The following is a 56,240-nucleotide window of genomic DNA, read 5'->3' on the forward strand; positions in this document are numbered from 1 at the left end:
TCACCTTGGAAATCGCGCACGAGACCGAGCTCGAATTGTTATTCGATCCGGGACAATCGCTCGAAGAACGCATTGTGGCCGAGCAATTCGTGGTCGAGTGACATTTCCGACTAAAACACTCTTGCATTGATAGTGCGCCGCCCATATACGCGCGCTTCGCACTCGGCAGACAAACCGGGTGCTGCTCCCCGATAGCTCAGCGGTAGAGTAGGTGACTGTTAATCACTTGGTCGTTGGTTCGAATCCAACTCGGGGAGCCATCATTTCTTCAACACTTTGTTAACTTTTGCGGCCCGTCCGATCCCGAATTGGGACTGGGGATGGGTTACGCTTTCGTTAACGCGTGCGCGCTGTCTAGGCGGTTCTCCTGTTTTCAAAGGAGCCCTACCATGTCCAAATATACGTTTCGCAGCAGCGCACCCGATCCATGGACCCAGCCCCGCCCGTTCCGCGATCCGACCCTGCGTCGGTATCACTATGGCAAGATTCAACCGATGGAAGAGCCACGCGGCTTTTTCGCGCGACTTCTGCGCGCGAGCTGACAGTCGGGCGGTCAGGAACCGCCCAGCAACCGCAGTCCGACAATCAGCACGAGCGCTGCGGTCAGCCACCTGATCCAGCGTTTGGGCAACACCTTCACCGCCATCAGGCTGCCGATCTGTCCGCCGATCGCCACCGCGATCAGCAGCGGCAGAGCGGCACCCAGGGCGCTGCCGAGTCCGACGCTTCCCGGCTTCAGCAATTGACCTGCGAGCCCGAAGAGTGAGTTGACCAAGATGAAAAAGCTCGCCGTCGCCGCGATTGCGCGCGCGTCGCGCCAGCGGGTGAGGTGAAGCAGCGGCGCGAGAAAGATGCCTCCGCCAATACCGACCAAGCCGGCAAGATAACCCAAAGGCGCGGCGATCAGCGGCATGAAACGTGCGAGCCTGGTCGGCACATCACTCGAATGCTCGCTGACCGGTATCAACATGGTCGCAGCCGTCAGCACCAGACTTGCGCCCAGAAGCAGCATGAAGCCCGATTGACCGATCGGCGTAACCCCGCCCAGAAACGCCGCTGGCGCCGCAATAGCCGTCATAACGATGGCTCCGCGCCACGGTGTCACTCCGGCCCGCGCGAAGCGTACCGAGCTGCCGGCGACCACCACGATATTGCAGGCCAGCACCACGACCGGAAGAAGCCGGTAATCCAACCCTGAAAGCGCGAGCAAGGCAGCATAGGTCGATCCGCCGCCAAACCCGACGCTGGCATACAGCAACGCCGTGACGAGAAATGCCAGCGCGAGCAGCGCCGGGACTGCTCCGATCATCGCGCTGCCCTGCCCTAATTCCGGTGACCGCAATCAGGCGGTCTGCCTCGCCCCAGCGGCGCCGTGGCAATGCTTGTACTTGTTACCGCTGCCGCATGGGCACGGTGCATTGCGGCTGACGTCAAGGTTCGCATAGGGATCTTCGGTGTTCGCTCCGCCCGGCCCCGCCGCCGCGCGAGCCGATCCTGCGAGCGAGCCAAACAATTCTGGCCGATCTTCCGATCCATCACCGTCACCCGAGTTATCAAGGCCGGTCAGCGGATCGATGTGCCCGGTCAGGAAATCAGGCAGGTCCGGCAACGCTTCGGTCTCAGGCTGAGCAAGGCGCAATTCGGATTTGAACAGCAGCTTGGTGACTTCCTCACGCAGTGTATCGAGCATGTTTTCGAACAGCCCGAACGCTTCCTGCTTGTATTCATTGATCGGCTGTTTCTGCGCGATCCCGCGCATCCAGATGACCTGTCGCAGCGCATCGAGCGTTGCGAGGTGCTCCTTCCAGTGGAAATCGAGCTGCCGCAACAACACGTCCTTCTCGACAAGGCGCCAGATCGATGGGTCGTTCTTCGCGATCTTTTCTTCCATCAGCCTGTCGGTCTGTTCGCGGAGGCGCTCTTCGATCAGCTCAGGTTCGACCTGGTCTTCCTCCAACCACTCCTCAAGGGGCGGCGTAAGGCTAAAGACTTCTTCGACTTTCTCCTTGAGCAGCGCGATATCCCACTGTTCGGGATAGGAACCCGGAGGGCACGCGGTTCCAACGATGGAATTGATCGTGTCGTGGCGCATATCGACCACAACATCGTCGACCGTCTCGGAATCCATGATCTCTTCGCGCTGCTCGTAAATGACCTTGCGCTGGTCGTTCATCACATCGTCGTACTGCACGACCTGCTTACGCGTATCGTAATTGCGCGCCTCGACCTTTTTCTGGGCGGTCTCGATGGCCTTGGACAGCCATTTGGAACCGATCGCCTCGCCATCTTCGAGGTTCGAATTCATCATCTTCGCAAAAAGAGTGTCCGGGCCGAAGATGCGCAGCAGATCATCCTCCAGGCACAGGTAGAAGCGCGAGAGGCCAGGGTCGCCTTGACGACCCGAACGTCCGCGCAGCTGGTTGTCGATCCGGCGCGATTCGTGACGTTCGGTGCCGAGCACGAACAGGCCTCCTGCTTCGAGCACTTTTTGCCGCTCTTCGGCTACGGCTTCCTTGATCGCCGCGATCGCCGCATCTTTCTGCGGGCCATCATCCATGTCGCTGGTTTCGTCCTCGATACGGAATTCGACATTGCCGCCGAGCTGAATATCGGTCCCGCGCCCAGCCATGTTGGTCGCGATGGTCACCGCACCGAGCCGGCCTGCCTGCGCGACGATATGCGCTTCGCGTTCATGCTGACGCGCGTTCAGGATTTCGTGCTTTACACCTTCCTTGTCGAGGAACTGGCTGAGCAATTCCGACTTCTCGATCGACACCGTACCGACAAGGACCGGCTGACCGATCTCGTTCTTCTCCTTGATCGCCTTCGCAATGGCGGCGAACTTGTCCAAAGTGTTCTTGTAGAATTCGTCTTCTTCATCGATGCGCGCGACCGGCAGGTTGGTCGGAATTTCGACGACATTGACGCTGTAGATGTCCCAGAATTCCGCGGCCTCGGTCGCGGCGGTTCCGGTCATCCCGGAAAGCTTGGGATACATGCGGAAATAATTCTGGAACGTGATCGAAGCCATAGTCTGGTTTTCAGGCTCGATCTTGACGCCTTCCTTCGCCTCGACTGCCTGATGCAGGCCGTTCGACCAGCGGCGACCGTCCATCATTCGGCCCGTAAACTCATCGATGATCACGACCTTCTCGTCCTTGACGATGTAGTGATCGTCGCGGCGGAACATGTGGACCGCCTTCAAAGCCTGGTCGAGATGGTGGACGACCTGGGTATTCTCGATGTCGTAGAGGTTTTCGGTTTCCAGCAGGCCTTTCTCGATCAGCAAGGCTTCGACCTTGTCCAGCCCATCTTCGTTGAGCTGGATGTTCTTGCTTTTCTCGTCCTTGTCGTACCACTCCTCGGGGATCTCTTTCGCCACCTCGTCCAGCTTCACGTAGAGATCGGACTTGTCCTCAGTCGGGCCCGAGATGATCAGCGGCGTTCGTGCCTCGTCGATCAGGATCGAGTCCACCTCATCGACAATCGCGAAATTGAACGGACGCTGTGCCATCTGGCTGCGCTCGTGCTTCATGTTATCGCGAAGGTAATCGAACCCGAATTCGTTGTTCGTCCCGTAAGTGATGTCGGAATTGTATGCGTCGCGTTTGGTGTATTCATCCATGTTCGGGATGATCGTGCCGACCGACAGGCCCAGCCAATTGTAAAGCTGTCCCATCCATGCCGCATCGCGCGTGGCGAGGTAGTCGTTCACCGTCACGACGTGCACGCCCTTGCCTTCGATCGCATTGAGATAGACGGCGAGCGTAGCCATGAGGGTCTTACCTTCGCCCGTGCGCATTTCCGCGATCTCGCCGCGATGGAGCACGATGCCGCCGATCAGCTGCACGTCGAAATGCCGCATTCCGAACACGCGCATCGACGCCTCCCGGACCGTGGCGAACGCTTCAGGCAGGATGTCGTCGAGCGAACTTCCACTGTCGAGCAGGCCGCGAAACTTGTCGGTCTGCGCACGCAGATCGTCATCGGAAAGCGCCTGCATTTGCGGCTCCAGACCGTTGATTTCATTGACGATCTTGCCAAGCGATTTGATATAGCGATCGTTCGAGGAGCCGAAGATCGATTTCATAAGGGAATCGAGCATGGGAGAGGATAGCCTTGAATTGCGTGCAGCCCGTCAACGGGGCCGAAAAACACATGGATTTGATAAGGGGAGTTCGCGCCGACAATGCGGGCGGGTTACGATAGAATTTCTTGTGAACGCGCTATTCGTATGCGCGTTCGATCCCCATCAGCACGGGCAGGCGCAATGTGCGCGGGCGCGGTGTGCGAAGATCGATCTGCGAACCCTTGGGGTCCGACAATGTCCTGCCTGGACGTTGCCCAACCTGTGCCTGCTCTCCCGCAGTCGCGCTTTCCGAAGCGGCAGAAACGCTGGAATCGCAAGGTGATGGTTCGGACATATAAGACGCGGCGGCCGGTACGCTGAGCGCAGCGAGGCCTGATATCAGGGCCAGAAAGGCTAAAAATCTTCGCGTCATTGCCATGCAAGATAATGCTTTTGGGCCCGCGCGTCCACTTTCTTTGCCGGATTTACTGTGAGCGGACGCTCGCCTAAGCGGTTGCGCTATGGATTTAGCTGTATCCCCGCTCGCCCTCCCGTTCCCGGATATGCCGCCCATCGGAGGCGTGAAACTGCGCGCCGCGCGGGCCCGTTACAAGGATTGGGAGAGGGCCGACCTCACCTATGTCGAACTATGCGAAGGCACTGCGGTCGCGGGGGTATTCACTCAGTCGCTGTGCGCCTCGAGCGAGGTGGAGCTCGGCCGTGAGCAAGTCAGATCGGGCCGCGCGAGAGCGCTGATAGTGAATGCCGGAAATGCGAATGCATTCACCGGCTATCGCGGACGCGAAGCCGTGGAGGCAATCATGGCACAGGCTGCGGATCACATTGGGTGCTCGCCGCGCGAAGTGCTGGTTTCCTCCACTGGCGTGATCGGCGTCCCGCTTCCCAAGGACAAAGCGCAAGACGGCGTTGCCGCAGCTTTTGCCGCCGATGCTGCAAGCTGGGAGGATGCCGCCAAAGCCATTGGAACCACGGACACATTTGCCAAAGGTGCGCATGCTTCGGCCATGATCGGCGAAAACCGGGTCGAGCTATGCGGGATTATCAAGGGGTCGGGCATGATCGCCCCCGACATGGCAACGATGCTCGGCTACATCTTCACGGATGCCGACGTGGCGCCCGCATTCCTGCAAACGATGTTGGATCAGGCGACCGCAAAAACGTTCAATTGCATCACCGTAGACGGGGACACGTCCACGAGCGATACGGTTCTGGTGTTCGCGACCGGAAAAGCGGCGCATCCCTCAATCGAGGATTGGGACAGCCCCGGTGCCGATGCCTTTGCAGCTGCGCTCAACGATGTCTGCCGCGAGCTGGCGCAATTGGTCGTGCGAGACGGCGAAGGGGCGAGCAAGTTCGTCAATGTGCACGTGTCAGGAGCAGCGAGCGACGAGAGCGCGCGCAAAATCGGTCTCGCGATCGCCAATTCACCGCTCGTCAAGACCGCGATAGCCGGTGAAGACGCGAATTGGGGCCGCGTGGTCATGGCGGTTGGGAAGGCGGGTGAACCGGCGGACCGTGACAAGCTCTCCATCGGCTTTGGCGGGATATGGGCCGCGCGCGAGGGTCTGCCGGTCGACGGCTATGACGAGGCACCCGTCGCGGAGCATTTGAAGGGCGAGGAGATCGATCTCGCGGTCGACCTCGGCATCGGCGACGGGCGCGCGACAGTTTGGACCTGCGACCTCACCCACGGGTACATCTCGATCAATGCGGACTACAGGAGCTGAGATGAGCCCGCTCGACGAAGAAATCCGCGACCTCATGCGGTTTGCAGCGCAGCGATCGATCCTGCCCCGGTTCCGAGCGCTGTCGGACAGCGAAATCGAGATGAAGGGCGAGGACGATCCTGTTACTGTGGTTGATCGCGAGGTCGAGAGCTTTCTGACCGAAGCCCTGGCGAAGCTAGCTCCCGGCGTTGCCATCGTCGGCGAAGAAGCGGTTCATTCCGACGAAGGTGTGCTCGAACACCTATCGGGCCAATGCTGGATCATCGACCCTCTGGATGGAACGGCGAACTTTACCGAGGGCAAGGAGCCGTTCGGGATAATCATCGCTCTGGCCGATGCCGGAAAAGCGGTGGCCGGGTGGCTATATGATCCGAACAAAGACCGCCTCTGCCATACGAAGCTGGGCGAAGGTGCGTTCGTCGATGGCGAAAAGATCCGTGCTCAGACGACAGGCGGCGCCCCGCCGGTCGCTGCCATCAGCCGGATTTTTCTGACCGAGGAACAGCGCGCACAAGTAGATAGGAAGCTCGCGCCGCATTATTCCCTGGTCGACATTCCGCGCTGCGCCGCCGAGCAATATCCGCGCCTGGCGCTCGGCGAGAACGACGTGTCGAGTTTCAAGCGTACCTACGCATGGGACCATGCAGCAGGGGTGCTGTGGCTGAATGAAGCGGGCGGAAAGGCAGCGCGGCTCGACGGAAGCGAATACCGCGTCGACGAGCAAGACAAACCAGGTCTAGTGGGCGCGTCTAGCCCGGCAGTTTGGGACGAGTTTGTCGGGCGAGTCCTGAACCCGCCCGAATAATTCACTAGCGGCGATCAGATCTCGCTTTCGATCCAGTCCTTGAGCTGGCTCTTCGGCGCTGCGCCAACTTTGCGCGCGACCGCTTCTCCATTCTTGAACAACACCATCAGCGGAATCGACTGCACACCCATTTCGGCAGGAATGCCGGTGTTTTCCATGATGTCCATCTTTGCGATGGTGACCTTTTCGCCCAGCTCATTGCTGATTTCCTCGAGTGCGGGCGCGATCATCTTGCATGGACCGCACCATTCCGCCCAGAAATCTACCAGAACGGGCTTGTCGCTTTCGAGGACGTCGGCCTTGAAGCTTTCATCGGTCACATTGACGGTGGACATCTTTATTCTCCTGTAACTTCGTTGCCACTTACTTAGTGGGATTCCCCGCTCACTCAATATCGAGCGGAGCATAGCTTTCCTGCGCTGTACCCAAACGATCCTTGTGTAACTCGAGGACGCCAGCCGGAATGTCGATCAGCAGGGGTGAATGGGTGTAGAGGATTGCAGCGCGCACGGCACGGCCGGGAAAGATGACTTCAAGCGCCGCAACGTAGGCCGCCATCTGCCTCAAAGGCGCGGCGGGCACATCATCGAGCCCCTGCGGAGCGCGGCGGGTGGTTTTGAAATCGACCACCGTGACTGTGTCATCACGTACGAGCAACCGGTCGGCAGTGCCTGTGATCACCGTGCCACCAACCGTCGCCGTCAGCGGGACCTCAGCGAGCGCATCCGGAGAGAAAATCTCCTCGAAATCGTCGCTTCCCAGTACCGTGAGAGCGCTCGCGAGCATTTCACGGCGAATATCCTCAGGGAGATCCGAGGCCTGACGCGCCAGCCAGTTCGCCCCCGCTTCCTCGCGATCGGCAGATGCGACATCTGGCAGCCGTTCTAGCAGGCGATGGATGAGCACACCGCGCCGCGCTGCGATGGCCAGGGCATCCGCCGGAAGTGGTGGGTCCGCGCCCTGCTCCTCACCGGCCGCGCTCGGCGACAAAGGTCGCGGCGGGCTCGGCTCGGGACCGATCGGAGTCGTCGCCCAAGCCGGCAAGCGCGGCTTCGCGCTTTCCGCTCCAGGCACATCGGCGACAATAATGGGGTCGGCGCGCCATCCCCATTCGCGCCTGGCGCCCCAAAGGTCATCGGACAGCTCATCATCCTCGAACAAAGGTTCGAGCCGCGCGTACCAGCTGTCCTCGTTAGGCCCCTTCTTCATGTCTCGCGGGCCCAAAGAACCGCCGATGAACAGCGCCTCTTCGGCGCGTGTCATCGCCACGTAGAGAAGCCGCCAATGCTCTTCCATGGTGGCGGCATCGACCGCCTTTTCCGCGTGCTCCACAGGGCCGCGTTTCTCATCCTTGGCGAGCGCAGGCAGAGGGACCGTGCGCCCTGTCGGCTGACCGATCGGGTCATCGGGCAATTCCAGATCACCGCCCTGCCCCGGCGCACCGGTCGCATCGGCAAGGATCACGATCGGCGCCTGAAGTCCTTTCGATCCGTGCACCGTCATCACACGCACCTGCCCGCCCGCGCTGTCGGCATCGCGTTTAAGATCCTCATCAGACGCGTCGAACCACTCGATGAACCCAGCCAGGCTGGGCACGTGCGCGCTTTCGAAAGCGAACGCGGCGTTGATGAGCTCATCCACAGGATCGTTGGCCTCGCGGCCCAGACGGGCGATGAGGCGTTGCCGACCTTGCCATGGCCCGTTCAGCAGCCAGGCGAGCAGCGCCTGCGGAGTTTCGAAATCTGCGCGCGCGAGCAGCGCCTTCAGTTTCTCACAAGCCTGCGCAACGAAAGGCTCGTCATCCGCGCGCAGATGATGCCACAGCCGAACGTCTTTTCCTCGCGGCAGATGAGCGAGCAAGTCGTCCTGCGTCCAACCCATCAGAGGCGAAGACAGGAGGTTCGCCAACGAAAGGTCGTCCAGCGGCTGCGCCGCGAACCGCAGCGCCGCCATCAGGTCTTTCACTGCCAGAGGCGCGCCCAGCCGCAACCTGTCTACACCGGCGACAGCAACACCCTTCGCATGAAGTTTGGCGACGATCTGTGCGGCTAGCGCGCCGCGTTTCCTTACGAGAACCATGACGTCGCCCGGTTTCGCATCACGGTGCGGAACGGCCTTGGCTAGAACAAACGGCTCGTCCCCGGTCATCCATCGGCGAACCTGCTCGGCAATCCTGTCTGCGAGGACGGTTTCGTGGGCGGGCAGCCAATCGCGCTCCTCGTCGTCGTCCGCGCTAACCGCACTCGCCGAAGTAATCGGATTCCACAGTATGACGAGGCCAGGGCGATCCTCCCCGACATGATCTTCGGGAGCGTCCGCAAGGCCGAATTCTTCGTAACCAAGCTCGGCGATTGCCTTGTTGACGAATTCCAGGACCGGGCGGGAGGTGCGGAATGACCTGCCGAGATCGAGGTCGCGCCAGCCAGGAACGCGTCTACCATCGCGCATATTGGCCACGTTTTCGCGTGCTGCCGCGATCGCGGTGCGAACCTTTTCCTTAGCGCGGGAAAAATTCTCCGGACTCGTCCCCTGGAAACCGAAGATTGCCTGTTTGTAATCGCCCACCGTGAAGATCGTCCGCAGCCGGTCACCGCTTGCTCCCTCACCGCTGAAGAAATCATCGATCAATGCGAAAACGATATCCCACTGCGCTTCGTTCGTGTCCTGTGCTTCGTCGATAAGGATGTGATCGAATTGCCGGTCGAGCTTGTAACGGATCCAGTCGGCTGTCGCGCTCTCCTTTAGCAGCGTTGCGGCCTTGCGGATCAGGTCGTCGAAATCGAGCAGTCCCTCGCGCCGCTTCGCATCCTGCCAACGCAAAGCGAAAGCGTGTCCGATTTCGAGTGAAGCCGTCAGCAGTTCGGCAAGCGAGAGCAGGCCTGCACGCTCTTCGACCTGAAGCACCGCATCGGAGAGCAAATCCTGGCTCGCGGCAAAGCCAGCGCTCTCCTCGCGCAGCTTCTTGATTTGCAAGTTGGGCGTTCCGTCAGCCTTTAGCAGAGTGCCCTTGAAGCCTCCGAATGCCTCTATGCGGGCAGGATGGTCGAGGTTCAGCCATTCGCGCATGAAGGGGAGGCATTTTTCAGCAGTTTTTGTGCCCCATTCCTCGAGCGGCGGGATCATGGCGAGGAGATTTTCGTCCGGGAACCAGTCCTTGTGAAGGCCCTCATAGACCCAAGCCTCATCCGCATCCGAAGGCATGTCGAGCAAACGCCGAACGCGTGCGTCCATGGGAGGTTGCCATGCCCCCGGCCCCTCCCACATGTCTTCCGCTTTCGCGCAACGCATCAGCCAGCCATGGAGCGAGCCGGGATCCTTCGCAGTGGTAAACAACTCGACCGCGCGGATCAGCCGTTTGTCATCCGCACTTTCAGCTTCGACGAGCAGATCGGACAAGACCTCACGGGCGAGAAGTTCGCGGGTGCGATCTTCCATCGGCTGCGCACCGGGCGGCAGGTCGGCCTCTTCGGGAAAATTGGTAAGCAGCCACTGCGCGAACGCGTGAATGGTGTCGATCCTCAGCCCGCCGCCCGGGCAATCGAGCACCTGCGCAAACAGGGTCCGCGCGCGGTCCTGTGTTTCCGGGCCGATGTCCGCGCCAAGATCACCAAGCTCGCCGGCAAGCTTCGTCGGTTCCATCCGCACCCAACGCGCCAGAACGGCATTGATCCTGTTGGCCATCTCGGCCGCCCCTGCCTTGGTAAATGTCAGGCACAATATCTCGCCCGGATCGACATCGGGGCGCAGCAGCAGGCGGAGCACCCGCGCAGAGAGGACCTGCGTTTTTCCTGTCCCGGCAGAGGCTGACAGCCAGACATTGTGTTCCGGATCGACAGCATCGCGCTGTTCCCCCGCGAGCGGATAGACCTTACCCTCACCGCTCATGCTGGGCCCTCACTCGTGTCAGCGAGACGAACGACCCACTCCTCAAGCCGCATGAGCTGGTCGTAATCTGTGTAGCCTGGGTAGTCCGGGTTTTCCTTGGCGGTGAAAGGCTCGCTGCCTTTGATGTACTTCGCGATCGCATCGCGCAGGTGGCGTTCATGCTCGGGGAGAAATTCTTCAGGAAGCAGGCCGGAACGCTTTTTGCCGACCTTCATCGGCACATCGACAAAGCCAAATTCACCCTTCTCCTTGGCCAGCGACCAATATTCGAACTGGCTTGCCTGTCCTTTCACAGTGCCATCCTTGCTATCGAAACTGCCGTCACGCGCGATGAGGCCAAGGACACCGAGCTGCAGTGCGTAACCTGCTTCGACTTGCGATGTCGTGGGGGGTCTGCCCGTCTTGTAGTCGACAATCGCCAGTGTCCCGTCAGGCAGGCGGTCGATCCGATCAGCGATCCCCATGACCTTCACGCCTTCGAATAGCATCTTGCCCCAGATTTCGGTCGCAAGCACGTGACGCCCATTACGCGCGGCCTCCTCCACCCAGACCTCGAAACGCTTCAACGCTGCCGAAATCCGCGGTCGCCACAGGCCCCAAAACAGCGGGTGGACCTGCTTTTCGCGCAACTGCCCTTCGGCAAATGGAACGAGAGCAAGCGTAGGATCGTCGATCCGCGCGCGGTGCCAGCTATCGAGAATATCGTGCACCAATGTCCCGCGTAGCGCGGGATCGCCAAACGGGTCAGCGGCCAAGGGGTCGAGCCGTTTCAGGCCGAGGATTTCGCGCGCGTAGAACTGGTATGGATCGCCCAGCAGCCGGTCGAGCGCGGTCGCACTGATTTTGACATCGCGCTGCGTCGCCGACGGCCGCGGTTTCGGTTGCTCATAGTCGTCCGCCCGCCGTGGATCGCGGTCGATCTGAGGCAGAATCGCCGGAATGGACTTTTCGCGGTGCTGCGCTGCCAAGTCTTCGCCCAGCAATGCCTCTACCCTCAGCCAGAACCGCGATGCGAGTGTAGGCCCTTCGCTATCCCTCCCTGCGCGGCTGAGTACGACTTCGGGCGCGCCCATCGCGCCCGCCAGATCGTGCGCCGAAAGGCCGATCCGAAACTCGGTCCCCGGCACTCCCAATGCGCGCAGAACCCTCGGCGCGAGCAATGCGTCGGCAGCGGGAGGCTGCGGCCAACTGCCCTCATTCAGCCCGCCGCAGATGACAAGATCGGCGCGCGCCATACGCGATTCGAGCAGACCATAAATGCTTACCCGAGGATGGCCGCCATAAGGCGGGCGAACGGCGATCTCGTCCATGCAATCGCGCAGCACCGTGGCGATGTCCGATGCCGCGATCCGAGCGCCAACCTCACGTGCATGAAGCCTGAGATCATCGACCATCGAGGATAGCGCCCGGCCATCTTCGCGGGCCCATACCTTTTCGCCAGCAAGCGCTTCGGCCGCGATCGTCAGCAGGTCGAGCGCGCCGGAAAGGGTCGCTTCCGGATCTGACGCCTGCAATGGCAAAAGTACCTGCTCGACCTCCTCCCACCAGCTAGCGACCTTTGCTTCACCAGCAATTTCGCGCAGCGGACCAAGGCCAGGCGCAGGAGACGGCCCACGCAATTCACGCTCGAACCGGCGCAAAGCGCTCAGCCACGCGCGGCGCTGGTCTGCATCATGAGATTGCACCAACGGGTGCGCCAGTGTTCCGACAAGCGGCGCGGGATCGAAACCATCGGACATGATCTGCGCGAGCAGTCCGAGAAGCCTCCCCGCCGGGGTCAACGACAATGGCTGTCCCGCCGTGTCATTGGCGACAATATTCCAGCGTGCGAGATGCTGAACCACACGCCGCGCGAGCGAACGGTCGGCCGTCACCACCGCGATGCGCTTTTCCGGTTGCTCCAGAGCTTCGCGCACCAGCAACGCGATGGCTTGCGCCTCTTCCTCGGCGGTGGCGCTGGTCATCATGCGAATGCCGGAAAGCCGGCGCTTGTCGGCATCCAGCGAAATCCACGACTGGCTGGCCTGCGGCGGGAGGAAAAGAGAGCTGATCGCATGGGTTCGCGCCGGAGGAGCAGCTGCCGCGCCCTTGCGGTGCCATTGCCGCACTTCCGCGCGCGCAATGCTCATACGCTCGATCAGCAGCTTGAGATGATATTGCGGGTGGGTGAGCGCGTCCATCTTGCCGAATACCTGCCCGCCCGGTTCGGGAGAAGCGCCTGCCCGGCCGAGTTCGTCCCATGCCTCATCGCTCATTGCGAGGTCGAGATCCGGCAAGATCACCGCACAATCAGGGAGGTTTGCAATCGCTCTGAGCATCCGCGCCAGGGCTGGTGAAGCGCTGGTAACGCCCGCAGCCACGATCGGGTTCACAGGCGGATCGTTTCGCCACCGGCGCGCGGCGCGCTCGAACAGCATATTGCGCCTTGTCGCGGCATCGACGCGGCCAAGTTCGCGCAGCCGTACCCGCCACCGCGCCTGCACCCGCGCAAACAGACGCAACGATTTTTTCCAGTGTTCGGAAAGCTCACCGAGCATTTCCAGAATGGGCTCGCTCGTCAGCTCATCTGGCGACACGTCCTCGACCAGCAACCGGTCCATCGCCCGCGCAATGTCGCGTGCCTGCCGCAAACAGGCGGCACCGGTGAGCGGTGGCTTGCCCGCCTCTGCATGCTCGATCTCGACAAGCTTCGCGAGTTCCAGCCAGCGCTGCGTCGGATCGACTGCAGGAGGAATGTCGTCTGCACCCAGCGGGTCGAGCAAGGATCCAAGTGCCTCGTCGAGGTCCAGATCACCGACCGTCACCATGCGCGGCATCAGGATACCCGTCTCCCCGGAGTGCCGCACGAGTGCCTCGGAAATAGTCCGGGCTGCGCGCGAGCTCGGGACCAGCAGCGTCAGCCGCGCTAGGCCGACATCGTCCTGTGCGTATCGCGGAACGAGCCCCGCGACCAAGGCGTCGGCAAAACCGCGATGCGCGGCAATCGAGTAAACCGCCGGTTCGGTTTTTTCACCCACGCTTCAAAGCGTCTTCGGTCGGAGCGATGGCCTGCGGCGTGCCGACTTCGAACCAGGTGCCGGTAAAGGCGACGCCGTACAGGCGCCCTTCCTCAATGGCCCTGTTCCACAAAATATTGGTCGAGAATTTGCCATCGGGCGCGTCGCGCAGGAGACGATGCGCAACCAGCTGGATGCCGGTGTAGATGAAAGGCGCGATACGTCCCGGCTCTCTGCGCGACAGATTACCCACGCTGTCCATATGGAAATCGCCCTGCCCTGAAAAATTCGCAGCGCCCGCATGTCCGACGACCAGCAAAAGTGCGTCCATCTCATCCGGATTCCACCGGGCCGAAAGATCGCGAAAGGCATCCCGCGGCCCATCAAGCCAGATGTTGTCGGCGTTGAGGCAGAAAAACGGATCGGGAAGGTTCGGCTGCGCCTTCACCATGCCGCCGCCTGTTTCGAGCAATTCCTCTCGCTCATCCGACACGGTGATCCGGGGCGAACGCCGGTCGAGCACATGCGCCTCAAGCGCGTCGGCAAGGTAATGCACATTGACCACCGCGTTAGCGATCCCGTTTTCATCTAGCCGGTCGAGCGCATGGTCAATCAGGGCCTTGCCCGCCACCCGGACAAGCGGTTTTGGCTGCGAAGCGGTGAGCGGGCGCATCCGCTTTCCGTAACCCGCCGCCATGACCATCGCGGTATCGCTGGCCAATTCCCGATCGATCATGTGATCGTGCCTCCCCCGCTACGGCGCAATTCGCCGGGAATATTGGCATCGAACCAGCGAGCCACCGGTGCAAGCGCCGGATGCTCCAGATCACGCTCCATTGCGCGCCATACACGCGGGATCATGTCGAGATATCGCGATTTCCCATCGCGCTTATAAAGCCGGGTGAAAATGCCAACAATCTTCGCATTACGCTGCGCACCAAGGCGGGCGTAGTCGGCGTCAAAGTGTTCGCCCGGCGAAACCTGCTGACGGTATCGCTCCAGCATCGCCGCTTCGAGAGCTTCGGAGACATCCCGGCGCGCATCTTGTAACAGCGACACCAGATCATATCCCGGATGGCCGACAAGCGCGTCCTGGAAATCGATGATGCCCTGCGGCGCACGTTTCGTCGGATCGCCGAGCAGCATGATATTTTCCGCATGATAATCGCGCAGCACCGTCACACCGGGCCTCTGGCGTTCGAGCATCGGGGCGAGCGTTTCTTCCCAGGCCGCATCAAACCCTGCGACGTCGACATCCATTCCCTGAGCCGGTGCGTACCATTCGGTAAGCAAGCCGGTCTCGCGGAGATAGGTCTGCATGTCATACGCCGGAAACGGTCCCGGCGGGCGTCGGTGCAGTTCAACAAGCGCGTCGATCGCACCTTCATAAGCGGCGTGTTCGCCTTCCGGATTGTCATCGAGCCAATCGCGCATTCGGTCGTCACCGAAATCTTCGAGCAGGACCCATCCTCTCACCGGGTCGGACGCAAGTATCTGCGGTGCTCGCATGTCATGATCGTTGAGCCACGCGGCAACATGCAGAAACGGCGCGGGGTCCTCATGCGGTGGTGGCGCATGCATGAGCATCGCGCGCTCACCCCCATTTTTGCGCAGGCGGAAATAACGCCGGAACGACGCATCGCCGGGGATCGGGTCGATCTTCGCCTCGTCCCAGCGGGCTTCTTCCAGAAACTCTTCGATACCGTCCGGCAGGTCGCTCATGGCATACGCCCTAGCCAATCGGCGCCCGCGCGGGCAATCGCTATTCGCCCGGCATCCTCAGTTTCGGACGCATTCTCGAGCGTGATCGAAAGGCATGCAGTCTCGTGCGAAAAACCGCCTGCGTGATCAGGCCATTCGGCAATCAATGCTGCGCCCTCGCGGTAATCGTCGAGCCCTATCTCATCCACCTCGGATGGGTCGTTCAAGCGGTAGAAGTCGGCATGCACCACGGGGACACGTAGTGGCGGCGCGTCGTAGGTTTCGACTATCGTGAAGGTCGGCGACGGAACTTCTCCCTGATAGCCCAGAGCCGCGATCATGGCGCGCGCCAACGTCGTCTTGCCCGCACCCAAACCTCCTTCGAGCGCAATGACATCACCGGGGCGGATCAGCGCCGCGAGCGCCGCGCCAAAGCGCGTCATGGCTGCGAGGTCGGGCAATTCATATCGCCGTTCTTCGCTCACGGGAGATGGATGATCGCGGCTGTTCCCGCGCCCTCTTCACTCGATATCTCAAGCACGCCGCCATGCGCTGCGACAAGCTGACGTGCGAGTGGTATGCCGAGGCCTGAACGTTTCTCCTCCTCGCCGCGTTCGCCGTCAATTGCGAGGGAAAGTTCCTCCTCGCTCATTCCTGCGCCGTTATCCGATATGACGAAGCTGGCGTTCCATTCGCTGTCGGGTTCCGTCTTGAGGATTTCAATCAGGATGTGGCCACCGCCCGGTGTTCCGGCGATCGCATTGTCCAGCAGATTGCCCACTGCTCTGCCCAATTGACGCGGATCGGCATCGACCTTGTTTCCGCGCTTGCCTTTGAGATCGAGCCCTAGCCCAGCCTTGATGATCGCACTCTCACGCTCGCGCACGAGCTTCGTCAGAAATGGCAGCAGGTCGATTTCTTCCTTGTCGATCGGCAGCAGACCCGCCTCGCTCTGCGATAAATCGAGCACGTTTTCGACCTGTTCGCGCAGCCGCCCGACGGCAGTGAGGATCGAATCGACATACTCCTCGGAGCCTTCGTCCAACTCGCCCGCAGCACCACTTTTCAATAGCTCGGCATAACCGCCAATGGTCGTTAGCGGCGTGCGGAATTCGTAGGACATATTTGCGAGGAACCGCGCCTTTACCGCATCTGCTTCTTCCAGCGCGACGGCCCGCTCGCGCAGAGCCTCTTCGGCTTTTTGCGAGTCGGTTATGTCGAGCACCGTCAGCAAACCGTTCCCGTCGGGCAGCGGAACGCCCCCGAAACGCAGGGTGCGCCCGTCGGACAGCTTGACCAGGCCTTCCTTCTCGCGCCGATCCAGCGTCGCTGCCCGAACGACCGCGTTGATTTTGCTCGCATCCGCTTTGCGAACCAGATTGTCGCCAATCGCCTCAAGCAAAGCATCGGCGCTGGGGTGGGTATCCAGGAATTCGCTGTTCAGCCCCCAGGTCCCGGCAAATCGCCTGTTCCAGAGCTGAACCGATCCATCGGGCGAGAAAATCGCCAGCGCCTCGAACAGGCTGTCGAGTGTAGCGGTCCGGGTCCGCAGCAGCGTATCGCGGGTCGCCGATAGCGCCAGACTTTCGGTCTGGTCCTCGGCAATCAGGACGAGGCCACCATCAGGCATCGGCTGTGCGACGATACGCAGATGCGTCCCGCCGGGGAGCGGCCATGCCTCTTCCTGCATATCTGTCGTGTCGAACCAGGCCGCGTGTTCGCGCCGCCATTCGGGGAAATCGCGTACCTCGGGAGTGCGGCCTTTTTCGCGTGCGTCGGCGAGGAAGCGGTCGAAACGCAATCGCTGGCTGACCGCGCCCTCACCCAGCTCGAATTGCCTGCGAAAAGGTCGGTTGGCAAAGGTAAGCTCTTCGCTTTCATCGAACTGCGCGACTCCCACCGAAAGCTGATCCAGCATGGCGCGCTGCGCATCGCGGAAAGCGCGGAATTCACGGCGAACCTGCTGCTGCTCCTCGATGTCGATCGCATAGCCTGTGACACCCTCCTTGCCGAGCGGCTGGTTGCTGACGCGCAGTGTCCGGCGCGCGCCGTGCATGGTCGCGGTGGTCGTGCCATCTTCGGCTTTCTGATCGACAAACACCTGCCGCGCTCTTTCGGCGGGCGTCTTGCCGCTCTCGGCTTCGAGCAGTTCTATCTGATCGCGCACCACCGCATCGGCGCTCTCCGCTCCAACAGCATCTACGTAGGCCTGGTTGACGAGCTGCAACCGCATCGATTTGCCCCGGAACCACATCGGCACCGGAGCGGCCTCGATCAGGCCGACGAGCGCGGCAAAATCACTCTCCGCGCGGGCTGTCGCGGTGCGCAGGCGGGATAACTCATCTTCGCTTTCGGTAAAATCGAACACCCAGACGAGCGCAGCGCCACCCGGTGATATTTGCGGGTCGGCCAGCGTTCCCTGCATCGCCAGGCTGCGTTTCGACCCGGGCGGAGTGATCGCAAGCTGGAACGGAGCGGCGCTTTTCTGCGTTAGCCGGATCTTTTCAGACAGAGACTGAAGCTGCTTCTCGGAAAGCCCTCGATCCTCACCGTCGCTATCGTCACCGGAAAGCTCGCTGAGATAGGTCGGCATGGTGTCGAGACCCAGCCAGCGCGCCAACCGGTCTGGCGCTTCGATCCGTCCGTCGACACGCACCAACATGGGTATGGCCGGCGCCCCGTCGAGCATGTGCTGCATTCGGTTCAGCGAGGTCCGCAGCGCCTTCGTCCGGCGGGTTTTCGCGCTCGCACGCATTATCATCACCGCTGCCGCCACCGTCCATGCGGCGAGGAGAAGGCCAATGACTGCCAGAGCGAGCGGAGAGAATTCCATTGTAACAGTCAGCTATGCCCGCGCGGCGGACGATGCAATGGCCGCGACCACGAAAAACCCCCGCAAATGCGATGATTTGCGAGGGCTTTTGGATTGGATGCTTCGAACCAAAGCAAATGCAGCTTTTATCTTAGTAGCGGTAGTGATCCGGCTTGAATGGTCCCTCTGCCGGCACACCGATGTAATCGGCCTGTTTCTGGCTCAGCTTGCTCAGTTCAACGCCTAGTTTGTCGAGATGCAAGGCCGCAACCTTCTCGTCGAGGTGCTTGGGCAGAACGTATACGTCGTTTTCGTATTCGTCCGACTTGGTGAACAGTTCGATCTGAGCGAGTGTCTGATTGGTAAAGCTCGCGCTCATAACGAAGCTCGGGTGGCCGGTCGCGCAACCGAGGTTTACGAGGCGGCCCTTGGCGAGGATCAGCAGGTTCTTGCCGTCAGGCATGGTCACCATGTCGGTGCCCTCCTTGATTTCCTTCCAATCGTAATTGTCGAGTGCGGAAATCTGGATCTCGCTGTCGAAATGGCCGATGTTGCAGACAATCGCCATGTTTTTCATGGCTTTCATGTGCTCACCGGTGATCACGTCTTCATTGCCGGTGGCAGTCACGAAAATATCAGCGCGTTTCGCGCCCTCTTCCATGGTGACGACTTCGTATCCGTCCATTGCCGCCTGCAGTGCACAGATCGGGTCGATCTCGGTGACCATGACGCGGGCACCGCCATCGCGAAGCGAGGCAGCCGATCCCTTGCCGACGTCGCCGTATCCAGCAACGCAGGCGACCTTACCGGCCAGCATCACGTCGGTCGCGCGGCGGATCGCATCGACGAGCGATTCCTTGCAGCCATAAAGATTGTCGAACTTCGACTTGGTCACGCTGTCGTTCACATTGATCGCCGGGAACGGCAGTTTGCCCTGTTTGGCGATCTGGTAGAGGCGCATGACACCGGTGGTCGTCTCTTCCGAAACGCCCTTGATGTTCTGGACGCTCTTGGTGAGGTAGCCGGGCTTCTCGGCGACATAAGCCTTGAGCGCACGCTGGAATTCGATTTCCTCGGCATTTGCAGGAGCAGGCAGATCTTCGCCGGCTTCAATGCGCGCGCCCCACAGCGCGAACATCGTCGCATCGCCGCCATCGTCCAGGATGATGTTTGCGGTCAGATCAGGATTCTCGTCGGTCGACCAATCGAAGATCCGGCCAACATAGTCCCAGTAATCGGCGAGCGTTTCGCCCTTGATCGCGAACACCGGGATGCCCTGATCGGCTATCGCAGCGGCGGCGTGATCCTGGGTCGAGAAGATGTTGCAGGTTGCCCAGCGGACTTCCGCGCCGAGCGCGACCAGAGTTTCAATCAGAACCGCGGTCTGGATCGTCATGTGGAGAGATCCGGTGATGCGCGCGCCCTTCAGGGGCTGCGATGCGCCATATTCCTCGCGCAGAGCCATAAGGCCCGGCATTTCGGTTTCGGCAATGGCAATCTCGTCACGGCCGTATTGCGCCAGCGAGATGTCCTTGATGATATATTCCTGATTAGCAGCGAGGGTCGCCATGGATGTCTCCTGAAAATGAAATCGGGGTCATTTGAATTCTTGCGTCGTGCCGTAGCGTTCAGGGCGTCATCACGCAAATATAAAGTTATCTTTATATGTGTAATTGTTGCTCGGTCGACAAGAGGTCCTATATCGTGTCGCGAGACACCCCGCACACGAAAGGAAATGCCAACATGACGATTTCTGTAGGCGACAAGCTGCCCGACGCAACTTTGGTCAAAGCAACCGCGGATGGCCCGCAGCAGGTCCAGGCCAGCGAATACTTCGCAGGCAAGAAAGTCGCGCTTTTCTCCGTGCCGGGCGCCTTTACCCCGACATGTTCGGCCAAACATCTTCCCGGCTTCGTTGAAAAAGCCGACGAGCTCAAAGCGAAGGGTGTGGACGAAATCGTCGGCACCGCAGTCAACGATGCTTTCGTGATGGGCGCATGGAACAGCGCTGCGGGATCGAATGACATCACAATGCTTGCCGATGGCAATGCAGAATTTGCGGACGCTGTCGGCCTGACCATGGACGGTTCGGGCTTCGGAATGGGCAAGCGCGGCCAGCGATTCTCCATGGTGGTCAATGACGGCATTGTCGAACAGCTCAACGTTGAAGAGCCAGGCGACTTCCGCGTCTCGAGCGCGGAGCATATGCTCGGCCAGCTATGAGCCGACAATCAGTATGCCGAGAAAAGGGCGCCCGTTAATCGGGCGCCCTTCGCTTTTTTATCGCGAAATCGCGTGAGCGTTTACTGCAAAACGGGCCAGACCGACTGCGGATCAACATGTTCGCCGTCGCGGATTGTTTCGATATGCACGTGGGGCCCCGTACTCTTCCCGGAATTCCCGACGCGGGCGATCTGTTGACCTGCCGAAACGGTCTGCCCCGGGGTAACCATGAATCCATCGAGATGCGCGAATAAAGTCAATGTGCCGTTGGAAGCGCGATGCACCACCACGATGCCGTAATTCGGCTTGTTATCGAAAAGATTGGTGGCCTCGACAATACTACCATCCGAAGGTGCTTGCACCGGCGTCCCTATAGGGGCGGCGATGTCGATCCCCTTGTGATTGCGTGACTTGCCGCTGCGAAACGGATCGGCAGCCGTGCCGAATCGGGCAGTTATCTTGCCTTCGACAATCCTCACGGCAGGCACGGCCCGCGGTGCCGATTGCGTCACGACAGAGAGCCTTGGCTCCTCATAGCTGAGAGCGTCACCGTGCGCGGAAACCGACATCGCGCCGACCCCCGTGGCGGCGAAAGCCACCGCCGAAAGCGCGACACGCGCCCCGCCACGCTTGTAAACAAGGGGACTACCTCTCATAATCTGCATAATTCTCATCTTTTCGTTCCTAATTCGATGGGTTGAGAAGGAGGCGGCCGGGTATTGCCGTACCCGGCCCGCCATTATGTGAAGCGCCGTGAGCAAGGTTTGCGCGTAGACGCGACGCATTTCGTGAGACTGATCGGCCAGTGCGGCCTCGTCGCATTGAATTTCCGCCGATTGGCTCCACCTCGCGAAGATTAGCTGCATGAATGGATGAACCAGGTGAGTGCGGTCAGTGCGCGCAGCATAACGCCGATCTGGTCATCGCGCCGCCTGATATGCGCCTGCTCATGCCTCAAGATTAGCACCAATTCCCGCTCAGGCAGTTCCTCGATTATCCGCGCAGGGAGGATAATCCGAGGCGCACGGCGGGGTACCACACCGACGATCGCGAAAGCCGTATCGACTTCATGCGAAATCCAGTAGCTATGACCACGCAGTTGCCTGGGTCCGTGTGCCCTGAGCGACACCCCGATAGCTTTGCGCCTGCCTGAGTAGAGGCGTGCAAGGCAAACCACTGCACCCGCGATAATGGCAAACACGATCAACGTGGGCGGAGTGGCTACGTCGCTAGGAGTGGCCGCCGGCCCTTCACCCGGCCCCGCAAAAACAGACAGGTCAATGGGACCGCCAATGGGCAAAAGCAAAGTGCTGGTTGGCTCGAGAATTGGAAACCACGCGCTCAAAGCCGTGAATATCGCGCCGAGCAGCGGGATCGCAGCACTCACAATGAGCGCGGTAGCCCAAAGACCCGACCAATTCCGCGTCGTGGGTGCGAGCCTCGCACATAACACAGTTGCCCCGAAAGCGATTGCACCCGCAACCATCGACGCAGCTGCGTAGAACAGAAGGCCGGTCACGATCCGTCACCTTGCGTGTTCGGATCGCTCTCGCCATCCTCATCGAGCAGGGCTTCGAGTTCCGCCAATTCGCGCGCGTCGAGGATCCGGCTGTTGACGAGGCTCGACACCGGCAACGGCCCTTCCAGTCCGAGGACGTCAGAGGCGAAACTGCGGATCATGCGGGCCAGAGTCGGGACTTTTTTGGCTTTGGCGCGGTAAATCTTGAGCCCGTGCTCTTCGGAGGCGACGAGTAGCCCCTTATCAACCATGCGCTCGATCGTTTTGCGGGTTGAGGATCGGGACCAGCCAGTCTCGCCGCTCACAGCTTGATGAATTTCGCCGACGCTTTGTGGGCCAAGGCTCCACAGATGGCGCAGGATCGGCAATTCGGTTGGTGCAGGCTTCATGTCGCCACATGGTGACAAATGCCACCATGCGTCAAGCAGCATCGTTTCGATTTAGCGAAGCCGAGCCTCGCCTCGCCGGATTTATGGAGCGAAAATAGGCGGCATCATGAGCTTCGTAGCCATCGGCCTTAGATCAGTACCCCATTAGGCTCATAACTTCCTTACGGCTGCGGGGATCTTCAAGGAAGCAGCCCATCACGCGGCTGGTCGTCATGGCTACGCCGGGCGTTTTCACCCCGCGCCCCGTCATGCAGCCATGCTGTGCCTCGATCACGACAGCCACGCCCTGCGGCTCCAGGTTTTCCCAGATGCAATCGGCGACTTCAGCCGTCAGCCTTTCCTGCACTTGCAGCCGCCGCGCGAAGCCGTGGAGTACGCGTGCGAGCTTGGAAATGCCGACCACCTTCTTGTGCGGCAGATAGGCGATGTGCGCCTTGCCTGTGATCGGAGCCATGTGGTGCTCGCACGCCGACTGGAATGGGATGTCCTTGAGCAGGACGATCTCCTCGTACCCGCCGACTTCTTCGAAGACACGGCTGAGGTGAATCGCGGGATCTTCCTTGTAGCCTTCACAGTATTCGAGCCACGCACGGCCGACCCGCTTCGGCGTATCCAGCAGTCCTTCACGCGCCGGGTCGTCCCCCGCCCACTCAATCAATGTGCGGATTGCGTCTTGGACGTAGTCTGGGACATCGGGTTTGTTCAATGGATTTTCGGGATCAATGTCGTGATCGTCAGCGCAGCTCATATCTTCGTCCTGTCCTCAAACGTGATCCCGCCGCGAGCCTTTGCGTAAAACCATCGGCTTCGCAATCGCTTGCAGCGAAAAAGAAGCGCGCCCTCCGCAATGTCGCGAAGGGCGCGCTTTGTCCGATCCGTATCGGCGCAGTTATTCTTTGGCGTTCTCTGCCTTTTCCGGAGTGACTTCGGCCGCTTTCTTTTCAGCCTTTTTCCTCGCGTCGAAGGTTTCGGTCATCTCTTTGTCCATTGCATCATCGATCTGTTCGGCAAAATCGGGAAAGTGATCGTCCTCTTCTTCGTTGATGTGGTGCCGATAGCGATCGTCGAGCTGTTTGAATTTCTGCAGCCACCCGGGCGAAGCCATGTCCGTCGCGGCGAGATCATTGAGCATCTCGTCGATTTCGTGGTGCTCGGCGACTGAGTGACGGGTCTCATCGCTCACTTCGGGGTCCGCCAGCATCTCTGAATAGACGGCCTGCTCTTCTGCTGCGGCGTGGCTCTTCAGTTCCTTGGTCAATTCGGTGAAAAGTTCACGGCGACGCTCGGTGTCGCCGCTCGTATCGGCGATCTGGTCCAGCAGTTTGCGCTGGCGATCATGGTCGGTCTTTAAACGTGTGAGAACAGTGCTCTGCTCGGTCATAAATGGCTCCTTGATTTCTTTACCGTTCAACGGGTGAACGCGTCCGACGTTCCGAAATCTTGCGCTCTCCGCGATCGATCACCAGTTTCATGGGATGAGCAGCGCACAGCCCACTCCCGCCGATTTCGAAGCGGCTGCCCAGCGTGCGCTTGCCCGGATGCCGCAGGAATTCCGCGATCAGCTTGCCTCGGTTGTCCTTCGCATCGAGGAATTTGCGACGCCAGAACAACTCGCCTCTGTCGAAATCCACAACCGCTGGAACCTGAGTGGCCTTTACGAAGGGATTCCGCTGACCGAGCAATCCTCATGGTCGAGCGGCGACATGCCGCCTGTTATCAGCCTGTTTCGCCAGCCGCTGCTACTCGAAATGCGTGAAACCGGTGTCGAGTTTGAGGAACTGGTCCGCCATGTCGTCGTTCACGAGGCCGGCCATCACTTCGGATTCTCCGACGAAGATATGCACGCCCTAGAGGACAGCGTGAAAGACTGAGGTCGTGTCGATCGCCCTTGACTGTGAGCCCTGCGTATCCGGTCCGACCCCCTATCCAACAAAAAAGCCCACCCCGGGAAAGGATGGGCTTTCTTGGCGCGCCAGGAAGGATTCGAACCTCCGGCCGCCTGATTCGTAGTCAGGTACTCTATCCAGCTGAGCTACTGGCGCGCGGTAGGGGTGCCAAATAAGAGGGTCGAAGCGCATTGGCAACCTCTGTTTGCGTATCGAGGGGCGATTATTCAATCTTCCGCAAACACTCTGGCGACCAGCTCATAATCAAGAGGCGGCTTGTCGAGCCGATCGATCTCTTTCGGAGTAAACCACCCGACATCACCCCCTTCCAAAGCGACAGGTACACCCTGCCAAGCGCCAATTTTGTAAAGTAGGATGACAATGGGCGGGCGGCCTGCCGAAACGCGCTCTTCCGCAAAAGCGATCGGCTTGCAGTCCTGTTTGCAAATATCGATACCGAGCTCTTCGCGCAATTCGCGAACGAGAGAATCTACAGGAATTTCATAAGGTTCAACCTTCCCCCCCGGAAATTCCCACAGCCCGCCGTGATGCTTTTCCAAAGGTCTGCGGTGCATCAACCACCGTCCATCGGGCGCTCGCAAAGCACCTGCCACGACTGTAAGCCAACGGTCATTCATGTCGGGATTTTTTCCACCTGGAGCCTCTGCATCAACCATTTCTTAAGCCCCTAGCCCGATATTTGGTCTCGTCAGGAACGTATCCACAGGTGACCCATGAGTTTGACCAAATTCCTAAAGCACATTGGAACGGACAGCACAGGTGCCACCGCCATTGAATACGGACTGATACTGGGTCTCATCGCCATTGCCATGGTCGGGGCTCTCGGAGGCATTGCCAACGGGACGAACGACAACTGGGATGAAGTTGGGACAAAAGTGAATGAAGCGATGACGAATTAAGGATTTCGAAAGGCTCCGAATTAGGAAAATTTCAAGACCCCATCGTTAGACCATCATCTGTCTGTTCGTTTCTTTGAGCGGGCAACGGGTACCGAAGACCAAAACCAGGAGACTACAAATGACCTTTTTCAAAAAGCTGGCTCGTGACGAGCAGGGCGCAACCGCAATTGAATACGGCCTCATCGCTGCACTGATCTCGATCGCTGCAATCACCACGATGGGTCTGGTTGGTAACAACCTGAACAACACGATGACCACGGTTTCGAACTCACTCTAAGTCGTAAGACTTATCGAAACAGAAAGCGGCGGGAGAAATCCCGCCGCTTTTTTTGTGCGCGATCGGAATATCGCGCAAATGGGTTCGAACTCCTGGTGTTTGCCCTTAGCGACCTTTGACCACCAGTTTCACCTTCTGACCCGCTTGAAGGGATTCGTTGGATCCCAGAGCATTCAGAACGCGAAAGCGAGCTTCCTGCCCGGTTTCATAAGCCATCCGGCGTGACAAGGAACTCACCGTGTCGCCGCGTTGGACCGTCACCACGTCAATACGCCGCGGGATAACCGCGTTTGCCTCAGCCTGAGTTATTCTCCGCATGGACTGGAACATCGGTGTGAACGTAGCTGTTCGTCCGGCTGGAGTGATGGCCTGGAAATGAAACGCCTGATTGTTCGAGAACTCATACGCAAAGACTGCGACATCGACCTGGCTATTGCCGTTGTTGACGCGCGCGAGGCCGTAAGCCGCAGGCAGACCATTTATTGTAGTGCGCTCCAAAGTAGCCGGCGCAAGATTGTTGTTCTCACCGCCAAGCGTCCGGAATTGCTGACGAACATAGCTGTCCAAGTCACCGTTGTAGGGCGCCAGAGTTAGCTGCGCCTGGCCACTTTGGCCTTGGACTGTCACGGCCCGGGTGCCGTTGATCATGTAAAATCCCTGCGGCGCAGTGAATGTAAGCCGCAGGTCAGGGTGGATGAACCGGCGACCTTCAACGACGCCTTGCGCAGGATCGTCACCATAAATCATACCGTCGATGCGGGACAGGAAAGTGTCACGGTTAGTGACGGTCCCACCCCGGCCTTGCGCCTTGTTCAGAGCGGTTTGAACCCGGCTAGCTGGGTCCGGATGGGTGGAAGCCCATTCAGGAATCGTCGCGTTGTCGCGCCCCTGAAGCTGCGCATCGAGAGAGTTCTGCGCGGCTAGGCTCGCAAGCACCGTCCCCATGGCGCGCGGATCATATCCTGCGCGGGTCAGGTACTCTATGCCGAGATCGTCGGCTTCGAGTTCTTGCTGGCGAGAGAAGCTGAGCGTGAGGAGCTGCGAACCTTGCAGAAATCCGCGCGAAAGCGTCTCCCCGATACCGCTGTCGCCGAGCAGAACCGAGCTGCCGATAGCGCCGAGCACACCGAGGATGGAATTGCGCTGAGCTGCCTGCTGCCGGCGCTGGGAATGTCGGGCCGCGACATGGCCGACTTCGTGCCCGAGAACGCCTGCCAATTCAGCTTCGTTATTCATCAAGGAAACGAGCTGGCGGGTCGAATAGATATAACCGCCGGGAACGGCGAACGCGTTGTTCACGGGGCTGTTCAACAGACTCACCGTGAAGCTTTCCCGCGCATTGCCAAGGCCCGACTGGACAGCAATATTCTTGCCGACCTGTTCGACATAGGCTGCCTGAGGCCCTGACATCGCGCCGCCAAATTGGGCGAGAAACTGCGGATGATATTGCGCGCCTTGCTGCGCTTCCTGCTGGGTGATTGGCGTCGAAGCCGAAGGAATGGGCCCTCCGCCCATGCAGCCGGAAAGCGTGATTGCAAGCGCGGATACCGTTCCAAGCTTCGCCAGTTGTTTGAATTTGTTCATGTTCTGCGCACTCCTATTATCGTCCCGATCGCAGTTATTGTATGTTCAACCAATACAATCGCGGCCCGGATGTTCCGAAGTGCGCTTCGAATTAGCCGCCGAGCTGCAGAAACCTCTCTTCGCGCGCGCGGATCAGCGTTTCACTGGGAAGGTCGGCGAGTGCGTCGATTTCCTCTCCCAAAGCACTGGCAAGAGCTTTTGCCGTGGCAACTGGATCCCGGTGCGCGCCGCCTGCGGGTTCCTTCACGATCCGATCGATGACTTTCAGCCGCTTGAGATGCTGCGCCGTGACCTTCATCGCCTGTGCCGCTTCGGACGCCTTGTCCGACGTGCGCCATAGGATCGACGCACAACCTTCAGGGGAAATCACCGAATAGACCGAGTGTTCGAGCATGAGCACCCGTTCAGCGCTGGCCAAGGCCACAGCACCGCCAGAACCGCCCTCTCCAACAATCGCAGCGACCATCGGCACAGGCAGCGCCAGGCAAGCTTCGGTGGAACGGGCGATCGCTTCGGCCTGGCCGCGCTCTTCAGCTTCGATACCGGGGAACGCGCCGGACGTATCCACCAGCGTGACCACTGGCAGTCCAAACCGGCCGGCGAGCTCCATCAGCCGGATCGCCTTACGATAGCCTTCGGGCTTGCCCATGCCGAAATTGTGCTTGAGCCGCGTCTGGGTATCGTGCCCCTTCTCATGACCAATCAGCATGACACGGCAGCCATTCAGCTTCGCGAACCCGCCCATGATCGCGAGATCGTCCCCGAAAAGACGGTCCCCGCCAAGCGGCATGAATTCGTCGAAAGCATGCTCGACATAATCGCGAAAATGCGGCCGCGCAGGGTGCCGCGCAACTTGCGTTTTCTGCCACGGCGTCAGGGACGCATAGGTGCTGGCAAGCAATTCCGCGCTTTTCGTTTCCAATCGCGCAATTTCACTGGAAATGTCGACCTCGTCGTTCTCGCTTGCGCTGCGCAATTCGGAAATGCGCTCTTCAAGTTGGGCGACGGGTTTCTCGAAATCGAGATAAGCTATCATGAGGATGCGCTAATCCGATGCGCGCCGGGTAGCAAGAGGGTGACGCGAATTGACCAATGTTACGAGCCGTGCCGCATCGACGTGCGTATAGATTTGCGTCGTTGCAATGTCTGCGTGACCAAGCAACGTCTGCAGGACGCGCAGATCGGCCCCTCCTTCCAGCAGGTGAGTGGCAAAGGCATGGCGCAAAACATGCGGGCTGATCCCGGCTGGATCAAGCCCCGCCCGCACCGCCAGGTCCTTTAGCAGCTGATACAGCCGGACACGGGACAGATGTCTATCGCCGCCCATTTTCGAGCGCGAAGGGAAGAGGAACCACGAATTCGGATTGGCCGGGCGCAGCTTGATCCACTCCTGCAAAGCGCTGCGAGCGCGCTCGCTTACCGGAACCATGCGCGCCTGCCCGCCCTTCCCCATAACTGTGATCAGCGGTGCATCGCGAGGGACAGCGCTCAGCGGAAGCGAAACGAGTTCGGTTGCGCGAAGACCGGAACCATACAGCATTTCGAGCAAGGCCAACTGCCGGACGCTCGCAGCTTTGCCGCTCTCTGCCTCCAGCTCGGCGCGTTCCAGCAAGGTCTCGACCTGGCTGTGCGAAAGGACTTTGGGCAAGGGCCGCTGAGAGCGCGGCGAAGGAAGCGCGCCCGACGGATCGTCTTTTCGCCAGCCTTCATCGACCGCGAAGCCGAAAAATTGACGCAGTGCCGATGCCTTCCGCGCAACGGTGGATGGGGCGAGAGCAGACCAAGCGTGCGCGAGCTTCGCTACGTTTGCACGGGATGCCTGGGCAAGGTCGCCGATTGCTTCCTCCGCCCCTTCCAGATCGCGCCGATACGCCGCGAGGGTGTTTGCCGCTGCGCCGCGCTCCGCAGCGAGCATATCGAGAAAAGAGCGGGTCGCGGCAGACATTCTGATGGCGTCAGCGCCGCTATCAGGCCCGGGCGACGGCTTCGGCAGCGATCATCCGCGCTTCTGCCTCAAGTCCCACTTGTCGAAGCGCGGACACGATGTGGAAGAGATGCAACGGCGTCATTTGCGCCCAGTCGTCTCCCTGCATGCCCAACCCGACAAGCAAGGCGACAAGGGCCGCGTTGCGCGTATCGGCCGCCCGCTCGATCGTGCGGGTCCAGCGGGACTGACGGGCCAAGCTAATACCTGTCCGCTCCGTGAATTCCTCCACATCGTCGGCCGCGATCCGGTCCAATCCGGCGAGACCTGCCACGAGAAACGCGGTAGCGCGCATTTCGCTGCTGTCGTCATTGTCTGCGAAAGTATCGATGGCCTGCTGATCGGCGGGACCAGAAGCGGTGCCGCTCAACTGAAGCAGCGCCCAGCCCAGGCTTCCCTCGGCAATGACGTTGCGCCATGCGGCCGCGTCGCGGTCCAATCCGGCCGTCAGCATCGATGAAATCAATCCGCCGGAATAGCCCGCATACTCTTTGGACGGCGTGATCCTCGCTGCGGCATAAGCTGTGGTGACATGACCCGAATGATAGCCCTGCTCCCCCCACAATTGCTGCATCGCATTGATCCGGGCCTGATCGTCGCTCGCCACATACGCCTCGCGCAACAAAGCCGCGCGATCACCGACTTCGCCGCCGATGGAGCTCGCCGCAAAAATCTGACTATAAAGATCGACCATAGCGCGCGAGGAAAGAATCCCGTCACTCGCCGCGCGCTGAGCATAAGGCTCACGCGATGCGAGCGGGATCATGGGAGCAGTCGCCGCAGCCCAAGCGTAATATCCGCCTTCCGGACCTGCGACCGCTTCCTCGATCAAGCCTTCCGGGATCGGTTCACCGACGGCATTCGCCAGCGAAAACCGCCACGGATTGAGATCCTCGACCTCATCCCATTCCACATCCACCGCCCTGCGACCACGTCCGGCAGCGCCAGCGTATCGCTGTGCGAGCAAGATATCGATTGACGGTGCAAGGTTCTGACCAAGGGCACGGTCAAGCTGCGCTCCAGCGCGAGTGCCTTCTCCGGCGTAAGCGTTGCAGATCGCCTGCAGCATCACCCATTGCGGGTCTTCACGCGATGATCCCTGGAGGCGGATCGCAGGGCATGCGCCGACGAGGTCCGATGCCGCGATGTACGAAGTGAGCGCTTGGCTGGTCAGCGCTGTGTTCCAGTTTTCCGTGTCCACATCCTGCGCCAAGGCACGAGCAACGGTGAATTCCCCCATCCGGTTGAGCACTGCGGCTCGCAAGGCTGTGAATTCAACCGGGTCCATGCCCTCGGGCGCGGTCAGTCGGCTTGCAAGCACCCGCCGCATGAGGATGTGCCCCCAACGCGAAACCATCTGGCGCTGGGTTCCTGCAAGGATTGCGCGAACCAGCCCTGCAGGCTGATTGGCAAGCGAGGCAGTCGGTAAGCCGCCTTCGGCACGTGAGAGCAAGCCGATTTGGGTCAAGGAACGCCGCGCCGCAGGCGGAATGTCGAATTTGGGTTTCAGGCCAAGCCGCTCATCAAGCTCCTCCGGTGAAAGGTCCTCAAGCTCCTCCAGAGAAGGGATGCCCGCAAGATCATCTCCGGTCAGTGTCGGAACATCTGGCAGCGCACCTGGTGCATCCTGTTCTCCCGTTGCCGGGGCTACGGGCGGCGGTGCTGCTGGCGCTGCTTGCGGCGCTGCGGTCGGCAGCGCAGTTGGCACTGGAGTTGGCGTGGGAGCGGGAGCAGGATCGTCAAATCCCGGTGGCAACAGCGACTCGGGCGCATCTTGAGCGGTCGCAAGACTCGCTGCGAATGTACCGCCCAGCGCCCCGATCATTCCGAGCGCAGCTGCGCTTCCAAGCCAGACACTGCTCCGCATTACAGCCTTCCTGACACCGAGCGGGGCATTTCGACCTGCTGTGTAATTGGCCGGATCGGCTCTTCGCCTCCGTCGAAGTATGCAAGTATCAACACTGTGAGAACACCAACTCCTGCGTAAATCGGCAATCGCGCGAGCGGCGGCCTGCGCCTTTTCGAACCTTGGCCAAGGACCCTACCCTGTGCATGAGGATGACGCGACAGTTTTGACATATTGCGCGCGCTCTACCCCATCTATAGGCCAAGCTGCAATGACTGCGGATGCCTCTTTGAACGATGACGATATTGCCCGGATCGCACGACGGATCGACAGGCCGGTCGTGCTTGTCGGGCTGATGGGCGCTGGAAAATCGACCGTCGGGCGCAAGCTCGCCGCCCTGTTGGAGCGCGACTTTGTCGATGCCGACGATGCGATCGAAGACGCCGCGCAGCGAAAGATTACGGAAATCTTCGAAGAATTCGGCGAAGCCTATTTTCGCGATGGCGAAAGACGCGTCATCGCGCGGCTTATCGAAGAGAACAGCGGCGTCATCGCGACAGGGGGCGGTGCCTTCATCGATCCCGAAACACGCGCGCTGATCCTCGACCAGGCAATCGCAGTGTGGATCGATTGCGATATCGACACTTTGGTCGAGCGAACTTCACGCCGCGACCACCGCCCCTTGCTGAAGACGGGCGATCCCAAGCAAATCCTGACCAAGTTGCTCGATGAGCGCGGCGAATTCTACGGCCAGGCGCAGGTCCGCGTCGTCAGTGAAAACGGGCCGCATGCGCAGACGGCCAAGACGATACTCGAGGCGATCGACCAATGGCTGTGATACCCGTCTCCCTCGCCGGGCGCAGCTATGACGTGACAATCGAAAGCGGCGTGCTGGATGACCTGGCGAGCGAAGCGCGCGGTTACCTCAACAGTTTCGGGAAGAACGGGCGCGCGGTTCCATTTGTAGCCGACAACAACACGCATCGCCTTTACAGCGAAGCTATCGAACGAAGCCTTTCAGGTGCAGGTTTTGCAGCGGACTGGTTCGTGGTCGATCCGGGTGAAGCGGCCAAAAGCTGGCCCATGCTGGAAAAACTCACCGACTGGCTGCTCAGCCTCCGGGTGACCCGATCAGACCATGTCTTCGCGGTTGGCGGGGGCGTTGTCGGCGATCTCACGGGGTTCGCTTGCGCCGTGACCAAGCGCGGCTGCGGCTTCGTGCAGATTCCAACAACGCTGCTCGCTCAAGTGGACAGCTCCGTCGGCGGCAAGACCGCGATCAACACGCGCGCGGGCAAGAACCTGATCGGAGCCTTCCACCAGCCTTCCGCCGTCCTGATCGACCCGCTTGTGCTGGGCACCCTGCCCGACCGCGAAATGCGCGCGGGCTATGCCGAAGTCATCAAATACGGCCTACTGGGGGACGCCGAGTTTTTTGGCTGGCTCGAAGCCAATGGCAACAAAGTGCTGTCCCGCGAACCTGACGCGCTAAGCTATGCCATCGCAACAAGCATCCGCGCCAAGGCTCGGATCGTCGCCGAGGATGAGCGGGAAACCACCGGAGTTCGCGCGCTGCTCAATCTCGGACATACCTTCGGGCACGCGCTCGAGGCGGAGACCGGTTTTTCCGATCGCCTGTTGCATGGTGAAGCCGTCGCTGCAGGGATGGTTCTCGCGGCCCGCTATTCCGCGCGGCGCGACGAGATGCCGCAGGAACAGGCGGAGCGAGTCACACAGGCGATTGCCGCGGCGGGACTGCCATCGGAGATAAGCGCGCTCGGTATGCAGGGAACCGGCGACGATCTCGCCAACCACATGCGCCATGACAAGAAGATGGAGAGCGATACCCTGCCCTTCCTGTTGCTGAGAGGCATCGGCGAGGCCTATCTCGCCCGCGATGTCGAGATGTCGGACATTGCCGCTTTCCTCGACGAGCAGCTCAAGGCGCACTAATCTCTCACGATGCCCCGTTTCGTCGACCTTTCCATCCCCATCACCAACGACGTGATCTCCGATCCCGAAGTCATGCGGCCCAAAATCCAGTATATGACACACCAGGATACTTGGCAGCAGATCGCGATGTTCTTCCCCGGCCTCGAAAAAGGCGATCTTCCAGACGGTGAAGGCTGGGCGTTAGAAATGCTCGAGCTGTCCACCCATAACGGCACGCATATGGATGCTCCGTGGCACTATCATTCGACGACGGATGAGGGCGCTGCCCCTGCGCCCAGTATCGACGAAGCACCGCTTGATCGGTTTTTCCGCCCCGGTGTCAAACTGGATTTCTCGCATTTGCCGCACGGCCACGTCGTGACAGCCGACGAACTCGAACACGCATTCGCCGAGATCAACTATGAGCTCGAACCGCTGGATATCGTGCTGATCCAGTCGGGCGCGGTGTACGGCACGGACGATTTCATCGACCAAGGCGTAGGCCTCGGCGCAGATGCAACCTTATGGTTGACCGAGCGCGGCGTAGAGGTCGTCGGAACCGACGCGTGGAGCTGGGATGCACCGTTCAGCCACACGGCAAAACGCTGGGCGGAGACCCGCGACCCCTCGATCATCTGGGAGGGTCACAAGGCCGGGCGCATCAGGCCATATTACCAGATCGAAAAGCTCACTAACCTGGAACGCCTGCCAGCACATGGCTTCATGTTCAGCTGCTTTCCCGTAAAGATAGAACGCGCCAGCGCCGGATGGATCCGCGCGGTAGCGATAATCGGGGAATGAGCGCCAAGGTCATCATCCTCAACGGGGTGAGCAGCGCAGGCAAATCATCGTTGGCAAGAGCGATCCAAGAACAGGCCTATTCGACATTCCTGCACGTCGAGATGGACGCATTCATCTCTTTCCTGCCGAACGGCCACGAGTTCAGGCCGGAATGGTTCAGGCTCGACCAAGTCGAAACAGGATCAGGAAAGCTCCCGCGCATCTCGAACGGGCCGCGCGGGGAGGCGCTGCTCGGCGTCATGCGCTCATTCGTGATCGAAGCGGCAAAGAAGGGCCTCGACCTAGTGGTGGATGAGGTCTGTTATGCGGCAGAGATGGAGGCCTATCGAAGTGGACTGAGCGGATGTGATCCGCATTTCGTAAAGGTCACCGCTCCGATAGACATTATCGAGGCGCGCGAAAGAGCAAGAGGCGACCGACTGATTGGGCTTGCTCGCGGACAGTCTACCGAGCTCCACGAAGGCATCGCTTATGACAGCGAAATTGACACGAGCGGTGCCAGCCCTCGCGAACTCGCGAGCAAAATTCTGGCGCAATTATAATCGGGGGTTTTAGACTGCAGGTCGGCTCGGCAGTTTGGAAACCTTTGCGCTTATGTCCGTCAGCGATGAAGGCGATTTGGCGGGCTCCTGCTCTGCCATCATCTCGTCGTGTTCTTCGAACAAACGCTCGATATCGCTGCGCCGTTCCAGCAGCATATGCGCGATACCCGGCGCAAGGCTTTCTCCGTCGCCGATTTGCCCGAGTAAGGCGGCAATATCGCTTGCCGTTGCGTCGCGCGGAGACTTGAAGAAATTGCCCCTGCGATCGAAATATCCCGTGCCTCGCTTTGCCACTATCCACTCCGCCTGTTTGCCCGTCGCCGCGATGGACGACTCATGACGCAAAGTTTCCTCAAATCGTCTTGGAGATGCGAGTCCGAAGCGCCTAAAAATGCGACGAGCCGCAAAGATTGTCGCTCGCGTACAACCGCTTGGAAATAATCACATATCCGCGGTACGCATTCTTACTTCCATCTTTTCGATTCGAATTCGGTCGCGGCAGGCGAATTACTCGAGTTCCAGAATCACCGCGTCCACGGCAAGGCTTTCGCCTTCCTCGGCATTGATTGCCGCGATCCTTCCCTCTTTTTCTGCGCGCAGGATGTTTTCCATCTTCATCGCTTCGACCGTGGCGAGCGGCTGGCCTGGCTGCACATCTTCCCCTTCACTCACATGAAGCTTAACCAGCATCCCCGGCATCGGGCAGATCAGCATCTTTGACAGATCTGGCGGCACTTTCTCGATCATATGCGCGGACAGCGACGCGATGCCCGCCGGAAGCACCAATGCCTCATGGGAAGCACCGCGTGTGGTCATTCTCCACCGCACTCCGATGCGCTCGATCTGAACGGCCATTTCATTGTCGCCGGTGACCTGCGCGATCGGCATACCGACTTCCCAGTCCCAGGTGCCGCGCAGGGGCTTACCATCGACGATCGCACCGCCTTGTTCGAGCAGGACTTCAAATTCGCGGCCATCGATCTTGACCATCCACAGCGACGGCGGATTGTCGCTCCCATTCAACTGGCCTGAAATCTGGCGCGCACGAACCTGCTCGGTGAATTCCGCTCCGGCAAACAGAGCCGCGAGCTGACGGAGCCACGCATCATCGGCGGGTGCCCCGGTGAAGCCGTCGGGATATTCCTCGGCAATAAAACCTGTGGTCAACTCGCCCGAGCGGAACCGTTCATGCTGCATGATTGCGCTCAGGAAATCGACATTGTGGCCGAGCCCTCGAATGCGGAAATTGTCGAGGGCCTCGATCTGGAGATCGGCGGCCTCTTCGCGGGTGGGTGCCCAAGTCACCAGCTTGGCGATCATCGGATCGTAGAACATCGAAACTTCGCCACCTTCGAAAACACCGTCGTCGACGCGAATAGCGCCCACGCCATGCGCGACACCGCGGCGCGGCTTTCCGGCGACTTCGCCATCGTCGCTCCAGCCTTCGACAGGCGGCTCGTATTCAACCAGCCTGCCGGTCGAGGGCAGAAACCCGCGGTAGGGATCTTCGGCATAGACCCGGTTCTCGATCGACCAGCCATCGATACCGACATCGTCCTGCGTAAGTTCGAGCTTTTCGCCAGCCGCGACGCGGATCATCTGCTCGACCAGATCGATACCGGTGATCGCTTCGGTCACCGGGTGTTCGACCTGAAGCCGGGTATTCATTTCAAGAAAATAGAAGCTCTCTCCGGTCGGATCGGCGCCGCTGACAATGAGTTCGACCGTGCCTGCCGAGTGGTAATCGACCGCTTTGGAAAGCGCGACGCACTGCTCGCCCATCGCCTTGCGCATCTTGGGCGTGACAAAGGGCGAAGGAGCCTCTTCGACGACCTTCTGGTGACGGCGCTGAATCGAACACTCGCGCTCGTTCAGATAAAGTACGTTGCCATACTTGTCGCCCAGGATCTGGATTTCGATATGGCGCGGGTTTTCGATGAATTTCTCGATAAAGACACGGTCGTCGCCGAACGAATTGAGCCCTTCGCGCTTGGTCGCCTCGAACCCTTCGCGCACATCTTTTTCCGACCAAGCGAGACGCATACCCTTGCCCCCGCCGCCGGCCGATGCCTTCATCATCACCGGGTAACCGATATCGTTCGAAATCTCGACGGCATGCTCAGTGTCGCGAATTTCGCCGACAAAACCGGGTACCACGTTCACGCCAGCTTCGCGGGCCAGTTTCTTGGATTCGATCTTGTCGCCCATTGCAGCGATCGCACCGGGGGGCGGACCTATAAAGGCGATGTTCTCCGCTTCGAGCGCTTCGACAAAGCTCGCCCGCTCCGACAGAAAGCCGTAGCCCGGATGGACAGCCTCTGCCCCCGTTTCCTTGCAAGCAGCGATGATCTTCTCAGGCACCAGGTAGCTTTCCGAGGCCGGCGCCGGGCCGATATGCACCGCTTCATCTGCCATGCGGACGAAAGGCGCTCGTGCGTCCGCATCCGAATAGACCGCGACCGTCGCGATTCCCATCTTGCGCGCCGTCGTGATGACACGGCACGCAATCTCGCCGCGATTGGCAATCAATATCTTGGAAAACAAACGGGACCTCCGAAAGGATGGAAAGACGTCGCAACGCCTATGCCGCTCCCGAAGGTCCCGATCAAGCTAACGAATGTGGGCAATCTGCCCCAGAGCTTTAATGCGTGTGTCCCACATGGCGCTGACGCTCTGCAATGAGCGAGGAGAATTCCTCCCACAGCGCCCGCGCCTCATCAGGTCCGCCTGCGATCTCGGCGAACGCATCTCGCCATGCCTTGTCATCGGCGGTTTCGGCCCACCCCATCGATGCAATACCTTCCTTCATCGGAAAGGCCCCGATCATGTGCCACGGGCCGGTATTCATGTGGATCATGATGGGCGGTGTACGACCGACGGCTTCATCGGCTTTTTGAAACATCCCGATGATCTCGCTGGCTCGTCCTTGTTTGCCTTCGTGGAAGCGGACGAAATTCACCCGGTGCCAATCCTGGTCGAGCAGTTCCGGTTCGCCAGCAGCATGGTTGTCGGCAAGCACCGGTGTAGCTGTCATTGGTAATGCAATCGCTGCAGCGATGAGCAATGTCTTTCGCATAATCGTTCCCCTCTTACGATAATGTGACCCTTGCCGAGCATTTCGCCCGCCATGCACTCTTCTACTGTCCTTTCAAAACACGGGAAGAGGGGGCTCTTGTAAAAATGCGCCACATCGCATTTTCACCGATCCCAGTCTTCCAGGTCGCGCAGTTCCTGAGTGCGCGTTTTCGTAAGGGCTGTTTGGCAAGTCGAAACCAGAAGCGGCTCGAGGCTGCCGCCACGCGCAGCATATCCATCGATCCTGCAATGCGCGTCACGAAAAGTCAGCCAGGCGCGTTGCGCCTCCAACAGGCTATCGAACCATCCCGGGCGTGCGTCCCAATCAGGACTAACGTCGTCTCCCCACGCATCGTCTCTCATCCGCATCGCAGCGCTCGTCCGTGCCCACTGCCGATTGAGCTCGGCATCAGCGAGCACGAATTCATTCGCCGCACACCAATTCATTTCCTGCTGCTGGACGGGGTTGGCGCAATCCCAGTCTGGATCGGGAGATGCATCCTGCGATGCGGGATGCGCGAGAAGCAGCAGCGATGTGAAAATTTGCAGCATCATCCGAGACTGTCCTTGGCGAAAGCAATCAGGCTATCGGCATAGGCCGGTGCGCCGCGCCGGTCACCCTCGCCCGCGAGCAGCGTTCGTGCGGCCTGAGCAAGACTGGCAATGTTGTGAGGCCTCAGGGCGCCGAGCGGCTCGACGTAAATGCCGATCGTGAAGAGGATCGCGCTCGTTTCGGGAAGACGGCGCAACGTCTGACGTTCGGATCGCACAAACAGCGTCTCGCCGGCGTTCTGGCGCGTCACATGGGCGAATTGCTCTCCCGGCTTTCCCGCAGTCAGCCATCGCCGCTCTCCCGTCGGCGCGATGAACCAGTTGCACCTTCCGTAGATCGGCCCCGGCTTCAAAGTATCCATGAACCGATCGACCCCGGTTGCGAGTTGTGCTTCGTACCCTGCGATCGGCGCATGAAGCGCGCGCAGCGGCAGGCCGATCTTTTCCTTCGGTTGCCAATCCGTAGGCCACGCGACCGCCGCGCCGATGAGCCGGTACACGTCCTCACCATCCGCGCGGGTCAGCAAGCACATGTCCTCATGCGCAGTCTGTGCAGCCTCGGCAAGGGCACCCTCCACGCCAAGCAGCTTGGCAAGCTCCATACCCGCAGCGCCAGCAGCAGCATCATTTGCCAGCTGGATCGCTTCGGGCCACTCCGCAAATGCTCGCCGCCGGGCGGTAAGATCGGGCGCGGGCTGGAGCCATTGTTCATCATCGATCCGGACGAGCCCCATTTTGAGCTTTCCGCCCATCCGCGCTTTCGGCAGCAACGCATCGACGGAGAAGCCGAGTGACATCGCTCAGTCGTTGAACAGGCGCGCTTTGAGGTAGGCCGTGCGCTGCTCCTCGCTAGCCAGCCTCTCGAAGACAAGCATCGAAAGCGATCCTCCGGCGAGGAAAGCAGCGACCAGCGAAGCGATACCCCAGCCTAGAGGTAGCGAAACAAAGCCCCATAGGCCCATGCCCATGAAACCGAAGAAAACGGTCATTCTGCCGAGGTGCGCTTTCACTCCGCAGGCTCACTCACTTTGCACGCTCGAGCCGGCTCGTCCCCCTGGAGCGCTGTCATGCCAAGCTTCGCGAGCAAAGCACCATCGCTATCATCACCCGCATTGGGCGCTGTCAAAAGCTTGTCACCAGTAAAAATCGAGTTTGCGCCAGCAAGGAAGCACAGGGCCTGTGTGGCCTCCGACATGGACTCGCGACCGGCTGACAGCCGGACCATGCTCATTGGCATCGTGATGCGAGCGGCAGCGACCGTACGCACGAACTCGATATCGTCGATCTTGGCCATCGGCGTATCGGCCAGCATGTCGCCCAGCACAGTGCCCTTCACCGGAACAAGTGCGTTGACGGGCACGCTCTCCGGATGTTCGGGAAGTGTTGCCAGCGTATGGATGAAGCCGACGCGGTCATCGCGGGTTTCGCCCATCCCGACGATCCCGCCCGAGCACACGTTTATCCCGGCGCTGCGCACGTGGCCGAGCGTGTCGAGGCGGCACTGGAAATCGCGGGTCGAGATCACCCGCTCGTAATATTCAGGGCTGCTGTCGATGTTGTGGTTGTAATAATCGAGCCCCGCCTCGGCGAGCATTTCTGCCTGATGCGGCTCCAGCATGCCGAGCGTCATGCAGGTTTCAAGCCCCATGTCGCTCACGCCCTTCACGATCTCGACGATTGCAGGCATGTCGCGGTCCTTGGGGTTGCGCCAGGCGGCGCCCATGCAGAAGCGCTGCGATCCTGCGTCCTTGGCTTGCGCCGCGCGCTGGAGAACGGCCTGCACATCCATCAGCTTGGTCGCCTCGACCCCGCTGTGGGCCTTCACCGACTGCGAGCAATAGCCGCAATCCTCCGGACACCCGCCAGTCTTGATGCTAAGCAAAGTGCAGAGCTGTATCTGTTCGGGCGGATGGTTCTCGCGGTGGATCGTCGCCGCGCGGAAAAGCAACTCGGTAAATGGTAAGTCGAACAGCTCTGCGATTTCCTCGCGGCTCCAGTCGGTGCGGATCGAAAGCATCGTTTCCATCTCAATCGAACCCATTAATCCAATTAGAAAGAAAAAAGCCGGTACCCAGCGCGAGCAACCACATGCAGGCGCCCCGCGACCAATGGACCCAACGGTCTAGCGCCTTGCCTTCAGCACGGAGTACCACGATACGGTCGGCAGCGACGATGGCGATGAACGCAGCCGCCGCTACCACGACGACGATGAGCGCTATCCGTCTTCTGGATAATCCAATTTCAGGCGCCGCCAGCGAAAGCACCGCACCAAGAATCAGCAGTGCAATCGTCGCCAGATACTTCAGAAAGTCATAAAGAAGCAGGTCTGGATCTCGCTCGTCCACCTTTACGCCCAGCGTCTCTTCCGCATTGTCCATCAGATTTCATCCCCCGCAGGCGGCATGTTGTGGCCCAGCAGCGTCAGGATGTCCGCTGCGCATTCGACCACGTTCGAGCCGGGGCCGTAGATTCCCTGCACTCCCGCTTCGCGCAGAAAATCATAATCGCTGGCCGGGATCACCCCGCCGGCTGTTACCTTGATATCCGCGCGGCCCGCTTCTTTCAGCAAGCGGATCAGTTCTGGAATCAAAGTCTTGTGGCCTGCGGCTAGCGAAGAGGCGCCGACGACATCCACATCCGCCTCCAGGGCGGTATCGCGCGCTTCCTCGGGCGTCTGGAACAGCGGGCCGGAGATCACCTCGAAGCCCAAGTCGGCAAACGCGCTCGCGATCACGTTTGCGCCGCGATCGTGGCCGTCCTGGCCCATCTTGGCCACCATGATGCGGGGCTTGCGTCCCAGACGGCGCTCGACCGCGGCCACACCGTCGGTAACCTGTGCCCAACGGCGGTCGAATTCATACGCGCTCTTGTAGACACCGCTGACCGGCTTAGGCGTGGCATCGTGGCGACCGAAGGCCTGTTCCATCGCTGCGGAAATCTCGCCCAGTGTCGCATCGGCACGCGCCGCTTCGACAGCCTTGGCGAGGAGGTTCACATCGCCCTTCGCCTCCATCTCGGCGATCACTTTGGGTGGTAGAGGCACGCCGCGCTCATCGCGGCCATCGCCCAGCGCCGCGCGAGCCGCCGCAGGATCCGTTTCTGCTGCCACTTTAAGGGCCTCAAGCGCAGCCTGGCATTTCTGCTCGTCACGCGCTGCTTTGACCTGTTCGATCCGCGCGATCTGGCCTTTGCGCACTTTCGCGTTGTCGATGTCCAGCGTCTCGATCGGGTCTTCCTTGTCCTTGCGGTATTTGTTGACCCCGACAATCACGGTCTCACCCTTGTCGACGCTCGTCTGCTTTTCTGCCGCAGCGCGCTCGATCGCCGCCTTGGGCGCACCGGTTGCGACATAGGCCGTCATGCCGCCCGCCTGATCGACCTCGGCCATGAGTTTCTCGGCTTCCTCTACCAAGGTGGCGGTGAGAGCCTCGATGTAATGCGATCCACCCAGCGGATCGACGACATTGGTGATCCCGCTTTCCTCTTGCAGCACGAGCTGCGTATTGCGCGCGATGCGGGCAGAGAAGTCCGTAGGGAGCGCGATGGCTTCATCGAGCGCATTGGTGTGAAGGCTCTGCGTCCCGCCGAGCGTCGCGGCCATCGCCTCGATCGTGGTGCGCATGACGTTGTTGTAGGGGTCTTGCTCTTGCAGCGAGACACCGCTGGTCTGGCAATGCGTGCGCAGCATCTTGGACCGGTCCTTCTTCGCGCCCAGCCCGTCCATCACACGGTACCAGAGTGTACGCGCGGCGCGCAGCTTTGCGATCTCCATGAAGAAGTTCATGCCGATGCCGAAAAAGAAGGAAAGGCGGCCCGCAAACGCATCGATGTCGAGGCCGGTCGCCATCGCGCGTTGGGCATATTCCTTACCATCGGCGATCGTGAAGGCGAGTTCCTGCACGGCTGTCGCCCCGGCTTCGTGCATGTGATAGCCGCTGATCGAAATGCTATTGAATTTCGGCATGTTGGCCGACGTATATGCGATGATATCTGAGACGATCCGCATGCTCGGTTCTGGTGGGTAGATGTAGGTGTTGCGAACCATGAACTCCTTCAGAATGTCATTCTGAATCGTTCCCGAAAGCTTTTCTCGCGCTACGCCCGATCGCTCCGCCGCGACGATGTAAAACGCCATCACCGGGATCACCGCGCCGTTCATTGTCATGGAGACGCTCATCGTATCGAGCGGGATCTGGTCGAACAGGATTTCCATGTCGGCAACCGTGTCGATTGCGACTCCGGCCTTGCCGACATCGCCGACGACGCGCGCATGGTCGCTGTCATAACCGCGGTGGGTGGCGAGGTCGAAGGCGACCGAAAGCCCCTTTTGCCCGGCTGCGAGATTCCGGCGATAAAACGCGTTCGATTCTTCGGCGGTCGAGAAGCCAGCATATTGCCGGATTGTCCAGGGACGCCCGGCGTACATGCTCGCTTTTACCCCGCGCGTGAACGGCGGAAAGCCAGGCAGGCCCGGATCGAAATCTGCGTGATCCGCTTCGGTATAAAGCGGCTTGATATCGAAGCCTTCGGGCGTCTCCCACGTGAGGTCACGCCCCTTAGATTCCTTGTTGGCCAGGGCTTTCCAGTCGGCGGGGGTCGGCCGAGATTTGTTTGTATCGGTCATGGCACGCCTCTAATCACACATTCGCCCGGCGTAAAAGGGCGCGGCGCAAAAGAGATCGCCTGCTAGGCGCCCTTGAACTCCGCCTTGCGCTTTTCAAGAAACGCCTTGCCGCCCTCGCGCGCATCCGCGCTTGCGCCTGCTTTGTGCTGGGCCTCGGCCTCGGCCAGCAACACCTGCTGCAGATTGCCATCGAGCGCGGTCGCGATATTGCGCTTCATCGCCGCATAAGCGAGCGTCGGACCGTTCGCGAGTTTCGCCGCCAGAGCGCGCGCTTCGTCCATCAGCAATTCGTCATCGACGCATTTGTAGACGAGGCCCCATTCTTCCGCCTGCTCGCCGCTGATCTTTTCGCCAAGCATCATCATGCGGGTGGCGCGCGGTCGGCCGATGGCGCGGGCGAGCAGCCAGGTCGATCCGCCATCGGGCACAAGGCCGATATTGACGAAAGCTTGCAGGAAATAGGCGCTTTTTGCGGCAATCGTGAAATCCGCCGCCAGCGCCAGACTGCACCCCACACCCGCCGCCGGACCGTTGACCGCGCAGATCACCGGCACGTCGGCGCGGATCAGGTGGCTGATCGCGGGATTGTAATGGTTTGACAGCGCCTCGTGGCTGCCACCCTTGCCGGTAAGCGCATTATCGCTTCCGCGCGCAGAAAGGTCTGCGCCTGAGCAAAATCCCTTACCCTCCCCCGTAATTAGCACCGCGCGGCTGTCGCCCAGATCGTAAAACACCTGCCCGATCTCGTTCGCCATCTGCGGTGGCATGGCATTGAGCCGATCCGGCCGGTTGAGCGTGATGGTGGTCAGCGGGCCGTCTTGTTCGACACGGATGGTTTCGTAGGACATGATTTCTCTCTTTGCGAAGCGCGGATCAGTTTGACCAATGCGCGCCTTCCTTGGGCGTTTCCATGATCTCTGTAAGCATGCCCTGCATATCCTTGGGATGGACGAAAAAGATAGGCGTACCGTGCGCACCGATGCGCGTGGGGCCGAGGATGCGCTTGCCCATGACCTCGAATTCGGCGCGTGCTTCCTCGATATCAGGGACCTCGAAACAGACATGATGCTGCCCGCCGAGCGGGTTTTTCTCAAGGAAGTTGTTGATCGCGGACATCTCGCCCAACGGTTCGATCAGCTCGATTTGGGTACCGTTCATTCCTGAATCGGTGGGCGTATCGACAAAACAGACCTTCACCCCCTGCTCGGGCAGGTCGAAGGGTTTGTGAATAGACGTCGCCCCCATCGTGTCGCGGTAATGCACAATGGAGTCCGCAATGGAGGGCGTTGCAACGCCGATATGGTTGAGACGGCCTAGTTTCATTTTCAGCCTCTTAGCCTATCATTCGAAGGGAAGTGCCTCTGAAGTATGCGCACGATCAGGCTGGCTGCTGTGCCATCGAGCAATTCTGGCTCTGCATCCAAATCTCGATATATCAAAGAAACGATTTGCCCAAAGTCGCACTTGGGGAACTCGAAAACAGCAGGAAAGTCTTCGGCTGCCGAGAATAAAAAATGAGCATCGACCACGGCGGCGATGTAGCCATAGGCGTGTGCGAGCGCCGCGATATAGTCGTCGCCACTCTCAGAAGTTTGCAGTTCTGTTAGAAGATCACCGCCTGTTAGATAGCAGGAACTGAAATCACTTTTCTCAACCATAAAACCTCATCAAAGCGGAATATTGTCATGCTTCTTCCACGGGTTCTCCAACTGCTTCGTCCGCAGTTTCCTGAGCCCTAGAGCGATCCGCTTTCGCGTGTTCCGAGGGTATATCACCTCGTCGATATACCCACGCTGCGCCGCCACAAACGGGTTGGCGAAGCGGTCTTCGTATTCCTTCGTTTTCTCGGCGATCTTGTCCGGATCGTCGCGGTCCTGGCGGAAGATGATCTCCACCGCACCCTTTGCACCCATCACCGCGATTTCGGCGGTCGGCCATGCGTAGTTCAGATCGCCGCGCAGGTGTTTCGAGGCCATCACGTCATAGGCGCCGCCATAGGCCTTGCGGGTGATCACGGTGATCTTTGGCACGGTCGCCTCGGCATAGGCGAACAGCAGCTTCGCACCGTGTTTGATGATGCCGCCCAATTCCTGCGAAGTTCCGGGCAGGAAGCCGGGCACGTCGACGAAGGTCACGATCGGGATCTCGAACGCGTCGCAGAACCGCACGAAGCGCGCGGCCTTCTTCGACGAGTTGATATCGAGCACGCCCGCCAGCACCATCGGCTGGTTCGCGACCACGCCCACGGTGCGCCCCTCGACCCGGCCGAAGCCGCAGATGATGTTCGCCGCATGCGCGGGCTGGATCTCGAAGAACGTCCCTTCATCGACCGTTTTCGAGATGACCTCGTGCATGTCGTAAGGTTGGTTCGCATTGTCCGGGATCAGCGTGTCGAGGCTTTTTTCCTCGCGGTCCCACGGGTCGCTCGTGGGCAGTTCGGGCACTTGCTCACGGTTGGATAGCGGTAGGTAATTGAAGAAATCCCGCGTCGCCAAAAGCGTCTCGATATCGTTTTCGAATGCGATATCGGCAACGCTGGTCTTGGTCGTGTGCGTGATCGCCCCACCCAGTTCTTCCTGCGTAACCTCCTCGTTGGTGACGGTCTTCACCACTTCCGGTCCGGTCACGAACATGTACGAGCTGTCTTTCACCATAAAGATGAAATCGGTCATGGCTGGCGAGTACACCGCCCCGCCCGCGCATGGTCCCATGATAAGGCTGATCTGCGGAATGACGCCGCTCGCCAGCACGTTGCGCTGGAACACTTCGGCATAGCCGCCGAGTGACGCCACACCTTCCTGGATACGCGCGCCGCCGGAGTCGTTGAGACCGATCACAGGCGCACCGACCTTCATCGCGGTGTCCATCACCTTGCAAATCTTTTCCGCATGACGTTTGGAAAGAGAGCCGCCGAAGACTGTGAAATCCTGAGAGAAAACATAGACGAGCCGACCATTGATCGTGCCGCTACCGGTGACGACACCGTCGCCTGGGATGCGCTGCTCGGCCATGCCGAAATCGACGCAATCGTGCTCTACATAGCGGTCCAGCTCTTCGAAGCTGCCTTCGTCCAGCAGCACATCGAGCCGTTCACGCGCGGTCAGCTTCCCCTTGGCGTGCTGCGCGGCGATTCGCTTTTCACCGCCGCCCAGCTTTGCGGCGGCACGGCGGCGTTCCATTTCGGCGATATTGGCAGACATTGCTGCGTCCCCTGATTGGCTTTGCGTTTGCGGGTCGTTGCCTTAGCGGCGCCGGGGCGTCAACGTGTCAAAAAAGAGGAATCGTCAATGTGCGAAGTCGAGACGCTCATCATCGGCGGCGGGATTGCGGGGCTTTCGCTCGCCGCGCAAATTGCGCGCCATGGTGAGACCATCGTGCTCGAGGCGGAGAGCGCGCCGGGCTATCACGCTTCGGGCCGCAGCGTCGCGATTGCGCATTTCGGCCTTGGCGAGCGTGTTGTTCGCACGCTCACCGCGCTTAGCCTTCCCGATCTCGCCGCGCCGCCCGGAGATGAACGGGCGCCTTACGCCGTCAAACATCCAGCACTCCATATCGCTCGGTCAGAGCAGGCGCATGAACTCGATGCGCTTGAAGAAGTGCACCGCGCGTTCGGATGTGACTTCGCGCGGATTTCGGGTGAGGAGGCGCTCACGCTGCTGCCCGTGCTGCGAGCCGGCCCGGAATTTTGCCATGAGGCCATCGTCGATCACGGCGCGCTGAAGCTGGATACCGACGCCATGCTCCAGGGACACCTCAAGGACTTGCGCATGGCGGGAGGCAATCTCCTGACCGGGGCCCGCGTGACGGCAATCGAAAGGGAAAGCGGCCGCTGGGCTGTACAAAGCGCTGCCGGACCATTTCGGGCCAAACGCTTGGTGAACGCAGCGGGCGCGTGGGCAGATGAGATCGCGGATCTGGCTGGCGTCAGGAAGATCGGCATAGAACCGCGCCGCCGAACAGTGATCTCCTTCGGCGGGCCCGGCGGCGTCGATGTTTCGCTATGGCCCTTCACCAAGACAGTTGGCGCAGGCTTTTACATCCTGCCCGAAGGGAACGGCCGGCTGCTTGCCTCCCCGATGGACGAGCACGCCAGCACGCCTTGCGACGCTGCGCCCGAGGAGTTGGATATTGCCACCATCGCTGACCGTGTTCAGCAGGCGACCACGCTCCCCATCCGCCGCATCGCCCATAGCTGGGCCGGCCTGCGAAGCTTTGCGCCTGACGAATTGCCCGTCATCGGCTATCCGCAGGACACGCCCAACTTTTTCTGGTTTGCTGGACAGGGAGGGTACGGGTTCCAGACCAGCCCCGCCCTTGCCCGGATCGGTGAAGCCCTGATGCTTGATAGCGAATGGCCGCGCGATATGGCTGCCGCCGATGTCCACCCAAAACTGTTCGCACCCGAAAGATGCCAGGTCAGAATTTCAGAGTGAGGCGCTTCGCAATTGCGGGCGATATCGATTCCACTCTCCGCAAGAGCCGCGTCATCCCGATATTGGCCTCATCACGGTCATTCTCGATCGCGCTGACTATTTGACGAGCGCATTCCTGCGGTGACATCTTCTTCATCGGATTGCCGTCGTTCATTTGCGTATCCACGACCGGCGGGAGCGCTTCGATCACTCTGACATTCGTTTCTTTCAGTTGCTCGCGCAAAGCCAGCGAGTAAAAACGCAGCCCCGCTTTCGTCGCGCAGTAGACCGGCTGACGTGCAGCGGGCGCGATCGCAAGACCCGAGGTAACGTTGACGATGGCAGATTGCGGCCTCGCTCGGAGCAGCCCGATCAGACCCGTGATGAGTCGGATCGGTGCGCTGAGATTGGCATAGATGCCATCGTCCGCCGCATCCGCATCGGGCGATCCTTTGCGAAAATCATGATCCACCAATTGCCCGGCATTGTTGATCAGCACGTCCAGCTCGCGCTCACCCCAGGCCGCGATCAGCGCATCGACACCTGCGGGATTGGATAGATCTGCAGCGATCGTCTCGAACCCTTCCGCCTCCATCGCAGCAATCCGTTCCGGATTGCGGCCCGTGAGCGCCACACCCGCGCCCTTAGTCTTGAGCTGCCGAGCGAGTTCCTGCCCGATCCCAGCTGTGCCGCCCGTCAGAAGAATCGTTTTGCCAGAGACTTCCATCAGAATTTCACAATCCCGCGCTCGACCAGACTCCGTGTGGTCGCCTCCACACTCTCCGCGGCGGGAATGTAATCGAAGCCCAGCACTTCACTCGCATGCTTGCCCGAAACGTCCCGAGTTCTGCCAAGCTCCCCCTTGATCTGCTTTAGATCTGCGACCAGCGGCGCAAGCAGCCTGACCAGTACACTCGGCAGTTTGCGGCTGGGAACCTTACCCGCATAGGCTGGTGTCCGCTCGCGAATTATCTCGGCGATGTCTTTCATCCAGAGAAACTTGTCGGATACGGCGAAGCGTTCGTTTCGCACGCTCTCCTCTGGTGCGTCGAGCGCCAACAAATGTGCCTTCGCGACATCGCGCACATCGACAATTCCAAACCCGAGATCCGGAATCGCCGGAATCTCGCCGGTAACCAATCGCTGCACGAGCGCAATCGATGTCGACAAGTCATCATTGGGAACAGGACCAAGAACTGCGACGGGATTGATCGAGCAAAAAGCCATCTCGGGCGCATGCGCTGCCACCCAAGCGCGAGAATCGCGCTCGGCGACCGTTTTCGACCGGTGATAAGGCGGCACACTAGGATTATTGAGGTCGGTCCAATCTCTCTCGTCGAACACCGACTGACCTGGTGGGTGGCCGTACGCAATAGCTGCCGCCGAGCTGGTCAGAACGAACCGCTTGATCCCCGCCGCCTGCGCAAATGTGAGGGCCCGCATGGCGCCTGCGCGGGCCGGTTCCACCAGCTCATCGGCGCTTTTCGGAACCGAGATCGGAAACGGTGATGCGACATGCGCCACTCCGTCGCAACCCTCGCAGGCCTCCGTCCAACCTTCGTCATTCTCAAGGTCGGCCTGAAAAACTTTGAGCCGCTCGCCGGCATCAGGCCAGCGCTCGCGCAAGCGTGGCTCGCTCTTTGCTGTGCTGCGGACGGTCGTGTGCACCGTTTTACCGGCAGTGAGTGCCTGATCGATGATCTCCCCGCCGATATAGCCGGTGCCCCCGGTAACTAGAATCGTGTTCGCCATGGCGCTCTCCCCCTAGGTCTGCTGGCAACCTAGACGAATTTCGCGGCTTTGCACCCTAGCGCAGCAGCACCAGCTCTTCGGCAACGGTTGGGTGGATCGCCGTCGTCGCGTCGAAATCGGCCTTGTTCATTCCGGCTTTCACGGCAACGGCAGCCGCCTGCATGATCTCGGGCGAATCCGGACCGATCATATGGATGCCGAGGATTCTGCCATTGGCGTCGTCGCAAATCATCTTGATCAGACTGCGTTCGTTGCGACCGGCGACGACGTTTTTCATCGGGCGAAAATCGGATTGATAGACGGCGACTTTGCCGTACTGATCCTTGGCCTCTCGTTCGTTCAGTCCCACCGAAGCGATCGGAGGATGGCTGAAAACCGCGCTCGGGATACAGGAGTGGTCGACGCAATAGGGCTCCACACCGCCGAACATGCTGTCCGCGAATGCCTGACCTTCTCTGATCGCGACCGGAGTCAGCTGGACTCGGTCGGTCACGTCACCAACGGCATAGATATAGTCGACGCTGGACTTGCTGAACGTGTCGACCTTGATCTCGCCTTTTTTGCCGAGCTCTACGCCGACATTATCGAGCCCCAGCCCCTTGGTATTCGGCACGCGCCCGGTCGCAACCATGACGCAATCGAATTCGCGCTCATCATGATTGGTCATCTTGACGGCAAAGCTGCCATCATCGTTTTTGCGAACATATTCGAATTCCGCGTGGAAGCAGAACTCGATGCCTTTGGTCATGGAAATCTGCATCAAGCGGTCGCGCAGGGAGAAATCATAACTGCGCAGGATCACATCGGACCGGTTGGCAATGACGACCTTGCTTCCGAATTCATTGAAGATACCCGCGAACTCGTTCGCAATATATCCTCCGCCTGCGATCAAGACGCGGCGCGGGATCGCGTCGAGATGGAAAGCTTCATTCGAGGTGATGCAGTGATCGCTCCCCTCGAATTCGGGCACGTGCGGCCATGCTCCCGTGGCAATGAGAATGTATTTTGCCGTCACAACCTTGCCGCTTGCGAGCGTAATTTCATGGTCGCCGGTGATCTCCGCGCGCTCATGGAACAGTGTGACATCGTGCTTGTCGAGCGTATCGGTGTAGATGCTCTCGATCCGGTCGACGTCCTTCATCACGTGATCGCGCAACTTCACCCAATCGAAGCTTTTGCCCTCAATGGTCCAACCAAATTCCTGGCAATCCTCGAGATCCTCGGCAAATTGTGCGCCGTATACGAGCATCTTCTTGGGAACGCAGCCGCGAATGACGCAGGTTCCACCAACGCGGTGCTCTTCTGCCGCAGCAACGCGCGCGCCGTGTGCCGCCGCTACGCGGCTGGCGCGTGTGCCTCCCGATCCGATACCGATTGTGAATAGATCGAAATCATATTCGGGTTCTGCCATGCCTGATGCTCCTGATTGAATGCCTGAGCCCTATGGCGCGGCCAGCAGCAATTGCCAACCACGCGCAGGACAGCTGGCTATTCGAGAGTCAGGTACGAAGAGTTACAGTACGGCTCAGGCTTGAGCGGAGCGTGATCCGCCACCGCCACCCTTGCGGCGACCGCCGCCTCCGCCGCGGCGCTGACCGCCGCCGGGACGTGCACCGCCACCTGCATTCTTGGGCCTGCCCTGCCGGCTCGGATGCTTGCGCTTGGGCTTGCCGCCAGTGGCGCTTTCCCCCCGAGGCGGACCATCGCCGCGCGGCTTCCCTCCGCCGGCAGGACGCGGACGGATTTTCTTCTGCGAAACGCGCGTCTGGCCCTTGGGCGGCGGTTTGGTCGGACCAACGCCCTCGACTACTGCGCGAAAATTCTCGGGAAGGTCGAGCCGTTCAAGCTCTGCGTCCGTGTTGCGCTGAATATCCTTCAGATAAGACCGCTCATCCTCGGCACAGAAAGCGATCGCCACACCATCCTTGCCGGCCCGTGCCGTGCGTCCGATGCGGTGCACGTATTGTTCGGGCACGTTGGGCAATTCGTAGTTGATGACATGGCTGACACCCGGAATATCGATACCGCGCGCGGCCACATCCGTGGCGATAAGAATGGCGACCTTGCCGCGGCGGAATTCGTCGAGCGCACGCTGACGCTGTGGTTGCGACTTGTTGCCGTGGATCGCATTCGATTCAATCCCGCGCTGGCGCAATTTCTTTACCACGCGGTCTGCACCGTGCTTGGTCCGGGTGAAGATCAGTACGCGTTCCAAGTCGCCTGGCACGCTATGCTTGCCGGACAGCATGAGCTCGAGCAGCGCCTGCTTCTCGTCCTGCTGGACCATGAAAAGGTATTGTTCGATCCGTTCCGCCGTGGTCGCCGCCGGTGTCACGCTGACGGTCACCGGATTATTGCAATATCCGCTCACCAGCTCCTTGATCTGTTTCGGCATCGTCGCACTGAAAAACAGCGTTTGGCGCTCTTTCGGCACCAGCTTGTTGATGGTCCGCAGTGCATGGATAAACCCGAGATCGAGCATCTGATCGGCTTCATCGAGCACCAACACTTCAACGCCAGAGAGATTGAACGCTTTCTGGTCGATGAGGTCGAGCAAGCGGCCCGGCGTCGCGATCAGAATGTCCGTGCCGCGATGCAGCTTGTTGCGGTCTTTGTTGACCGAAGTGCCGCCGACGATCGATTGCACCTTGAGCCCAGCGAGCGCGCCGTATTCCTTGGCGCTCGCCGCAATCTGGGTCGCCAATTCGCGCGTCGGCGCGAGCACGAGCATGCGGCAGGATTTGAACGGAATGCGATTGTCGGACTCGCGCAGCCGATCAATGCTCGGCAGCATGAACGCCGCAGTCTTACCAGTGCCGGTCTGCGCGATACCGAGCAGGTCGCGACCTTCGAGCACTGGCGGGATTGCCTGCTCCTGAATTGGAGTGGGAGTGTCGTAGCCCTTCATGTCGAGGGCCTGAAGAACGGGCTGCGAAAGCCCGAGATCTGAAAACTGTGTCAAATAAAACTCGTATAGTCAGCGGCGCGCGGACGGATTCCATGTGGAATCATCGCGCGGCGCGGGGGTAAAAACCGCCCGCGTGAAATGGGAAGCTGTGGGAATTGGGTGAAACGCTGCCGGGGCGGGTTCATGTCAGAACCGCCGCTTCACGCTGGCAGATGCGTTTCAATTGGACTGTAATGTGGATGCTGCATTGCAAAAAGTCAACGTCCATCTGCTCTGGCGCAACGACTATCCGGTGACCCAACCGAGGGCTTCTGGTGCATCAAAGGCAGTCCCCTCGCGCCAGATACCTACCGCCAAAGCGCATTGGAACCGGCTCCATCTTTCCTTCTGCAAATGTTCGCTGTGCATGGATATGCAAGTGAGGCTCCTCTGTGTTGCCGGAATTGCCGACACGACCAACAATCTGGCCCGTCGCAATGCTGTCGCCTTGCTTCACTTTCACGCTGCCTCGCTCAAAGTGCGCCATCAAGACGTCTGCGCCCTCGCACCGCAGCATCACCAGATTCGCGCCGTCGAGCGATCGGTATCGGTGCCCGGCCAACTGATCGGGCTTTCCGTCCACGCTTTCGATGACCTGCCCGTCACACGGGGCAAGGATGGCCGCGCCGAACACCGCGTAATCCAGAGGATCGAGCGGCTTGGGATCCCATGATTTCTCGACGACTGTTCGAAAGCCCCATTCGTTCTTCTGGATCAAGTCAACTGAATGTTTTTCGGACGGTGCAGCCGTCTTCTCGCCTTCGATGTAGTGCAGGTTCAATGCGACGGAGGCCCCGGCGGACAGTGCGCAATATCCCTCGCCCTCGGGTAGCGGCGATGCCAGATCAATAAAGTCACCAGCTGGTGCGATGCGGCCTGTGACACCTTGCCAGCCTAGAAGCGATCCCATGGCAACAAGCACGACCGCGACGATAAAGGCAGGCTGAGAGCGGCGCTCATGAGCGCCCGACGCCTTAAGATAGAAACGCAGAGAGGCGATGAGAAAAAGCGCCACGTAAACCAGCGAACCCCAGAAGGGCGGGTAAACCCAGACGCCCGCCAACATCAGGCCAAGCAAGACCGAAGTTGCCCCGACTATATGGGCAACAGCCGCCCGGCGTGGCATTCCCGGCGAAAGGGCCAAGGCGGCGATCAACGCCAGGACGATACCATTCTGGATGACGAAAGCTGAAAAAAGCAGGAAATCTACTCCGCCCGAAACTCACACAATCTCAAACCAGCCCGGCCGCATCCATCAGCGAGCGGGTGCTCGGATCAAAATCGCCTTCGCCGCCTTCCATGTCTCTGGCCATCTTCTTGCCCAGCTCAACGCCGAACTGGTCGAACGGATTGATCCCCATCAGCACGGCGTTGGCAAACGTGCGGTGCTCATGAAACGCGATCAGCGCGCCCAGCATCCCGGCGTCCAGATCATCGACGAGGATGGTTGCAGAAGGCCGGTCTCCCGCAAAGCCGCGCGCAGGGTCTTTCCCGTCCGCGCTCATATTGCCGCCCGCCATCAATGCTGCGCCTTGCGCGAAACAATTGGCGAGCAGCGCCTTGTGGTGCGCAGGGTCCAGTTCGTCGCCCGCAGCAATGCTGGCGATGAAATCGACCGGGATCACGTGCGTACCTTGATGCAGCAATTGGAAAACGGCGTGCTGTGCATCGGTGCCCACCCCGCCCCAGGTCACTGCCGCAGTCGGTCCGCCGACTGGATCGCCATCGGACGTCACGCTTTTCCCGTTCGATTCCATCTCGAGCTGCTGAAGATAGTCGGGAAACAGCGCGAGCCGCTCGTCATAGGCGAACACCGCGCGGGTCTGGCAGCCGCGCACGCGGGCGTAATACCGATCGGCAAAGGCCGCCAGGAGCGGCGCGTTCGCGCGCCCCTCGGTCTCACGAAAATGGGTGTCGATGGCGTGCGCGCCCGCGAGCATCGCCCTAAAATCATCCATCCCGGTCGCCAGCGCCACGGGAAAACCGATACTCGACCAGAGCGAGTACCGCCCGCCGACGCTTTCGGGAAACGGCAGAATACGCGTTTCGTCGACGCCCCATTCCACTGCACGCTCCGGATTGGCAGTGAGCGCGATTACCCGGCCGCTCGGATCGCCGACGCCGTTATCCGCGAGCCATTTCAGCGCGCTCTCGGCGTTGGTCATCGTCTCGGTCGTGGTGAAAGTCTTGGAGGCGACCGCGATCAGTGTCGTCTGCGGGTCGCAAGCGGCGAAAGCCTGCTCAAGCGCCAGGCCATCGATGTTCGACACGACATGCACATCGACCAGCTCGAGGTCGCGGGTCAGCGCATCGACTGCGAGGTCCGGTCCGAGCGCCGATCCACCAATACCGATATGGATCAGGTGTTTGATTTCGCCCAGCGCTCCCTGATGGATTGCCTCGACCAGCATCCCCATCCGCGTAAGCAGCGCCTCCGCCTCTTCAACCTGCGCTTCGGTCCCGCTTCGGCGCATCGCGCCATGCGTCGCCGGGCGCCCTTCGGACGGATTGACGATGCCGCCATCGAACAAAGCTTGGCGAGCGACGGCAAACCCCGATGCTTCGGCAAGGTCCTCGAACGCATCGAGCAAATCACTATCGAGATGCGTCTTGGACCAGTCGAGAAGCAGCCCATTGATGCCATGCTCGGGAATCTCGAATTCGATCCGCTGGCTGAGATTCTCGACACGCTCCGGATCGGACGCGAACAATTGGCTCAAAGTGCGCCGCTCCGCAGTCTCGAGTTTCGACCAAATTTCGGAGATCGTATCGGCAGTCATTCGGCAAACCCCTTTGCGCGTTCACTCAGGTGCGAGTAAGGGGGCGAGCGATGGATGTTAAGACCCAAACTGCGACTTCCGGCGCAAAGAAGGAAGGTGAAGAGAGCGAAAGCCTGGCAAGCTTCGCCATGTTCATCCTCAAACTCGTTGTCGCCGTCCTGCTCCTTAGGATTCTGGTCTTCTCGCCCTTTTCGATCCCGTCCGAAAGCATGCTGCCGCGGCTTTGGAACGGGGATTATCTTCTCGCCGCGAAATGGTCGTATGGATATTCAGGCAAATCGCTGCCGTTAGAAATGGGGCTTCCCGATGGGCGGTTGATTGCGCGCGAACCGGAACGCGGCGACGTCGTGATTTTCAAGCACCCGATCGACAACTCCGATTATATCAAAAGGGTGATTGCAGTTCCCGGAGACACAATCTCGATGATCGCCGGGCAGGTGATCTTGAACGGAGAGCCAATTCCGAAAGACCCGATAGGGAATTTCGACATTCCTTTTTCGCCAAACACGTCCTGCGCATGGGCGGCAGAAGAGGTCATGATCGACCCAGACAGGACCGTGTGTCGCTATCAGCGCTTTAGAGAGACGTTACCGGGCGGGCGCAGTTACGAGGTGCTCGATTTCGGCGCCGCGCGAGGCGACAACTTCGAAGAGACCATCGTTCCCGATGGACACATGTTCGTAATGGGCGACAATCGTGACAATTCGCGCGATAGCCGCTTTCCCGCGATGTCCGGTGATGCGGTCGGTATCGTGTCGCAGGATGAGCTTGTCGGCAGGGCCGCGATCATTATGTGGTCCACCGATGGCAGCGCGGAGTGGTTGAAGCCGTGGACGTGGTTTTCTGCCGCGCGATGGGATCGGATAGGCAGCACCCTTTGAGCATACTCGAACCAGAAACGAGGGAATGGCTTCTTGCCAACGGCTTTTCCGTCCGCACCGAGGCTCCTTGGCTCGAGGCGCTGACCCATGGAAGCTTCAATGGCGGCGCTGCTCGCGCGAATGAGCGCGATTACCAGCGACTTGAATTCCTTGGAGACAGGGTCTTGGGCCTGTCGGTCGCGAGCTGGCTCTACAGCGCGGGGGATGCACCTGAGGGCCGTTTATCTCAACGTCTCAACGCATTGGTCAGCGGTGCGACATGCGCGCGGATTGCCCGCGCAATAGGTCTCCCGGATCACGTGCGGCTCGGCAAACAGGCGCGCGAAGACGGCGGTGCCGACAGCGCCAACATTCTGGGCGATGTGATGGAGGCCCTGATCGGTGCGAGCTTCATCGAGAACGGGTACGACACAACGAGAGAAACGATTTACGGATTGTGGGAAGCGGAGCTCGACGGCGATTCGGGGAAAGCCAAGCACCCGAAGAGCGCGCTGCAAGAATGGGCCGCCGGCAATCGCCGCGCCATGCCGCAATACGACATCATCGACCGCACAGGGCCGGACCACGCCGCGCGTTTTACCGTGCGGGTAAGCATCAATAATGTGGGCGAGGCTCAGGGCGTCGCCAGCAGCAAGGGCGAAGCTGAAAAGCGCGCCGCGAAGGCATTTCTGGAGGAATACGGGTGAATTTAGAAGCAGCGCCCACGTTTTGCGGCGTCGTCGCCGTAATTGGCGCGCCCAATGCGGGCAAATCGACCTTAGTGAACCAGCTGGTTGGCCAGAAAGTCGCTATCACCAGTTCGAAAGCGCAGACAACCCGAGCACGAATGTTGGGCATCGCGCTTTACGGCCCGGTGCAAATGATCCTGGTCGACACGCCGGGTATCTTCGAACCAAAGCGCCGCCTCGATCGAGCCATGGTCAGCGCTGCATGGGAAGGCGCAAACAGCGCGGACGCGATCATGCTGCTGGTCGATCCGATCAAGCAGCGCCGGCATGAATTGATCCCTCTGTTGGAGTCGCTTGAAAACCGTCCGGAAAAGAAGATCCTGGTGCTCAACAAGGTAGACCACGCCAAAAAGGAGCCGCTGCTTGCGCTGGCCGAGGAGCTTTCGGGGAAGGTCGAATTCGACGAGATTTTCTTCGTCTCCGCTCTTACGGGAGACGGCATAGAGGAGATGAAGGAGGCGCTGGCGAAAGCCATGCCCGAGGGACCGTGGATGTATCCCGAAGATCAGGTTTCGGACGCCTCGGAACGCCTGCTGGCCACTGAAATCACGCGCGAGCAGATTTTCCAGC

The 56,240-nt window shown here is 60.1% G+C and carries 56 protein-coding genes and 2 tRNA genes (2 of these 58 only partly in view); 17 read left to right on the plus strand and 41 right to left on the minus strand.

Annotated features, from left to right (window positions below; genetic code table 11):
* The 3 genes from KCG45_RS13880 to KCG45_RS13890 form a co-directional block, all read left to right on the plus strand.
* Window positions 1-101, plus strand: partial view of an NAD kinase gene (locus KCG45_RS13880; protein ID WP_218317895.1) — the final stretch only. The gene continues 706 nt to the left of window position 1, outside the view; only the last 101 of its 807 coding nucleotides appear in the window; its start codon lies off the left edge, out of view; the stop codon is at window positions 99-101.
* Window positions 102-185: 84 nt separating this feature from the next.
* Window positions 186-260, plus strand: a tRNA-Asn gene (locus KCG45_RS13885).
* Window positions 261-389: 129 nt separating this feature from the next.
* Entirely contained in the window at window positions 390-542 is a 153-nt protein-coding gene (locus KCG45_RS13890) for a hypothetical protein (protein WP_190787533.1), read from the plus strand.
* Window positions 543-553: 11 nt separating this feature from the next.
* Here KCG45_RS13890 and KCG45_RS13895 read toward each other — a convergent pair whose 3' ends face one another.
* From KCG45_RS13895 to KCG45_RS13905, 3 genes are all read right to left on the minus strand, one after another.
* Complete coding sequence (locus KCG45_RS13895) at window positions 554-1,309, minus strand: sulfite exporter TauE/SafE family protein (RefSeq protein ID WP_218317896.1); 756 nt, start codon at window positions 1,307-1,309, stop codon at window positions 554-556.
* 33 nt (window positions 1,310-1,342) lie between these two features.
* Window positions 1,343-4,105, minus strand: a complete 2,763-nt coding sequence (secA, locus tag KCG45_RS13900; protein ID WP_218317897.1) for a preprotein translocase subunit SecA — start codon at window positions 4,103-4,105, stop codon at window positions 1,343-1,345.
* A 121-nt stretch (window positions 4,106-4,226) separates the two neighbouring features.
* Window positions 4,227-4,508 carry a hypothetical protein gene (locus tag KCG45_RS13905; RefSeq protein WP_218317898.1) on the minus strand — a complete coding sequence of 94 codons (282 nt, stop codon included), beginning with the start codon at window positions 4,506-4,508 and terminating at the stop codon, window positions 4,227-4,229.
* A gap of 82 nt (window positions 4,509-4,590) precedes the next feature.
* On the opposite strand from KCG45_RS13905, the gene argJ reads away from it, so the two are divergent.
* Window positions 4,591-5,817, plus strand: coding sequence for a bifunctional glutamate N-acetyltransferase/amino-acid acetyltransferase ArgJ (argJ, locus tag KCG45_RS13910; protein WP_218317899.1), 1,227 nt, complete (start codon window positions 4,591-4,593; stop codon window positions 5,815-5,817).
* Window position 5,818: 1 nt separating this feature from the next.
* Entirely contained in the window at window positions 5,819-6,622 is an 804-nt protein-coding gene (locus tag KCG45_RS13915; protein ID WP_218317900.1) for an inositol monophosphatase family protein, read from the plus strand.
* A 14-nt stretch (window positions 6,623-6,636) separates the two neighbouring features.
* On the opposite strand, the gene trxA is transcribed toward KCG45_RS13915, so the two are convergent.
* The 8 genes from trxA to ahcY form a co-directional block, all read right to left on the minus strand.
* Window positions 6,637-6,957: a thioredoxin gene (gene trxA / locus KCG45_RS13920; protein WP_218317901.1), complete on the minus strand. Its 321-nt coding sequence runs from the start codon at window positions 6,955-6,957 to the stop codon at window positions 6,637-6,639.
* Window positions 6,958-7,006: 49 nt separating this feature from the next.
* Entirely contained in the window at window positions 7,007-10,507 is a 3,501-nt protein-coding gene (addA, locus tag KCG45_RS13925; RefSeq protein ID WP_218317902.1) for a double-strand break repair helicase AddA, read from the minus strand.
* The gene (locus tag KCG45_RS13930; protein WP_218317903.1) at window positions 10,504-13,524 is read right to left on the minus strand and encodes a PD-(D/E)XK nuclease family protein; all 3,021 of its coding nucleotides are present in this window, start codon (window positions 13,522-13,524) and stop codon (window positions 10,504-10,506) included. Before KCG45_RS13930 ends, addA begins: the two co-directional genes overlap by 4 nt.
* Window positions 13,517-14,239, minus strand: a complete 723-nt coding sequence (locus tag KCG45_RS13935; RefSeq protein WP_218317904.1) for a nucleotidyltransferase family protein — start codon at window positions 14,237-14,239, stop codon at window positions 13,517-13,519. Before KCG45_RS13935 ends, KCG45_RS13930 begins: the two co-directional genes overlap by 8 nt.
* On the minus strand, window positions 14,236-15,225 hold the full coding sequence (locus tag KCG45_RS13940; protein ID WP_218317905.1) for an aminoglycoside phosphotransferase family protein: 990 nt from the start codon (window positions 15,223-15,225) through the stop codon (window positions 14,236-14,238). Before KCG45_RS13940 ends, KCG45_RS13935 begins: the two co-directional genes overlap by 4 nt.
* Window positions 15,222-15,689: a tRNA (adenosine(37)-N6)-threonylcarbamoyltransferase complex ATPase subunit type 1 TsaE gene (gene tsaE, locus KCG45_RS13945; protein WP_218317906.1), complete on the minus strand. Its 468-nt coding sequence runs from the start codon at window positions 15,687-15,689 to the stop codon at window positions 15,222-15,224. Before tsaE ends, KCG45_RS13940 begins: the two co-directional genes overlap by 4 nt.
* On the minus strand, window positions 15,686-18,037 hold the full coding sequence (locus KCG45_RS13950) for a PAS domain-containing sensor histidine kinase (protein WP_218317907.1): 2,352 nt from the start codon (window positions 18,035-18,037) through the stop codon (window positions 15,686-15,688). The genes tsaE and KCG45_RS13950 overlap by 4 nt, the downstream gene beginning before the upstream one ends.
* A 130-nt stretch (window positions 18,038-18,167) precedes the next feature.
* Window positions 18,168-19,586 carry an adenosylhomocysteinase gene (ahcY, locus tag KCG45_RS13955; protein ID WP_218317908.1) on the minus strand — a complete coding sequence of 473 codons (1,419 nt, stop codon included), beginning with the start codon at window positions 19,584-19,586 and terminating at the stop codon, window positions 18,168-18,170.
* A 173-nt stretch (window positions 19,587-19,759) separates the two neighbouring features.
* On the opposite strand from ahcY, the gene KCG45_RS13960 reads away from it, so the two are divergent.
* Entirely contained in the window at window positions 19,760-20,239 is a 480-nt protein-coding gene (locus KCG45_RS13960) for a peroxiredoxin (RefSeq protein ID WP_218317909.1), read from the plus strand.
* Window positions 20,240-20,319: 80 nt separating this feature from the next.
* Here KCG45_RS13960 and KCG45_RS13965 read toward each other — a convergent pair whose 3' ends face one another.
* The 5 genes from KCG45_RS13965 to KCG45_RS13985 all read right to left on the minus strand — a co-directional run bounded on the left by KCG45_RS13965 (window position 20,320) and on the right by KCG45_RS13985 (window position 23,528).
* Window positions 20,320-20,904 carry a M23 family metallopeptidase gene (locus KCG45_RS13965; protein ID WP_218317910.1) on the minus strand — a complete coding sequence of 195 codons (585 nt, stop codon included), beginning with the start codon at window positions 20,902-20,904 and terminating at the stop codon, window positions 20,320-20,322.
* A gap of 191 nt (window positions 20,905-21,095) precedes the next feature.
* Window positions 21,096-21,758 carry a M56 family metallopeptidase gene (locus tag KCG45_RS13970; RefSeq protein WP_218317911.1) on the minus strand — a complete coding sequence of 221 codons (663 nt, stop codon included), beginning with the start codon at window positions 21,756-21,758 and terminating at the stop codon, window positions 21,096-21,098.
* Entirely contained in the window at window positions 21,755-22,147 is a 393-nt protein-coding gene (locus tag KCG45_RS13975) for a BlaI/MecI/CopY family transcriptional regulator (protein WP_218317912.1), read from the minus strand. Before KCG45_RS13975 ends, KCG45_RS13970 begins: the two co-directional genes overlap by 4 nt.
* Window positions 22,148-22,280: 133 nt before the next feature.
* Complete coding sequence (gene folE / locus KCG45_RS13980) at window positions 22,281-22,895, minus strand: GTP cyclohydrolase I FolE (protein WP_218317913.1); 615 nt, start codon at window positions 22,893-22,895, stop codon at window positions 22,281-22,283.
* Window positions 22,896-23,036: 141 nt separating this feature from the next.
* Complete coding sequence (locus tag KCG45_RS13985; RefSeq protein WP_218317914.1) at window positions 23,037-23,528, minus strand: hemerythrin domain-containing protein; 492 nt, start codon at window positions 23,526-23,528, stop codon at window positions 23,037-23,039.
* 94 nt (window positions 23,529-23,622) lie between these two features.
* On the opposite strand from KCG45_RS13985, the gene KCG45_RS13990 reads away from it, so the two are divergent.
* Window positions 23,623-24,018: a metallopeptidase family protein gene (locus tag KCG45_RS13990; protein WP_218317915.1), complete on the plus strand. Its 396-nt coding sequence runs from the start codon at window positions 23,623-23,625 to the stop codon at window positions 24,016-24,018.
* Window positions 24,019-24,112: 94 nt separating this feature from the next.
* Here the strand turns inward: KCG45_RS13990 and KCG45_RS13995 are convergent.
* Both KCG45_RS13995 and KCG45_RS14000 read right to left on the minus strand, forming a co-directional pair.
* Window positions 24,113-24,189, minus strand: a tRNA-Arg gene (locus KCG45_RS13995).
* Between the two features lie 71 nt (window positions 24,190-24,260).
* Window positions 24,261-24,710, minus strand: coding sequence for a (deoxy)nucleoside triphosphate pyrophosphohydrolase (locus KCG45_RS14000; RefSeq protein WP_255548239.1), 450 nt, complete (start codon window positions 24,708-24,710; stop codon window positions 24,261-24,263).
* Window positions 24,711-24,767: 57 nt separating this feature from the next.
* On the opposite strand from KCG45_RS14000, the gene KCG45_RS14005 reads away from it, so the two are divergent.
* Window positions 24,768-24,953, plus strand: coding sequence for a Flp family type IVb pilin (locus KCG45_RS14005; protein WP_218317916.1), 186 nt, complete (start codon window positions 24,768-24,770; stop codon window positions 24,951-24,953).
* Window positions 24,954-25,071: 118 nt separating this feature from the next.
* Window positions 25,072-25,230 carry a Flp family type IVb pilin gene (locus tag KCG45_RS14010; RefSeq protein WP_218317917.1) on the plus strand — a complete coding sequence of 53 codons (159 nt, stop codon included), beginning with the start codon at window positions 25,072-25,074 and terminating at the stop codon, window positions 25,228-25,230.
* Window positions 25,231-25,335: 105 nt separating this feature from the next.
* Here the strand turns inward: KCG45_RS14010 and KCG45_RS14015 are convergent, their stop codons facing one another.
* From KCG45_RS14015 to KCG45_RS14030, 4 genes are all read right to left on the minus strand, one after another.
* Entirely contained in the window at window positions 25,336-26,814 is a 1,479-nt protein-coding gene (locus KCG45_RS14015) for a M48 family metalloprotease (protein WP_218317918.1), read from the minus strand.
* Window positions 26,815-26,905: 91 nt separating this feature from the next.
* Window positions 26,906-27,850 carry an acetyl-CoA carboxylase carboxyltransferase subunit alpha gene (locus tag KCG45_RS14020; protein ID WP_218317919.1) on the minus strand — a complete coding sequence of 315 codons (945 nt, stop codon included), beginning with the start codon at window positions 27,848-27,850 and terminating at the stop codon, window positions 26,906-26,908.
* Between the two features lie 9 nt (window positions 27,851-27,859).
* A complete protein-coding gene (locus KCG45_RS14025; protein ID WP_218317920.1) occupies window positions 27,860-28,759 on the minus strand; it encodes a tyrosine recombinase in 900 nt (299 codons plus the stop codon).
* A gap of 22 nt (window positions 28,760-28,781) precedes the next feature.
* Window positions 28,782-30,665, minus strand: a complete 1,884-nt coding sequence (locus KCG45_RS14030) for a hypothetical protein (protein ID WP_255548242.1) — start codon at window positions 30,663-30,665, stop codon at window positions 28,782-28,784.
* Between the two features lie 250 nt (window positions 30,666-30,915).
* On the opposite strand from KCG45_RS14030, the gene KCG45_RS14035 reads away from it, so the two are divergent.
* The 4 genes from KCG45_RS14035 to KCG45_RS14050 are packed head-to-tail and all read left to right on the plus strand — an operon-like array spanning window position 30,916 to window position 33,919.
* Window positions 30,916-31,482, plus strand: coding sequence for a shikimate kinase (locus KCG45_RS14035; protein WP_218317921.1), 567 nt, complete (start codon window positions 30,916-30,918; stop codon window positions 31,480-31,482).
* Window positions 31,473-32,597, plus strand: coding sequence for a 3-dehydroquinate synthase (gene aroB, locus KCG45_RS14040; protein ID WP_218317922.1), 1,125 nt, complete (start codon window positions 31,473-31,475; stop codon window positions 32,595-32,597). The genes KCG45_RS14035 and aroB overlap by 10 nt, the downstream gene beginning before the upstream one ends.
* 9 nt (window positions 32,598-32,606) lie before the next feature.
* Window positions 32,607-33,377, plus strand: coding sequence for a cyclase family protein (locus KCG45_RS14045; RefSeq protein WP_218317923.1), 771 nt, complete (start codon window positions 32,607-32,609; stop codon window positions 33,375-33,377).
* Entirely contained in the window at window positions 33,374-33,919 is a 546-nt protein-coding gene (locus tag KCG45_RS14050) for a chloramphenicol phosphotransferase CPT family protein (protein WP_218317924.1), read from the plus strand. Before KCG45_RS14045 ends, KCG45_RS14050 begins: the two co-directional genes overlap by 4 nt.
* A 9-nt stretch (window positions 33,920-33,928) precedes the next feature.
* Here KCG45_RS14050 and KCG45_RS14055 read toward each other — a convergent pair whose 3' ends face one another.
* From KCG45_RS14055 to KCG45_RS14115, 13 genes are all read right to left on the minus strand, one after another.
* Window positions 33,929-34,213, minus strand: coding sequence for a hypothetical protein (locus KCG45_RS14055; RefSeq protein WP_218317925.1), 285 nt, complete (start codon window positions 34,211-34,213; stop codon window positions 33,929-33,931).
* 213 nt (window positions 34,214-34,426) lie between these two features.
* The gene (locus KCG45_RS14060) at window positions 34,427-36,463 is read right to left on the minus strand and encodes an acetyl-CoA carboxylase biotin carboxylase subunit (RefSeq protein WP_218317926.1); all 2,037 of its coding nucleotides are present in this window, start codon (window positions 36,461-36,463) and stop codon (window positions 34,427-34,429) included.
* 97 nt (window positions 36,464-36,560) lie between these two features.
* The gene (locus KCG45_RS14065; RefSeq protein WP_218317927.1) at window positions 36,561-36,995 is read right to left on the minus strand and encodes a hypothetical protein; all 435 of its coding nucleotides are present in this window, start codon (window positions 36,993-36,995) and stop codon (window positions 36,561-36,563) included.
* Between the two features lie 122 nt (window positions 36,996-37,117).
* Complete coding sequence (locus KCG45_RS14070; protein WP_255548244.1) at window positions 37,118-37,549, minus strand: lysozyme inhibitor LprI family protein; 432 nt, start codon at window positions 37,547-37,549, stop codon at window positions 37,118-37,120.
* Window positions 37,546-38,343 (minus strand): heme-dependent oxidative N-demethylase family protein, encoded by a 798-nt coding sequence (locus KCG45_RS14075; protein WP_218317928.1) that lies wholly within the window; start codon window positions 38,341-38,343, stop codon window positions 37,546-37,548. Before KCG45_RS14075 ends, KCG45_RS14070 begins: the two co-directional genes overlap by 4 nt.
* 3 nt (window positions 38,344-38,346) lie before the next feature.
* Window positions 38,347-38,535 carry a hypothetical protein gene (locus tag KCG45_RS14080; RefSeq protein ID WP_218317929.1) on the minus strand — a complete coding sequence of 63 codons (189 nt, stop codon included), beginning with the start codon at window positions 38,533-38,535 and terminating at the stop codon, window positions 38,347-38,349.
* Between the two features lie 17 nt (window positions 38,536-38,552).
* Window positions 38,553-39,563 (minus strand): biotin synthase BioB, encoded by a 1,011-nt coding sequence (gene bioB, locus KCG45_RS14085; protein WP_218318064.1) that lies wholly within the window; start codon window positions 39,561-39,563, stop codon window positions 38,553-38,555.
* A 10-nt stretch (window positions 39,564-39,573) separates the two neighbouring features.
* Window positions 39,574-39,924 (minus strand): hypothetical protein, encoded by a 351-nt coding sequence (locus KCG45_RS14090; protein WP_218317930.1) that lies wholly within the window; start codon window positions 39,922-39,924, stop codon window positions 39,574-39,576.
* Complete coding sequence (gene scpA, locus KCG45_RS14095; protein WP_218317931.1) at window positions 39,924-42,170, minus strand: methylmalonyl-CoA mutase; 2,247 nt, start codon at window positions 42,168-42,170, stop codon at window positions 39,924-39,926. Before scpA ends, KCG45_RS14090 begins: the two co-directional genes overlap by 1 nt.
* Window positions 42,171-42,232: 62 nt before the next feature.
* Entirely contained in the window at window positions 42,233-43,018 is a 786-nt protein-coding gene (locus KCG45_RS14100) for an enoyl-CoA hydratase-related protein (protein WP_218317932.1), read from the minus strand.
* 25 nt (window positions 43,019-43,043) lie between these two features.
* Window positions 43,044-43,493 carry a methylmalonyl-CoA epimerase gene (gene mce / locus KCG45_RS14105; RefSeq protein ID WP_218317933.1) on the minus strand — a complete coding sequence of 150 codons (450 nt, stop codon included), beginning with the start codon at window positions 43,491-43,493 and terminating at the stop codon, window positions 43,044-43,046.
* Between the two features lie 2 nt (window positions 43,494-43,495).
* On the minus strand, window positions 43,496-43,828 hold the full coding sequence (locus KCG45_RS14110) for a Rap1a/Tai family immunity protein (protein ID WP_218317934.1): 333 nt from the start codon (window positions 43,826-43,828) through the stop codon (window positions 43,496-43,498).
* 9 nt (window positions 43,829-43,837) lie between these two features.
* On the minus strand, window positions 43,838-45,370 hold the full coding sequence (locus KCG45_RS14115; RefSeq protein ID WP_218317935.1) for an acyl-CoA carboxylase subunit beta: 1,533 nt from the start codon (window positions 45,368-45,370) through the stop codon (window positions 43,838-43,840).
* 87 nt (window positions 45,371-45,457) lie between these two features.
* On the opposite strand from KCG45_RS14115, the gene KCG45_RS14120 reads away from it, so the two are divergent.
* A complete protein-coding gene (locus KCG45_RS14120) occupies window positions 45,458-46,603 on the plus strand; it encodes an NAD(P)/FAD-dependent oxidoreductase (protein ID WP_218317936.1) in 1,146 nt (381 codons plus the stop codon).
* Here KCG45_RS14120 and KCG45_RS14125 read toward each other — a convergent pair.
* The 6 genes from KCG45_RS14125 to pgi all read right to left on the minus strand — a co-directional run bounded on the left by KCG45_RS14125 (window position 46,587) and on the right by pgi (window position 54,061).
* Window positions 46,587-47,309: an SDR family oxidoreductase gene (locus tag KCG45_RS14125; RefSeq protein WP_218317937.1), complete on the minus strand. Its 723-nt coding sequence runs from the start codon at window positions 47,307-47,309 to the stop codon at window positions 46,587-46,589. The genes KCG45_RS14120 and KCG45_RS14125 overlap by 17 nt on opposite strands.
* Window positions 47,309-48,334 (minus strand): NAD-dependent epimerase/dehydratase family protein, encoded by a 1,026-nt coding sequence (locus KCG45_RS14130; protein ID WP_218317938.1) that lies wholly within the window; start codon window positions 48,332-48,334, stop codon window positions 47,309-47,311. The genes KCG45_RS14125 and KCG45_RS14130 overlap by 1 nt, the downstream gene beginning before the upstream one ends.
* Window positions 48,335-48,389: 55 nt before the next feature.
* A complete protein-coding gene (gorA, locus tag KCG45_RS14135; protein WP_218317939.1) occupies window positions 48,390-49,745 on the minus strand; it encodes a glutathione-disulfide reductase in 1,356 nt (451 codons plus the stop codon).
* A 114-nt stretch (window positions 49,746-49,859) separates the two neighbouring features.
* A complete protein-coding gene (locus KCG45_RS14140) occupies window positions 49,860-51,296 on the minus strand; it encodes a DEAD/DEAH box helicase (protein WP_218317940.1) in 1,437 nt (478 codons plus the stop codon).
* Window positions 51,297-51,561: 265 nt separating this feature from the next.
* Entirely contained in the window at window positions 51,562-52,425 is an 864-nt protein-coding gene (locus tag KCG45_RS14145) for a M23 family metallopeptidase (RefSeq protein ID WP_218317941.1), read from the minus strand.
* Window positions 52,426-52,513: 88 nt separating this feature from the next.
* Entirely contained in the window at window positions 52,514-54,061 is a 1,548-nt protein-coding gene (pgi, locus tag KCG45_RS14150; protein ID WP_218317942.1) for a glucose-6-phosphate isomerase, read from the minus strand.
* Window positions 54,062-54,111: 50 nt separating this feature from the next.
* Here pgi and lepB point away from each other — a divergent pair, with 50 nt between their 5' ends.
* The 3 genes in view from lepB to era are tightly spaced (each overlapping or abutting the next) and all read left to right on the plus strand, a layout consistent with a single transcriptional unit that may run on beyond the window.
* Complete coding sequence (gene lepB, locus KCG45_RS14155) at window positions 54,112-54,942, plus strand: signal peptidase I (RefSeq protein WP_218317943.1); 831 nt, start codon at window positions 54,112-54,114, stop codon at window positions 54,940-54,942.
* Entirely contained in the window at window positions 54,939-55,628 is a 690-nt protein-coding gene (gene rnc / locus KCG45_RS14160; protein WP_255548247.1) for a ribonuclease III, read from the plus strand. The genes lepB and rnc overlap by 4 nt, the downstream gene beginning before the upstream one ends.
* On the plus strand, window positions 55,625-56,240 hold the 5' portion of the coding sequence (gene era / locus KCG45_RS14165) for a GTPase Era (RefSeq protein ID WP_218317944.1). Its footprint extends 293 nt past the window's final position; 616 of the gene's 909 nt are visible here — the first part of the coding sequence; it begins with the start codon at window positions 55,625-55,627; its stop codon lies off the right edge, out of view. Before rnc ends, era begins: the two co-directional genes overlap by 4 nt.

The organism is Erythrobacter ani (assembly GCF_019204025.1).
GTDB classification, from domain to species: Bacteria; Pseudomonadota; Alphaproteobacteria; order Sphingomonadales; family Sphingomonadaceae; genus Erythrobacter; species Erythrobacter ani.

Bases quoted from the DNA above. Each gene is read 5' to 3' on its own strand.
- KCG45_RS13890 (WP_190787533.1), top strand. From the start codon at position 390: ATGTCCAAATATACGTTTCGCAGCAGCGCACCCGATCCATGGACCCAG.
- KCG45_RS13895 (WP_218317896.1), bottom strand. From the start codon at position 1,309: ATGATCGGAGCAGTCCCGGCGCTGCTCGCGCTGGCATTTCTCGTCACG.
- secA (WP_218317897.1), bottom strand. From the start codon at position 4,105: ATGCTCGATTCCCTTATGAAATCGATCTTCGGCTCCTCGAACGATCGC.
- KCG45_RS13905 (WP_218317898.1), bottom strand. From the start codon at position 4,508: ATGGCAATGACGCGAAGATTTTTAGCCTTTCTGGCCCTGATATCAGGC.
- argJ (WP_218317899.1), top strand. From the start codon at position 4,591: ATGGATTTAGCTGTATCCCCGCTCGCCCTCCCGTTCCCGGATATGCCG.
- KCG45_RS13915 (WP_218317900.1), top strand. From the start codon at position 5,819: ATGAGCCCGCTCGACGAAGAAATCCGCGACCTCATGCGGTTTGCAGCG.
- trxA (WP_218317901.1), bottom strand. From the start codon at position 6,957: ATGTCCACCGTCAATGTGACCGATGAAAGCTTCAAGGCCGACGTCCTC.
- addA (WP_218317902.1), bottom strand. From the start codon at position 10,507: ATGAGCGGTGAGGGTAAGGTCTATCCGCTCGCGGGGGAACAGCGCGAT.
- KCG45_RS13935 (WP_218317904.1), bottom strand. From the start codon at position 14,239: ATGATCGATCGGGAATTGGCCAGCGATACCGCGATGGTCATGGCGGCG.
- KCG45_RS13940 (WP_218317905.1), bottom strand. From the start codon at position 15,225: ATGAGCGACCTGCCGGACGGTATCGAAGAGTTTCTGGAAGAAGCCCGC.
- KCG45_RS13950 (WP_218317907.1), bottom strand. From the start codon at position 18,037: ATGGAATTCTCTCCGCTCGCTCTGGCAGTCATTGGCCTTCTCCTCGCC.
- ahcY (WP_218317908.1), bottom strand. From the start codon at position 19,586: ATGGCGACCCTCGCTGCTAATCAGGAATATATCATCAAGGACATCTCG.
- KCG45_RS13960 (WP_218317909.1), top strand. From the start codon at position 19,760: ATGACGATTTCTGTAGGCGACAAGCTGCCCGACGCAACTTTGGTCAAA.
- KCG45_RS13965 (WP_218317910.1), bottom strand. From the start codon at position 20,904: ATGCAGATTATGAGAGGTAGTCCCCTTGTTTACAAGCGTGGCGGGGCG.
- KCG45_RS13975 (WP_218317912.1), bottom strand. From the start codon at position 22,147: ATGAAGCCTGCACCAACCGAATTGCCGATCCTGCGCCATCTGTGGAGC.
- folE (WP_218317913.1), bottom strand. From the start codon at position 22,895: ATGAGCTGCGCTGACGATCACGACATTGATCCCGAAAATCCATTGAAC.
- KCG45_RS13985 (WP_218317914.1), bottom strand. From the start codon at position 23,528: ATGACCGAGCAGAGCACTGTTCTCACACGTTTAAAGACCGACCATGAT.
- KCG45_RS13990 (WP_218317915.1), top strand. From the start codon at position 23,623: ATGAGCAGCGCACAGCCCACTCCCGCCGATTTCGAAGCGGCTGCCCAG.
- KCG45_RS14000 (WP_255548239.1), bottom strand. From the start codon at position 24,710: ATGGTTGATGCAGAGGCTCCAGGTGGAAAAAATCCCGACATGAATGAC.
- KCG45_RS14005 (WP_218317916.1), top strand. From the start codon at position 24,768: ATGAGTTTGACCAAATTCCTAAAGCACATTGGAACGGACAGCACAGGT.
- KCG45_RS14010 (WP_218317917.1), top strand. From the start codon at position 25,072: ATGACCTTTTTCAAAAAGCTGGCTCGTGACGAGCAGGGCGCAACCGCA.
- KCG45_RS14015 (WP_218317918.1), bottom strand. From the start codon at position 26,814: ATGAACAAATTCAAACAACTGGCGAAGCTTGGAACGGTATCCGCGCTT.
- KCG45_RS14020 (WP_218317919.1), bottom strand. From the start codon at position 27,850: ATGATAGCTTATCTCGATTTCGAGAAACCCGTCGCCCAACTTGAAGAG.
- KCG45_RS14025 (WP_218317920.1), bottom strand. From the start codon at position 28,759: ATGTCTGCCGCGACCCGCTCTTTTCTCGATATGCTCGCTGCGGAGCGC.
- KCG45_RS14030 (WP_255548242.1), bottom strand. From the start codon at position 30,665: ATGCGGAGCAGTGTCTGGCTTGGAAGCGCAGCTGCGCTCGGAATGATC.
- KCG45_RS14035 (WP_218317921.1), top strand. From the start codon at position 30,916: ATGACTGCGGATGCCTCTTTGAACGATGACGATATTGCCCGGATCGCA.
- aroB (WP_218317922.1), top strand. From the start codon at position 31,473: ATGGCTGTGATACCCGTCTCCCTCGCCGGGCGCAGCTATGACGTGACA.
- KCG45_RS14045 (WP_218317923.1), top strand. From the start codon at position 32,607: ATGCCCCGTTTCGTCGACCTTTCCATCCCCATCACCAACGACGTGATC.
- KCG45_RS14050 (WP_218317924.1), top strand. From the start codon at position 33,374: ATGAGCGCCAAGGTCATCATCCTCAACGGGGTGAGCAGCGCAGGCAAA.
- KCG45_RS14065 (WP_218317927.1), bottom strand. From the start codon at position 36,995: ATGCGAAAGACATTGCTCATCGCTGCAGCGATTGCATTACCAATGACA.
- KCG45_RS14070 (WP_255548244.1), bottom strand. From the start codon at position 37,549: ATGATGCTGCAAATTTTCACATCGCTGCTGCTTCTCGCGCATCCCGCA.
- KCG45_RS14075 (WP_218317928.1), bottom strand. From the start codon at position 38,343: ATGTCACTCGGCTTCTCCGTCGATGCGTTGCTGCCGAAAGCGCGGATG.
- KCG45_RS14080 (WP_218317929.1), bottom strand. From the start codon at position 38,535: ATGACCGTTTTCTTCGGTTTCATGGGCATGGGCCTATGGGGCTTTGTT.
- bioB (WP_218318064.1), bottom strand. From the start codon at position 39,563: ATGCTTTCGATCCGCACCGACTGGAGCCGCGAGGAAATCGCAGAGCTG.
- KCG45_RS14090 (WP_218317930.1), bottom strand. From the start codon at position 39,924: ATGGACAATGCGGAAGAGACGCTGGGCGTAAAGGTGGACGAGCGAGAT.
- scpA (WP_218317931.1), bottom strand. From the start codon at position 42,170: ATGACCGATACAAACAAATCTCGGCCGACCCCCGCCGACTGGAAAGCC.
- KCG45_RS14100 (WP_218317932.1), bottom strand. From the start codon at position 43,018: ATGTCCTACGAAACCATCCGTGTCGAACAAGACGGCCCGCTGACCACC.
- mce (WP_218317933.1), bottom strand. From the start codon at position 43,493: ATGAAACTAGGCCGTCTCAACCATATCGGCGTTGCAACGCCCTCCATT.
- KCG45_RS14110 (WP_218317934.1), bottom strand. From the start codon at position 43,828: ATGGTTGAGAAAAGTGATTTCAGTTCCTGCTATCTAACAGGCGGTGAT.
- KCG45_RS14115 (WP_218317935.1), bottom strand. From the start codon at position 45,370: ATGTCTGCCAATATCGCCGAAATGGAACGCCGCCGTGCCGCCGCAAAG.
- KCG45_RS14120 (WP_218317936.1), top strand. From the start codon at position 45,458: ATGTGCGAAGTCGAGACGCTCATCATCGGCGGCGGGATTGCGGGGCTT.
- KCG45_RS14125 (WP_218317937.1), bottom strand. From the start codon at position 47,309: ATGGAAGTCTCTGGCAAAACGATTCTTCTGACGGGCGGCACAGCTGGG.
- KCG45_RS14130 (WP_218317938.1), bottom strand. From the start codon at position 48,334: ATGGCGAACACGATTCTAGTTACCGGGGGCACCGGCTATATCGGCGGG.
- gorA (WP_218317939.1), bottom strand. From the start codon at position 49,745: ATGGCAGAACCCGAATATGATTTCGATCTATTCACAATCGGTATCGGA.
- pgi (WP_218317942.1), bottom strand. From the start codon at position 54,061: ATGACTGCCGATACGATCTCCGAAATTTGGTCGAAACTCGAGACTGCG.
- lepB (WP_218317943.1), top strand. From the start codon at position 54,112: ATGGATGTTAAGACCCAAACTGCGACTTCCGGCGCAAAGAAGGAAGGT.